Origin of the sequence: Falsiroseomonas sp. E2-1-a20 (assembly GCF_051433195.1) — a bacterium.
In the GTDB taxonomy this organism is placed as follows: Bacteria; Pseudomonadota; Alphaproteobacteria; order Acetobacterales; family Acetobacteraceae; genus Falsiroseomonas.
The window spans coordinates 108,090-150,963 of the sequence record NZ_JBHMFT010000014.1 but is presented as its reverse complement, the minus strand read 5'-3'; the positions used below and the strand labels follow the sequence as shown (position 1 = coordinate 150,963).

The window sequence follows — 42,874 nt, the reverse complement described above, 5'->3', positions numbered from 1 at the left end:
GTAAGGCACCGCTGAGCGGAGCGAACGCGGGATCGATGATCTTCTGGGCGACGGAGCCGAAGGCCCTTCTCGTCCAATGGCTCCTTCGGGACCGCGAGGGCGAAGCAGCGAGGGGCCTCGGCCCCGAGCGCTCGCGCTCGCACCGTGAGGGTGAGGCGAAGCCGAGCCCTCGCGGCTCTTTCTGTCTTCTCTTGGGCGAGTTCTTTCGCCTGACCTTTGGGCGACCGAAGGGAGCCCGGAGGTGCCTCTGTTCTTCTGGGCGACGGGGAGCGCAGCGAGCCGGAGGTCTCTGTATCTGTCGCTTGAGTGGTAGCTCTTTGTATCTGTTGAAGAACGGGAGGTCTCTGCATCTTACGATGCAGCGAAGCGGAATGCAGAGACCTACCGTTCGTGAAAAAGATACAGAGACCTACGGATCAGAGAGATGATACAGAGAACTCCGGCCCGCCCGTCAAGTAATTGCGGAACAGGTGCAAGAAGTATTTGACGAGGATTTGGGCGACGCGTAAGTAATCGCGCCACCACCGTCATGCAAAGCACTACCGAATGTCCCACCAGTCCGACGATCCATTTGCCGATATCGATCTAGACGAAGTTGGAACGGGTTTCGAGGGGCGTTCATCCAAGGAGGAAGCTCCCACTGGTGCGCAGGACACTTGGACTTCGCGCCAGCCGGGCGAGCCATTAACTGACGAACTGCGGGCTCGTGCCATGTTGGGCCTGCCAATGCCCGACCGGATCACCCAGATGACCGTCCAGTTGTTGGATCGGGGGCATCGTCCAACCCGCGGCTGGGTGCGGTACGCCTTGAAGGTGGAGGCGACCGACGCCGCGCCGGAGCACTGCACCCGCCACAAGTTGCGCCAGCTTCGCCGGGAGCGATGGGTCAACCTCTCCTCACCCCGGCAATTCCGCGACAATGCCCGCCGTCGCGTGAATGAGGGTCGGGTCCATGATGAGGGCTGCGCTCCCCTCCTCCGCGACCTGATCGAGATCGCTCAGGAGCACAACGCCCAGAAGGGCGTCCACGGGAGCCCTGAGGCGCTTCTCGGGTTCGTCAGCAACCGTGTGCCCGGGTTGGGGACCATCACCTACAGGGGTCAGTACGGGCTTCTCCTGTGGCGTCAGGACGAGGCCGGTTTGTGGTTGCCCCTTGTCACTCTCACGGGCCTCTCGGCCGAGAACCAATCCAGCCACCTTGCCCTTGATCTCCGCCACCCCTCGCCCACGAACCGGGATGGGACGCCCCGCCAGCCGTCGGGATTCAAGTTCGTCCGGGCCTACTTCTCCCCGGCCTTGCAGGAGCGGATCACCCGCGGACGGGAAATCAGGGAGGAGCGGGAAAAGTCGAAAGAGAAACGAAAGGGGGGCCGGTGGTGACCGGTTCCTCATCGCGACCAATCCATAGGAGCAACATCGTGCCTGACGGGAATTACGCCCACTACCTCGGGAACTACGGTCACGAGACCGAACTGCTGCTCTCCGACTACTATGCGGGGATGCTCCGGGTGGCGAACCCCAGTGTGGAGATCATCCACCAAATGCTGGCCTCGGCGGTCGCCCATGCGCGTGTCGGGGATTGGACCTTCTATCCTCCGCCGGAGAATGCCTCGCAGCAGGGCACCCTCCCTCTCACGCCGGAGATCATCGCGGAGATCGATGCGGTCCGCGGACGGTTTGACCGCGAGCACTGGATCGCCAGCACCTTCGTGGACTGGCTGGATGATACCAACGCGGAATGGGGGAGGGAGTACCCCGACCACCACACGGACCGCGGGGAGGCGGTGTCGCGGATCGGCCTGCATCTGCCGCGCTACTACGAGCGCCGGTTCCGCGAGCTTGAACTCGATCTCGCGGAGGTCTGGGGTCTGATCTTGGACGAAACGAGGAGGGCGGAGAGGCGCGGCGGCTCGCTCTGGACGAAGCCTCCGCCGGACTGCACCCGCGTGGGGTACGTGGATATGGGCACGCCCGATGCGGACAGGATTGCTGCCATCCGCCCGCCGGGGATGACCATCAGTCAGTGGGTCTCTGTGGTGATCATCCGGCGCATCGATAAGGTGGATCGTGATGAGCGCATCCGCTGGGGCGTCCCCAACAATGCTCCTGAGGGCGGGGGAGCATGACCGCCTCGCCCGCCAGGGACGGCGCGGGACCTCGCCCTCTCCCGCGGAACGTCCGGCGGCTCGTGTTCCCATGGTGGCGCGAGTACGCGGGCATCCTCAGGACGCTCTTGGAGCAGGCCATCGCCGCCAACGAGGACATCATCATCCTGCCGCCCCGCGGCCAGCGGAAGACCGTGGAGGAGGTGGTGGCGCTGGCGGAAGCCGCGGATCGGATGATCCACCGGCTTGAACAGGAGGAGGAGGAGGATCAGGGCTGATGCTCTCTCGTTCGTGATGTAATCATCATGTGTTAAAGGGGGTCTACCGGTAACCCACGAAGAACTCACGATCCAGTACAGATTCGAAACTCCATTGTTACTTTACTGGTTGCTGTACTTGTTGCGCGAAACAGCCAAATCCGGAAAAAAAGTACTTCCGTTTCAGCCGCGGTCGCGCCATTCCTTTCGTCACGGCACCGACGCCGATAGAAAGAAAGGAAAAACACCGATGTCCGCCACCCGCGACGAACTCTTTTCGTCCACCGCCATTGCCACCACCCAGACCCCCGAGGAGCGGGCGAAGGCTATCGCAAAGATCGTGCTGGAAAAGATGGATGTGAATGCCAAGAAGGGCGTCAATAGCCGCCTGTTGGCGACCATTTTCGAGGTGGATACGAATTTCCTTCTCCTGCCGAAGGTATTCGCGATCCTCAAGGAGGCTTTGCAGGCGGAGGTGGAGGTGGACGGCAAGAAGACGGGGAAGAATGGGAGCCATTCCCATCTGACCTTGGAGAAGAAGTGGGTCGCCGATTGCCCCGAGGCCGGATGGGCGGTGAAGGAACATAAGATCGAAAAGGTGGATGCAGTCGATCGCTCGCAGGTGGCGCCCGTCATCGATGAAATCGAGGAAGCCCGGCAGAAGGTCCGGAAGCTGCTGCATCTCTCGCAGGAGGATCGGGATCGCCACGAGCGCTATCTCGCCGACAGCGCCCGGCTCTCCACCGTGGCCAAGGGCAAGCCCAACGATATGCGAATCATGATCGACAAGATCGTCGGCGCCGCGACCGCAGCCAACGCCGCAGCCCAGAAGGCCGAGGATGCGAAGCGCTGGGAGATCGCCGAGATGGAGAAGAACATCCGGGATCGGGAGATCGCCTTTGAGCGCGATGCCCGGATCAAGGCTGAGGCGGACAAGGAGCGGATGCTCAAGCTCATGGAGCGGTGGAGCATCCGCGGCGGGATGCCGGGTGACGCCGAGGTCGATCAGCCTCACGACAATGCCTGAAAGCAGCGAGGGGGCAGTGCCCCCTCTCCTTAGGGGTGATGATCGTGAACAACGAAATATTAGAATTCGTCCAGAAGGTCCTCCGATCTTCGCTGGATAATCCCGAGACGGCGGAGGTCGCCTTTCGCAGGGCACGGGCAAAAATGATTTCGGCCGGGAAGTCGTCCGCGGATTTCTCCGTTGCCGCCCTAGAGGGAGATAGCATGGCCCTTCTGGATAGCATCACCCAGACCTATCAGGCATTCGGTGTGCTGGCCCGAAATAAGGGTCTGACGACCGAAAGGGAGATAGCCAATGCTCTGGGGGAGGATGCCAGAACCGTCCGGGATATGAAGCGGTCGGGCTACGTGCCGCTCGTGGTGTTCGAAAGGCTCTCTCGGCTGCCGGATCGTGCTCCCGAGAAGATAAGGCGCGGGATTGACTACCACCTCCGTGCGCACCGCCGACACCCGGACCGCTATAGGATTTTTGTTGACTACTTCCTTCGGCAGTTGGAGGTCACCCGCGAGCCCATCAGCTACCTGACGGTGGCCTACGAGATGCGTCGGGCAGGTCATGGCATCGATGAGAAGGTTTGTTTCCTCTACGCAAAGACGCTTCTGCATGAACGGCCCGACCTTCTGCCGCGGTTCAAGCAGAGGACCGGCGGGCAGGGGCGGGAGTGGGAGGAGGAGTTCACTCCGGAGAAGGCTGCGGAGGTGCTGTCTGCGGTCCGGCAGTGGCAGGAGGAGCAGACGACGCGGGAGCCACAGAGGCCAGCCAGCGCGGGCATGGCAGTCTGATGGAGGAGGATGACGAGGATCGACTGCCCTGCCCGCGGTGCCGGGATGATTCGATCCACAAGCGAGCGAGGAGGATGTCAATGACCGTTTGAGAATTGCTTGGCCCGACGCGGCCGAGGGTGCCTTTTGAACATCAGTTCGACCTGTACAAGGAGCGGCATCAGGAAGCCCTCGCCGCGGATGCGGAGGCCATCGCCTGCATCCCAGAACTGGACGCGGCACTGAGACGGGCGGACGTGGAGCGGCTGCGTCGTTTGGCTGACATCGGCGGCAACCTGAGGCAGCTCGCATTGGCAACGGACATCAACCGCGCCTGCCGCAAGTTGGGGATCAAGCTCCGGGAGGGCTGGAATCCTCATCCACCTGTATAGTCAGTGGGACCAGTTCGAAGCCGCCACCCGTAGGGAATGTGGCTTGGGGTCCCGGTTGCCATGAACGCGGAAGAAGCGTTGAACGTGATTGCGAGGAACAGGCCGGTGGACAAGATGGGCAAGACCCTGAACCCGCTCGACCCCTCCTCGCTCACCGCCGCCCTCAGGGCGAAGGCGGAGCGCTGGGACCCTGATCACGGGTATCAGGTCTAAGGTTGAAGGGAGGCTCCGGCCTCCCTTTTTTGTGACGATTGGAGGATGACCTATGGGCTCACGAGAAGGCGCTATCGCCCGCGCGATTAGTTTCTTTGATGGCGGAGGATTTGAGCGTCGGCTGGCTGAACTGGTCGCGATCCCCTCCACCTCACAAGACCCTGAGGGTGAGCCACATCTGCGGCGCTACCTTGAGGAGGGGATGCTCCCCTGGCTGAACCGGTTGGGGTTCAAGGTCGCCATCCACGAGAACCCTCAGCCCGGCTTCGGCCCGATCCTAATGGCCACCCGGGTTGAGAATTTGTCATCCCAAACGACACTGTTGTACGGGCATGGCGACACGGTCCGCGGGCTTGAGGATCAATGGCGCACGGGCCTCGCCCCTTGGCGCGTGACCACCGAGGATGGCCGCTGGTACGGCCGCGGCACCGCCGACAACAAGGGACAGCACGCCCTCAACCTGTCGGCGCTGGAAGCGGTGCTGGAGGAGCGTGGCGGCCGGCTGGGCGCGAACGTGAAGCTGGTGATCGAGATGGCGGAGGAACGCGGCTCCCGCGGTCTGCGCGAGTTCATCGCGGCACATGCCAGGGAGCTTGCAGCGGATGCGCTGATCGCCTCCGACGGTCCGCGCGTCGAGCCCGACGTGCCGACCATCGCGACCGGCACCCGCGGCACCTTTCATTTCGACCTTGTGGTGCGGCTGCGCGAGGGCGGCGTGCATTCCGGACACTGGGGTGGCCTGACGACAGACCCCGCCATCATCCTGGCGCATGCGCTGTCCTCGATCGTGGACCGGGACGGCCGCATCCTGGTGCGGGAGTGGCTGCCGGCCGATGGCGTGCCCGCCGGCGTCAAGGCGGTGCTGGAAGGCTGTCCCGTCGGTGGTGGCGACGGCGCCGCGACGATCGACGCCGGCTGGGGGGAGCCCGAGCTGACCTCGGCCGAGAAGATCTATGGCTGGAACAGCTTCATCGTCCTCGCCATGGTTTCAGGCCGGCCCGAGAACCCGGTGAACGCGGTCGCACCCGATGCCAGGGCGCATTGCCAGATCCGCTACACGGTCGATGCCACGCCGGAGACGTTCGAGTCGGCGCTGCGGACCCATCTGGATGCGCATCGCCTTGAGATCGTGGCCATCGAGAATGCGGGCCTTCGCATGCCGGCCAGTCGGACGGCGCCGGACCATCCCTGGGTGCTCTGGGCGCAGGACTCCATGGCGCGGACGCTTGGCAAGCGGGTGCAGATCATTCCCAGCAGTTCGGGCGGCCTGCCGGGCGATGTCTTCGTCGATCATCTCGGCGTGCCGCTGGTCTGGATTCCGCACAGCTACAATGGCTGCAAGCAGCACGGCCCCGACGAACACCTGCTGATTTCCGCGGCGCGCGAGGGTATCGCGGGTTTCGCGGGGCTCTGGTGGGACCTGGGAGAGGCGGGCACGCCGGCACGCGGCTGATTCGGTGCCGCTACGACGCGTTACGCTTCCTCACCCTGGGCGGGTGCGTCTGACACGCGCCCGTTGCAGACGGTCCCCATTCTCTCCGCTGTAGCCGGCGTCCCGCTGGCCCAACGGAGAATACGACAATGTCAAAGAGGATCGCCCTTTTTGCCGGTGCCGCCCTGGTTCTGGCGGCAGGCGCCTTGCCGGTCATGGCGCAGCCAGGCCCGGGCGAGCGCGGACCGGCCCCTGGCGGACGCGGGTTCGCCATGGGCGAGGCCTTCGCCCGCGCCGATGCGAACAATGACGGCCAGGTGAGCCGGGACGAAGGCTGGACCTGGTTGCAGGCGCGCTTCCAGGAGGTTGATGCGGACCGGGATGGCGGCGTGACCATCGAGGAGATGCGCAGCTACGCCCAGGCCCGCATGGGCAACCGCGGGCCGCAGCAGCGCGCCGAGCGCCATGGCCAGGGCATGTTCCGTGCATTGGACGCGAATGCCGATGGCAAGGTTACGCTCGAGGAAGTCCGGCCCTTCGCGGAAGCGATGTTCCGGGCGCGCGATGCCAATGGCGACAATGCTTTGACGCGGGAGGAGATCCGGCCCGCGCGTGGCATGCGGGGCGGCCATCACCAGCATGGCGATCGCCGCGGGCCGCCCGCTGCGCCGCAGTCCAACTGAACCACACGACGCCTGGGGCCGAGGGGCGCGTTGCCCCTCCGGCCGGTGTGCCTGCCAATGTGACGACTGGAGAGCCTGGGATGGTGGGCGCGGTAGGGATTGAACCTACGACCCCCGCCGTGTGAAGGCGATGCTCTCCCGCTGAGCTACGCGCCCATCCCGGGGTGCGGGGAGTAATGCGGGTGGGGCTTCGGTGTCAAGCAGGCCCGGGCGGTCCTTGTGGCGGCGGCGTGGCAGACGATATGGAAGTGATGCGCAGCACTGCGATCAGCACTGGACTCCTGGCCTCCATCCTGATGTCCGGCCTGTCGCCGTCAGCGGCTTCCGCTCAGCCTGTGCGCGCGGTCTACGAGGTCTACGCCGCCGGCATGACGATCCTGCAGGTGGAGGCCGTCTTCGACATCTCGGCCACGGGGTACCGAATCGAGACGCGTCTGCGGACCCAGGGCATCGCGGCCAGTTTCGTGTCCGGCGAGCAGGTGTCCCGGGTCTCGGGCGCCTGGGCCGGTGCCGTGGCACGCCCCGAGGCCTTCCACTCGCAGGGCACCTGGCGCGGCCAGGCCCGCCTCATCTCGCTGGGCTGGGAGGGCGGGGATCCCGTGGTCCGCAGGCTGGAGCCGGCGGATGAGGAAAATCGCGAGCCGGTGCCGCAGGAGGCGCGGCGGGGCACCATCGATGCCCTTTCGGCCATGGCGCTGCTGTCACGGACGGTGGCCGGGAGTGGCCACTGCGAGGGACAGGCCCCGGTCTTCGACGGGCGGCGGCGCAGCATCTTTCTCAGCAGCACGGTCCAGCAGGATCTCATCCGACCCTGGCGCGCCGCCTGGCATGGCCAGGCCCTGCGCTGCCATTTCGAGTCGCGACTGCTCGCCGGTTTCCTGCGCGACCAGCCCAGGGACCGCGCCGCGGCCCCGCAGCGCGGCACGGCCTGGATCGCGGCGCCCTATCCGGGCGCGCCGCCCATTCCGGTGCGGATCGAAATGGCCAGCCGCTGGTTCGGCACCGCGACCGCGGTGTTGTTACGGGCCGAGGCCTCAACCCTCGCCGAATGGCGCCAGTAGCGCCGGCAGGTCGGATGGCCGCGTCGAAACCGGCGCGGTGCCAGCCATGGCAAGCGGTCCATAGCCCCAGCCGGCGAAGATGGCCTGGACACCGGCGCCGCGCGCCGCGGCCATGTCGTTGTGGTGATCGCCGATCATCACCGCTCGCGACACGTCGCCACCGGCGTCACGCAGGGTCGCCAGCAGGTGTGCCGGGTCCGGCTTCCGGGTCGGATAGGAATCACCCCCTCCGATGGCGGCGAAGTGGTCGGCCAAACCCAGTGCGCGCAACAAGGTCAGGGCCGGCTCGACCGGCTTGTTGGTGCAGACGGCGAGCCGCCAGCCGGCCGAGCGCAGGGCGTCCAGGACCTGCACGATACCCTCGAAGGGCGCCGTCTCGACCGCCGCGTTGGCGCCATAGTCCAGCAGGAAGGCATCGAGCGCCTCCTCCTCGAACGTGGTGCCCCGCGCCGCCAGGGCGCGTTCGACCAGGACCTTCGCCCCATCCCCGATCATGGCGACGACGTCCGCACGGCGAAAGCCAGGCAGGCCGCGAGCCGCCATCAGGCGGTCGAGCGCCGCGTGCAGGTCTGGCGCGCTGTCGACCAGCGTGCCGTCGAGGTCGAAGATGGCCGTGCTTTGCATGGTTCCCGATAGGATGCCGCGGCGGGTCGGGCAAGGCGCCCTCGTTACGCCACGCAACGGGACGTGACCCGCCACCGGCTTGCGGCGCATGCGGGGGAGGGACTACCGGGGGGCATGAGTCATGCTGCCATCATACTTGCCGCCGGCCTCGGGACGCGCATGCGGTCGAGCCTACCCAAGGCCCTGCATCCCATCGCAGGCCGACCGATGCTCCAGCACCTGCTGGCGGCCGCCCGGGAGGTGTTCGATCACCTGGTGATCGTGATCGGGCCGGATATGCCGGCCCTGGAGAAGGCCGCCCTTCCGCATCCTGTCGTGGTACAGACCGAACGGCTGGGTACCGGCCATGCGGCCCTGCAGGCGGCCGAACGGCTGCAGGACTTTCCGGGCGACGTTGCGGTTCTCTACGCGGACAACCCTTTGATCACCGTCGATACCCTGCGCCGGCTCGTCGCGGCGCGGCGGGAGGCGGGGCTGGCGCTGGTCGCCATGCGGCCGGCCGACCCTGGGCATTACGGGCGGGTGCTGACGGATGGTGACGGCAATGTCGAACGGGTGGTGGAATGGGCGGATGCAGATGCCGCGGAACGCCAGGCCGGCCTCTGCAATGCCGGCGTTCTCTGCGCCCCCGCATCGCATTTGTTCACCTGGCTGCGGGCCATCGGCAACGACAATTCGAAGGGCGAATACTATCTGACCGATGTTGTCGCTCTCGCGCGTGCAGCCGGGTTGCAGGTGCGCGCGGTGGAGGCGCCGGAGGCCGAACTCCGCGGCATCAACAGCCGCGTCGAGTTGGCGGTGGCGGAGGCGACGGTGCAGGACGGGCTGCGGCGGCAGGCCATGATGGCGGGTGCAACGCTGATCCAGCCCGACAGCGTCGTCTTCTGCCATGACACGCGGCTGGGCCGGGATGTCACCATCGGCCCCCAGGTGGTCTTCGGCCCTGGCGTCGTGGTCGAGGACGGTGTCGAGATCCGGGCATTCAGCCACCTGGAAGGCTGCGTGGTGCGTGAAGGTGCGGTCATCGGCCCCTTCGCCCGGCTGCGCACGGGTACCATCATCGAACGACGGGCCCATGTCGGCAATTTCGTGGAACTGAAGGCGGCCGTGCTGGGGGAAGGCGCGAAGGCGAACCACCTCAGCTACCTCGGCGATGCCGTCATTGGCGCGGGGGCGAATATCGGCGCCGGAACCATCACCTGCAACTACGACGGCGTGAACAAGCATCGGACCGAAATCGGCCCTGGCGCCTTCATCGGTTCGGACACGGCGCTGGTGGCACCGGTGCGGGTCGGTGCCCGGGCTCTGGTGGCGGCGGGCAGCGTGGTCACCGAGGACGTGCCGGATGACGCGATGGGCATCGCGCGCGGCCGTCAGGTCAACAAGCCTGGTCGTGGCTTTCGCGGGAAGGGAGTGAAGGCCTGATGTGCGGCATTGTCGGGGTCGTTGGACGTGAAGCGGCGGCGCCGCGGTTGCTGGAGGCGCTGCGCCGCCTCGAGTATCGGGGCTATGACAGCGCCGGTGTGGCGACGCTGGTGAATGGCCACATCGAGCGGCGACGCGCCGAGGGCAAGCTGTTCAACCTGGCCAACGTGCTGGACCGCACGCCGCTGGAAGGCACGACCGGCATCGGCCACACGCGCTGGGCCACCCATGGCGCGCCGGTCGAACGCAATGCCCATCCGCACGGAACCTCCCGCGTCAGCGTCGTCCACAACGGCATCATCGAGAACCATGCCGAGCTGCGGGCGGAGCTGGAGGCCAAGGGCCAGACCTTCGAGACGGAGACGGACACCGAGACCTTCGCCCGGCTGGTCGACTGGCACCTGCAGCAGGGCGCCTCCCCGAAGGAGGCGGCCTCGGCGGCCCTGCGGCGTGTGCACGGCGCCTTCGCCCTGGCCATGATGTTCGCGGGGCACCCCCGCATGCTGATCGCAGCCCGGCAGGGCGCACCGCTGGCCATCGGGTTTGGCGACGGCGAGATGTTCGTCGGCTCCGACGCGCTGGCCCTGGCGCCGCTGACCCGGCGCATCGCCTATCTTGAAGAAGGCGACTGGGCGGTTGTGTCGGAAACCGACGCCGCGTTTTTCGATGCGGCGGACCAGCCGGTGCAGCGCCAGGTGCGGCTGACCTCCATCTCCGGCGCCGCCGTCGGCAAGGGCAATTTCCGGCACTTCATGGAGAAGGAACTGCACGAGCATCCGGCGGTGCTCGGCGACACGCTGCAGCAGTACCTGGATCCAGGCACGCGCGCCGTCGCCCTGCCGCCGCTGCCCTTCGACCCGGCCGTTGTGCCGCGCCTGACGATGTCCGCCTGCGGCAGTGCCTTCCTCGCAGCCCAGGTCGGGCGGTACTGGATCGAGCAGCTGGCGCGCATTCCGGTCGATGCCGACGTGGCGAGTGAGCTGCGCTACCGAGAGCCGCCCTGGGTCGAGGGCGGAGGCGCCATCCTGGTCTCGCAGTCGGGCGAGACGGCGGACACCATGGCCGCCCTTCGTCTGCTGCGCGCCGGTGGGCAGAAGGTGCTGTCGCTGGTCAACGTGCCGGAAAGCAGCATGGCGCGGGAAAGCGACGGCGCACTTCTGACCGTTGCGGGGCCGGAGATCGGCGTCGCCTCCACCAAGGCGTTCACGGCCCAGTTGGCGCTTCTGGCCTGCCTCGCCATCGGCTTCGGCCGCGCCCGCGGAACGCTGGACGAAGCAACGGCCAGGCTGCTTGCGACGACGCTGACCGAAGTACCGGGCCATGCTGCGCAGATCCTGGAGAAGGACGAGGAGATCCGCGCCATGGCGGCGGAAGTCGCCAAGGCCCGGGACGTACTGTTCCTCGGGCGTGGGGCGCTGATGCCGATTGCCATGGAGGGCGCGCTGAAGTTGAAGGAGCTGTCCTACATCCACGCCGAAGGCTATGCGGCGGGCGAGATGAAGCATGGCCCGATCGCCCTGATCGACAACGCCGTGCCGGTGATCGCGCTGTGCCCGAGCGGCCCGTTGTTCGAAAAGACGGCGTCGAACCTGCAGGAGGCCGCGGCCCGCGGCGGGCGCATCATGGCCTTCACGGATGCCGTGGGGGCAAAGGCCTTGCGCGGCTTCTCCGAACGGGTGATCGAACTGCCGACGGTACACCCCTTCGCCGCGCCGATCCTGCACGCCATCCCGGTGCAGGTCCTGGCCTATCATGTGGCGGTGCTGAAGGGCACCGACGTGGACCAGCCCCGCAACCTGGCCAAGAGCGTGACCGTGGAGTGACTCACCGGCAGGCCTGACATCGGCAGTGCGGCACTCTATCTTCCCCGGACCCGAGGGAAGGAAAGCCGACATGCTGGATGCCATGACCAAGCTGCCGCTGAAGGACCCCGACCTGTTCCGCCAGGCGAATTGCGTCGGTGGGAAGTGGGTCCAGGCGGATGGCGGCAAGACCATTTCCGTCCGCAATCCGTCCACCGGCGAAGTGATAGGTGAAGTCCCCGCCATGGGCGCCGCCGAGACGCGGCGCGCCATCGAGGCGGCGCAGGCGGCCTTCGCAGGTTGGCGGGCGATGCTGGCGAAGGATCGGGCCGCGATCCTGCGCCGGCTGAACGACCTGATGCTGGCCAATACGGACGACCTAGCCGCGATCATGACGGCCGAGCAGGGCAAGCCCCTGGCGGAGTCCAAGGGCGAAATCGCCTATGCCGCGTCCTTCATCGAATGGTTCGCCGAGGAAGCCAAGCGCATCTATGGCGATACGATCCCGCAGAACGCCAAGGGCCGCCGGATCCTGGTGATGAAGGAGCCGATCGGCGTCTTCGCCGCCATCACGCCCTGGAACTTCCCGGCGGCCATGATCACCCGGAAGGCGGGGCCAGGCTGGGCCGCGGGCTGCACGGGCGTCATCCGTCCGGCGTCGCAGACCCCCTTCTCGGCCCTGGCGCTGGCGGTGCTGGCGGAACGCGCCGGCATGCCGCCCGGCGTCTGCAACGTCATCACCGGGCCGTCGCGGGAGACGGGCGGCGAGCTGACCTCGAACCCGCTGGTCCGCAAGCTGACCTTCACCGGGTCGACGGAAGTGGGCCGGACCCTGCTGGCGCAATGCGCGCCGACCATCAAGAAGACCTCGATGGAACTGGGCGGCAACGCGCCCTTCATCGTGTTCGACGACGCGGATCTGGATGCGGCGGTGCAGGGGGCCATGGCCTCGAAGTACCGCAACACCGGCCAGACCTGCGTCTGCGCCAACCGCATCCTGGTCCAGGATGGGGTCTTCGAGGCCTTCGCGCAGAAGCTGAAGATGGCCGTGGAGGCGCTGAAGGTGGGCGACGGGATGGAACCCGGCGTCACGCAGGGGCCGCTCATCAACGCCGATGCCGTGAAGAAGGTGGAGGAACACATCGCCGACGCCACGGCCAAGGGTGCCAGTATCCTGACGGGTGGCAAGCGCCATGCCCGCGGCGGCAACTTCTTCGAGCCGACCATCCTGACCGACGTGCCGCATGGCGCCCAGGTGTTCCGCGAGGAGACCTTCGGCCCCGTCGCGCCGCTGTTCCGGTTCCGGACGGAGGAGGAGGCGATCGGGCTCGCCAACGACAGCGAATTCGGCCTCGCCGCCTATTTCTACGCCCGCGACATCGGTCGCATCTTCCGCGTGGCGGAGGCGATCGAGGCCGGCATCATCGGGATCAACGAGGGCATCATCTCGACCGAGGTCGCACCCTTCGGTGGCGTCAAGCAGAGCGGGCTTGGCCGGGAAGGTTCCAAATACGGGATCGAGGACTACCTCGAGATCAAGTACCTCGCCCTCGGCGGCATCGGAACCTGATACCCATGGCCTACGACTTCGACCTTTTCGTCATCGGCGGCGGCTCCGCCGGCGTTCGCTGCGCGCGCATCTCGGCCGGCCACGGCGCGCGCGTCGCGGTGGCGGAGGAACGGTTCTGGGGCGGCACCTGCGTCAATGTCGGCTGCGTGCCGAAGAAGATCATGGTGAACGCCACGGAATACGGGCAGTGGGCGGAAGACGCCGCCGCCTTCGGCTGGGACATCGAGGTCAAGGGCCACGACTGGGCACGCCTGGCACAACGCCGCAACGCCGAGATCGAGCGGCTTTCCGGCATCTATGGCCGGCTGCTGAAGGGCAACGGCGTCACCACCTTCGACGCCCGCGCCACCTTCCTGGATGACCACACGCTTCAGGTGGGCGACCAGCGCGTCACTGCCGAGCGGATCCTGATCGCCACGGGCGGCACGGCGCAGAGGCTGGATATTCCGGGCGCGGAGCTCGGCCTGATCTCGGACGACCTGTTCACGCTGCCCGCCCTGCCGAAGCGGGTCATCATTATTGGCGGTGGCTACATCGCGCTTGAATTCGCCTGCATCCTGCATGGCCTGGGCGCGGAGGTGGATGTGATGTACCGGGCGGCCCTGCCGCTGCGGGGCTTCGACGCCGATGTGCGGGCCGAGGTTGTCGAGGCGCTGACCACCCAGGGCATCAACCTGAACCCGGATGTCTCCCCGACGCGGATCGCCCGGGTGGATGGTCATCTGATGGTCAACATGTCCAACAACTTCATGCGCGAAGCCGATGCGGTGTTTTTCTGCACCGGCCGCCTGCCGAACACCCGCGGGCTCGGGCTGGACAAGGTGGATGTCACAGCCACGGCCGAAGGGGCCATCGTGGTGGATGAGGAACATCGCAGCAGCCAGCCGCATATCTACGCCTTGGGTGACGTAATCGACCGCGTGAACCTGACGCCGATGGCGACCGCCACGGGTCATGCGCTCGCCGATACGCTGTTCGGCAACAAGCCGCGCCGTGCCTCCTACGACAACGTCGCAACCGCCGTGTTCACCAACCCGCCGATCGGGACGGTGGGGCTTTCGGAGGAGGAGGCGGCCGCACGTGGTCCGGTGGATGTCTACGTCACCCGCTTCACCCCGATGCGCCATAGCATCAGTGGCCGGAAGGGCCGGCGGACGCTGATGAAGCTCATCGTCTGCCAGAGGACGGACAGGGTGCTCGGCGCCCACATGCTGGGCGAGGATGCGGCGGAGATCATGCAGGGCATTGGCATTGCGGTGGGCATGGGCGCGACCAAGGCCGATTTCGACCGCACCATCGGCATCCACCCGACGGCGGCGGAGGAGTTCGTAACGTTGCGGACCCGGGCGCGCGAGGCCGGCGTGCTGCCACCGGCCCAGGCGGCCGCGGAGTAGCGCAAATCGGCATGGAGTTTCCCTGAGCCGCCGCCGGCGCTAAGCTTGGCGCCAGGAGTGGAGCAGGAACCAAGATGATTGCGCGCGCGTGGACCCCGGATAGCTGGCGGGCGATGCCCATCCGGCAGGTGCCGGACTATCCCGACCAGGCCCGGCTTCGGGCCACCGAGGATAAGGTCCGGCGATTTCCGCCCCTGGTTTTTGCAGGTGAGGCTGATCGGCTGAAGGCCCAGCTGGCGCGTGCAGGTGATGGCGACGCCTTCGTCCTCCAGGGGGGCGACTGCGCGGAAAGCTTCGCCGATTTCCACGCCAACACCATCCGCGACACCTTCCGCGTGCTTCTGCAGATGGCGGTCGTGCTGACTTTCGGGGCGGCGCTGCCGGTGGTGAAGCTCGGGCGCATGGCTGGCCAGTTCGCCAAGCCGCGCAGCAGCGACAGCGAGACGATCGGGGGCGTGACGCTGCCATCCTACCGCGGCGACATCGTCAATGGCCCTGATTTCACGGCGGAGGCCCGGGTCCCGGACCCGGCGCGCATGGAGTTCGCCTATCTTCAGGCGGCCTCGACCCTGAACCTGCTGCGCGCCTTCGCCACCGGTGGCTACGCCGACCTGCGGGAGGTGCACCGCTGGAACCTGGACTTCGCGGCGCGGAGCCCGCTTGCCGATCGCTATGAGGGGCTGGCGCACCGGATCGACGAGACGCTGCGCTTCATGGGCGCCTGCGGCATGTCCGACCTGCCGCAGGTGCGGGAGACGGAGTTCTACACCTCACACGAATCGCTGCTGCTGCCGTTCGAGGAAGCGCTGACCCGCCAGCCCTCCACCCATCCCGGCCGGCACTTCGCCTGCTCGGCCCACTTCCTGTGGATCGGGGACCGCACGCGCCAGCCGGACGGCGCGCATGTCGAATTCCTGCGCGGGGTGGCCAATCCGATCGGCATGAAGGTCGGACCCTCGATGGAGGCGGACGAACTCGTTCGCCTGACCGAGATCCTGAACCCGGCGAATGAGAAGGGCCGCCTGACCCTGATCGCCCGCATGGGGGCGGACAAGGTCGAGGCCAAGCTGCCGGGCCTGCTGTCCGCCGTGAAGCGGGCCGGCCGCAACGTGGTCTGGCTGTGCGACCCGATGCACGGCAACACCGTGAAGGCTGGGGACTACAAGACCAGGACCTTCGACTCGATCCTGTCCGAGATCCGTCGCTTCTTCGACTGCCACGCCGCCGCCGGGACCATTCCGGGCGGCGTGCATGTGGAGATGACGGGGCAGAACGTGACGGAATGCATCGGTGGCGCGCATCGGATGACGGAGGCCGATCTTGCCGGCAACTACGCGACCTTCTGCGACCCGCGCCTGAACGCGGAACAGTCGCTGGAACTCGCCTTCCTGATCTCGGAGGAGTTGAAGGCGCGCCGTCCTGGCGCCGCGGTGCTGCCGGCGAGAGCGGCGCAGTGACAGCCATGCCCACCCCGGGTCGCGCCTTGCCGCCGGAGGTGGATGGCATCGCCGCCTGGACTGACAGCTACTTCAACCGCACCCGGGCGGTCGTCGAGCAGTTCGGCGACTGCCGCGTCACCTATGCGGTGTTCCTCCGGCGCCCGGTCATCTCCGCGCCCGGCCTGGCAACCACCTGGCTCGATGCCGTGGCGGCACGCCGCGGCACCAGCTTTGACGTCGAGCTGATGCACCGGGAGGGTGATTGGGTCGGCGCCGGAGATCCGATCTTCTACTTGTCCGGTTCGTTCGCGCAATTGGCCGACCTTGAGACCATCCTGCTCCAGAAGCTCGGCCCGGCCTGCGTTGCCGCGCACAATGCCTACCAGATGTGCCTGGAACTACCGACGGTGCCCTTCCTGGCGATGGAGGCCCGGCACTGCGCCGGGGCCGAGATGCAGGAGATGATGGCCTATGCCGCCGCCATCGGCAGCGCAGCCGCCCAGCGCGAAGGCGCCAAGGGCTTCATCGGCAACGCCAACGACGCCACCGCGCACTGGTTCGGCGCGACCCGCGGACGCGGCACCATGCCGCACGCCCTGATCGGCTATGCCGGTTCCACGGTTCGCGCGGCGGAAATGTTCCACGAGACGTTCCCGGCGGAAGACCTGACGGTGCTGGTCGACTATTTCGGGCGCGAGGTCACGGACAGCCTGGCGGTCTGCCAGCGTTTCCCGGAACTGGCCGCGGCCGGACGGATGGCGGTCCGGCTCGACACCCATGGCGGCCGCTTCCTGGAAGGGCTCGACCCCGGCGAATCCTACGCCGTCCTTGAACGCCATGCCCCGCAGGCCGTCCGGCGCTACCGCAGCGAGACTGAACTTCGGCACCTGGTCGGCACCGGCGTCTCGGCGGCCTCGATCTGGCGGATCCGGGAGGCGCTGGACGAGGCCGGCTTCCCGAAGGTCCGCATCGTCGTCTCCTCCGGCTTCGGTGTCGGCAAGTGCCGGGTGGTGGCGGAGGCCAAGGCGCCCATCGATGTCGTGGGCACCGGCTCCTTCATCCCGGAGGCCTGGAGCGAAACCTATGCGACGGCCGACATCGTCGCCTATGACGGCGTGCCCCGCGTGAAGGTCGGGCGCGAATTCCTGCTGCGCAACGGGTCCAGGCGGCGCGGCCAGGGATAGGGCTCAGCGCATCGCCACCCCGGCCTGTCCGCGCGCCGCGGCTTCGGCCATGAGCTTCCGTTCCTGCTGGGCGCCTTCCGCATCGGTGAAGAAGGTGAAGATGGCGAAGCGCTGGCCTTCGACGACCGGCAGCGCCTCATGCAGCAGATCGCAGCAGAACACGGCGCACCCGCCGGTGCCGGGTTCATACTCATCCAGCCCGAACTCGGGAAAGCGCAGGGTGCCGCCGCGATAGTCGCCGGTGTTCAGGTTCAGGCTCATCGCGAAGCGCCGGTGCGCCGTGAAGGGCGTGCGGTTGTCGCGGTGGGCACCGAAGGCGCCGGCGACGTCGGCGGCGTAGCAGCCGATGCGCGGTGCCTCGAAGCTGGCGGCACGGAAGCGGAAGGCGCGCCACATCTCCGGCAGGACGCGGCGCTCCAGCCGGCGTTGGAACTCGGCGTACAGGTTGCGGTCGTCCAGGAACACATCGGTGCGTCGCTTGATGCTCGGGCCGACGCCGGCACCCGCGCCTGCCGCGGCGGAGGCCACTCGGTCCTGCGACTTTTCCCCGGCCTGCCAATGCGCCAGAAGCGCCGCGACGAGCGGTGGCTCCAGGACGTTGGGAACCAGGAGCACCGGCGCGAGCGCACGATGGACGGCAGCCCTGGAGGCGGGCGGCGGCAGGGTATCGAGAGCCGCTTCGAGGGCCGATGATCCGGTCTGCGAGAAATGCAACTGACCACGCGGGGAGATGACGGCGGCGCCGCCCTCGGGGAGCCCGAGGCCCACGAACAGCTTGCCGCTGGGGTCGAACAAACGAACCGCGCCCCCCACCCGCTCACCCCCATCCGGTGAACCCTGCGACACGATGAAGACTCGCGCATCCCGCGCCTTGGCGCGTGTCTCCGCGGCCTGCAGCCGCCGGATGTCCGGCGATGGGCCGAGAAGGATCAGGCGAAACCGGCCAGCGAGGCTCTGCTGATGCAGATCGAAGGCTTGGCCCGCCGCATCGAGCAGCTGTGTCGCGGGCAACAGGTCACCGGTCCGGAACGGGGCGGGCACTGTCATGGCATTTCCCCAGGCGTCGGGTGGGCAGGTCAGGTGGTGAGGTCTAGACTGGAACGCATGGCCGGCGAAGCGCCTTCCCCAGATACGGCGCCGGCACGCGGCCTGGCTTGGTCGCGAGAGCGGCGGATCGGCTATGCCTGTGCCATCGCCGTCCTGTTTGCCTGGTCCGGCTTCCTGCTGTCTTCGCGCCTGTCGACCGGACAGGCCATGACGGCGTGGGATGTGGCGGCACTGCGCTACGCCGGCGCCTTCCTGGTCGCGCTTCCGCTGGTCGCCGTCTTCGGCCTGCCCCGGCTGCCGCCGCTGCGTCTTCTGGCGGTGCTGGCGACCGCGGCGTTCGGCTTTCCGCTATTCGCCTATCACGGCTTCGGCTTCGCGCCGGCCTCCCATGGTGGCGTGATGCTGCCAGGAACGCTGCCCTTCCTGACCGCGGCACTCGGCGTGGCGTTCCTCGGCGAAAGCTGGACCCGCGCACGGATCCTGTCCCTCGCCGTGGTGGCGGCCGGGATGGTGCTGCTGGCGAGCGATACCTTCGGGGCCTATCCCGGCGCCTGGCGGGGCGACCTGCTGTTCCTGGCCGGGTCCTGTTCCTGGGCGATCTACACCCTGCTCATCCGGCTCTGGGGCATCAGCGCGGTGGAGGCCACCCTGTCCGTCGCCCTGTGGTCGGCGCCCATCTACCTGCCGGTCTGGTGGTTCCTGCTTCCTTCGAGCATCGCTGAGGTGGCGCCCGGGGCCCTTCTGTACCAGCTGATCTACCAGGGGGTCGTCGCGACGATCCTGGCGGGCTTCCTGTTCACCCGTGCCGTCACCGCCATTGGCGCGCCGGCGACGACCACCGTCACGGCACTGGTTCCCGGCATGGCGGCCCTGGCCGCCTGGCCGCTGCTCGGCGAACCGCTCGGGCTGGCCGGGCTCGCCGGCGTGGCGCTGGTTTCGGCGGGGATGATGCTGTCCGTGTTCCGCTTCGGTGCGCGGGCGCGTTGACCCTGCCAGGGGTGGTCCCTAGGTTCCGCGCATCATGACAGACCGTCTCCGTATTGCGCTCGCCCAGATCAACCCGCATGAGGGCGCGCTCGACGCGAATGCGGACCGCATCCGCCGCGCCCGTGCCGATGCCGCGGCGGCCGGGGCGGACCTGCTGGTGACACCGGAATTCTCCATCGCCGGGTATCCGCCGGAGGATCTGGTCCTCAAGCCCGCCTTCATCGCCGCCTGCATGCAGCGGATCGAGGCATTGGCGGCGGAAACCGCGGATGGCGGGCCGGGCCTGGTGGTGGGCGGCCCCTGGCTGGATGGCGACCGGCTGCACAATGCGCTGTACGTGCTGGAGGGTGGCCGCATCCTCGCCCGGCGCGCCAAGCACGAACTGCCGAACTACGGCGTGTTCGACGACAAGCGCGTCTTCATCGCCGGCCCCGCACCCGGCCCCGTCGCCTTCCGCGGCGTGCGCCTTGGCCTGATGATCTGCGAGGATTGGTGGTTTCCCTCGGTCAGCGAGACGCTGCTGGAAAGCGGCGCCGAGATGCTGATCAGCATCAACGGATCGCCCTTCGAGGCCGCGAAGCAGGACACGCGGGTGCAGTTGGCGGTGGCGCGGGTGGTGGAGACGGGGCTGCCCTTCGTGTTCCTGAACCAGATCTGCGGCCAGGACGAGTTGGTGTTCGACGGCGCCTCCTTCGTCCTGAACGCCGACCGCAGCCTGGCGCTGCAGATGCCGATGTTCGAGGAGCAGGTGGCGATTACCGACTGGTCGCGTGGCCCCGCCGGTTGGGCCTGCGCACCCAGCCCGGTACCGCCGGAGCCGCCGGCGCTGGAGCAGATCTACCGCGCCATGATGCTCGGCCTGCGCGACTACGTGGACAAGAACCGCTTCCCCGGCGTGGTGCTGGGCCTGTCGGGCGGCATCGACAGCGCCTTGTCGGCGGCGGTGGCGGCGGATGCCTTGGGGCCGGACCGGGTGCGGGCGGTAATGATGCCCTCGCCCTATACCTCCCGCGACAGCCTGGACGATGCCGAATCCTGCGCGCGCCTGCTGGGCATCCGGTACGAGACCATCGCCATCGGCCCGGCCATGGACGCCATGGCCGGGATGCTCGCACCGGCCTTCGGCAACCGCCCGCCCGACACGACCGAGGAGAACCTGCAATCCCGCCTGCGCGGCGTGACGCTGATGGCGCTGTCCAACAAGTTCGGCGACATGCTGCTGACCACCGGCAACAAGAGCGAAATGAGCACCGGCTACGCCACGCTGTATGGCGACATGTGTGGCGGCTATTCGGTGCTGAAGGACGTCTGGAAGATGACGGTCTTCGCCCTGTCCCGCTGGCGCAACGAGAACCTGCCGAAGGGCGCGCTGGGGCCGGCCGGCCTGGTGATGCCGGACCGTGTCATCACCAAGCCGCCCTCCGCGGAACTCAAGCCGGACCAGACCGATCAGGACACGCTGCCTCCGTACGAGGTGCTGGACGCGATCCTGGAGGGGCTGGTGGAGCGGGAGCTGGATGTGGATACGCTGGTGGCGGCAGGCCACGACCGCGCCACGGTGCTGCGCATCTGGCGCATGCTGGACCGCGCCGAATACAAGCGCCGCCAGGCTCCGCCGGGCGTGAAGATCACGCCGCGCGCCTTCGGCCGCGACCGCCGCTATCCCTTGACCAACGGCTTTTCCGGGCTGGTCACATGAGCGACGAGAACGAGCAGGACGAGGACCCGATCTTCGCGAAGCAGGTCCTGGGCCAGGTGGCGGGCCTCGAGGTCCGGATCATGGACATGTCCGGCGCCAACGGGTCCGAGCCTGTCGAGGTCGTGCGCGGCTTCGGCACCATTGCCCATGCCAATGCCTTCGCCCGCCGCTACGTGCGGGATTCCGTCGATATCTGCCGGGCTTCCGGCATGGACGCCAAGGCGGTGATGGAAGCCTGGGGCATGTTCGGCGAGGATGCCGAGGTGGTGGGCGCGGGCGACGAGGCCTGGCGCAGCGCCACGGAGCTCGCTGATTTCGCCGCCCGGCGCGCCACGGACCGGGAGGAGCGCAACTGGCGCATCATCGACCCACGCCGGGATGCCGATGACGAGGAGGCGGAGGAGGAAGAGTAGCCCCGGAAGGCGCCTTCATCGCCCGCCGGTCGCCTAATCGTCCGCGACGCCTTGCCTTGTGCCGCCATTTGCCGTTCCTGTGCCCGCCTGATGAAACTCCGCTTCGCCCCATCCCCCACGGGTCTGCTGCATGTCGGCAATGCCCGTATCGCCATCGCCAACTGGTGCCTCGCGCGGCACCGGGGCGGCCGCTTCCTGCTGCGCCTGGATGACACCGACACCGCACGCTCCCGCGCCGAATTTGCCCAGGCGATCGAGGAAGATTTGCGCTGGCTCGGCCTCGATTGGGACGAGCTCATCCGGCAGTCGGACCGGCTGGAGCTGTACGCCGCTGCCGCTGCAAGGCTGAAGGCCTCCGGCCACCTGTACCCCTGCCTGGAGACGGAGGAGGAACTCGCCTTCAAGCGCGAACAGCGCATCCGCCAGGGCAAGCCGCCGCTGTATGACCGCGCGGCCCTGCGGATGACGGCGGACCAGCTTTCCCGTGCGGAGGCCAACGGCAAGTCGCCGCATTGGCGGTTCAAGCTCTCCGCCGGCCATGTCGAATGGCAGGATGGCGTGCTCGGGCGGCGCAGCGTGAAGCTGCCCAGCCTGTCGGACCCGGTGCTGATCCGGGCCGATGGCAGCTTTCTCTATACCTTTACCTCCGTCGTGGACGACCTGGAGACCGGCATCACCGACGTGGTGCGGGGCGAGGATCATGTAACCAACACCGGCATCCAGGTCGACATCTTCAAGGCGCTCGGCGGCAACCCGGACCGGCTGCGTTTCGCCCACCTGCCGCTGCTGACCGATGCCGATGGCGGGCCGCTGTCCAAGCGAACCGGCAGCGTCGGGCTTCGCCAGTTGCGGCGTGATGGCGTGGAGCCGGCGGCGCTGGTGGGGTACTTGGCCGCGCTCGGCACCTCGGCCGATCCGGTCCCGGCAATGCCGGCGGATCTGGTCGCCGGGTTCGACCTGGGGCGCGTTTCCAAATCCTCGGCGCGGTTCGACACCAAGCAATTGCTCGGCCTGAACCGGCGCTGGCTGCACGCGCTGCCCTTTGAGGCGGTCCGCGACCGCCTGCCGGATGCGGCCGATGAGACGTTCTGGCTGACGGTGCGCGGCAATCTCGACCTGCTCCGCGAGGCACGCGACTGGTGGGAGGTGGTGTCGGGCGACATCCTGCCGCAGGCCGACGCCGCCGATGCCGAATTGCTGCGCCAGGCCGCGGACACGCTGCCGCCGGAGCCGTGGGACGAGGCGACCTGGCCGGCCTGGACCGCGACGCTGGCCGCTGCCAGCGGCCGCAAGGGCCGTGCGCTGTTCCTGCCGCTCCGCCTCGCCCTGACCGGCGAGGGTCATGGCCCGGACCTGAAGACTTTTCTTCCCTTGATCGGCCGGGACCGGGCGCTGCGTCGCCTGCGCCAGGCCGCGGCAGGCTGACCACGATGGACCTCCATTTCCACAACAGCGCGACCCGCCGCAAGGAACGGTTCGTGCCGATCGATGACCAGCATGTCCGCATCTATGTCTGCGGCCCGACGGTCTACGACCTGGCGCATCTCGGCAATGCGCGCCCCAACGTGGTCTTCGACGTGCTGGTGCGCCTGCTGCGGAAGGTGTTTCCGCAGGTGACCTATGCGCGGAACATCACGGATATCGAGGACAAGATCATCGACCGCGCGCGCGAAAGCGGCGAAGGCATCGAGGCGCTGACCTCGCGGACAACGGCCGATTTCCATCGGGACATGGCGGCGCTCGGCGTGCTGCCGCCGGATGTGGAGCCGACGGCGACCGGCACGATCCCGGAGATGATCGCGATGATCGGCCGGCTGATCGAGAACGGTCACGCCTATGCGGCCGAGGGGCATGTGCTGTTTGCGGTGGACAGCTTCCCCGGCTATGGCGCGCTGTCCGGCCGCTCGCCGGACGAGCTGCTCGCCGGGGCACGGGTCGAGGTGGCGCCCTACAAGCGCGGGGCGGGCGACTTCGTGCTGTGGAAGCCCTCGACGCCGGACCAGCCTGGCTGGGACAGCCCCTGGGGCCGGGGGCGGCCGGGCTGGCACATCGAATGCTCCGCCATGTCCGCGAAGCACCTCGGGCCGGATTTCGACATCCACGGCGGCGGCGCCGACCTGATGTTCCCGCACCACGAGAATGAGGTGGCGCAATCGCTGTGCGCGCACCCGGGCAGCCACTTCGCGCGGGTCTGGCTGCACAACGGGATGCTGCTGGTCGGCGGCGAGAAGATGTCGAAATCCGCGGGGAATTTCCTGACGGTGCAGGACATCCTGGCGCACGGCCCCTGGGCCGGGGAGGCCTTCCGCCTGTTGCTGCTGCGCACGCATTACCGGGGCGAATTGGACTATGGCCAGCCAGGGCTGGAGGAGGCGCGACGTGAACTCGACCGGTTCTACCGCGCGCTGTCGAAGCTGGAGGAGGTAGAGGCCGAGGGAGGCGACACGCCGCATCCCGTCGAATCGCCGCCCTTCGAGCAGGCGCTGGCGGATGACCTGAACACGCCGTTGGCGCTCGCGACGCTGCATCACCTGGTCTCCGCCGTGAACGATGCGCTGGCGCGGGGCGAGACCACGGGTCTGCCGCACCTCAAGGGGCGCATCCTGGCCTGCGCGTCCCTGCTGGGCCTACTGGGCCAGGCACCTGAGGCCTGGTTCCGGGGCGAGTCCGGAGACGCTGCGGCGATCGAGGCCGCGATCGCAGCCCGGCTTGCCGCACGGAAGGCGAAGGACTGGGCGGAGGCCGACCGCATCCGCCAGGACCTCGCGGCGCAGGGCATCCTGCTGGAGGATGGGCCGCAGGGCACCACCTGGCGTCGTGCCTGAGCCACTTGCCTTGCCCCCGGGTGAAGGTTCCATGGTCCTGCCCGGACCAACTTCCGGAGGAACCGACATGTCCCGCCTGAGCCTCGTGACCGCGCTGTCCCTGGCGCTTGCCGCGCCCGCCTTGGCACAGCAGGGGCATCACCAGCACCACGCGGCGCCGACCCCACAACGCGCCGCAGCCGAACCCCCCAGCACGCGGGAGTTCCGGGTGGCGAACGAACGCATGCACCGCGACATGGGCATCGCCTTCTCCGGCAATGCCGACCGTGACTTCGCCGCCGGGATGATCCCGCACCACCAGGGCGCCATCGAGATGGCGCGCATCCAGCTGCGCCACGGCACCGACCCGGAGATGCGGAAGCTGGCGGAGGACATCATCCAGGCGCAGGAGACCGAGATCGCCCGCCTGCGCGCCTTCCTCGCCCGCAGCGTCCCCACCCGACCATGACAGGTGGGCGCGGGGAAGGCGGCGCGGTGCTGACCCCGGCGCCGGGCGAAAGCCCGATCGTGGTGCTGGTCCGGCCGCAGATGGCCATGAACATCGGCACCACGGCACGCGCCATGGCGAATGGCGGGCTGTTCCACCTGCGGGTGGTGGCGCCGCGCGATGGCTGGCCGCAGCCGCACGCCTATCCCGCCGCCTCGGGGGCCGACGCCATCCTGGATGCGGCGCAGGTCTTCCCGGATGTGCCCACCGCCGTCGCAGACTGCCACCGGGTCTTCGGAACCTGCCCGCGGCCGCGCCATGCCATCGTGCGGCTGCGCGATGCACGGGCCGCCGCGATGGACCTGCGGGAGATCAATGGCCGCGGAATGCGCGCCGCGGTGCTGTTCGGGCCGGAACGTGCGGGGCTGGAAGCGGAGGATCTCTCATACTGCGACACCCTGGTCCGCTACCCGCTGAACCCGCAGCATGCGTCGCTGAACCTGGCGCAGGCCGTGATGATCCTGGCCTATGAGTGGTGGATGGCCGCGGAAGCCACGCCGCCGCGGCAATTCCTGACCAACGGCACGCCGGTCGCCACGAAGGGCGACCTGGAGCGTTTCCTCGGGCGGCTGGTGGACGAACTCGATGCCGCCGGCTTTCTGCACAACCCGCCGAAGCGCCCGGGCATGGTGCGCAACCTGCGCCACTGGTTCGAGCGCGGCGAGGTCACGGAGCAGGAATTGCGGACGCTGCATGGCGTGGTGACGGAGTTGTCCCGCGGCCGCATGCAACGCGGCCGCTTCCCGGCGGAGGACCCGCCGCCGCCCTGGCATGAGGAGGATGGCGCATGATGCACCCCGACGGCACGCCGATCCCACCTCTGCCGGACCTGCGGTTCTGCGAGGTCGATGCCGATGTCCTCGGCCTGGAGGGGGCGCGGCTGACCTACATGGAGGCGGGCGAGGGACCGACCACCATTCTCTGCCTGCATGGCATTGGCGCGAACAGCATGGGCTGGCGCTTCACCCTGGCGGGCCTGGCGTCCCAGGCACGCGTGATCGCCTGGAACGCCCCGGGCTACCTGATGTCCGACTATTTTGCGGCCGAGGCGCCCGGCGCCGAAGCCTATGCCGATGCGGCGGTGGCGCTGCTGGATGCGCTGGGCATCGAAGGGCCGGTCTGCGTGGCGGGATCTTCCTTCGGCTCCATGATCGGGGCCTGCCTGGCGGCACGCCACCCCGGCCGCGTTGCGCGCCTGGCGCTGATCGGCACCTCCCGCGGCCAGCGCTGGAAGGGCCCGGAGGGGCGGGCTGCAATGCTGGCCATGCGGCAGGACAGCGTCGCGCAGGGCGGCGTGGCACTGGCGCGCACCCGATCCGCCAGGCTGGTCTCTCCGATGGCGGGCGCCGTGGTCCGGGCGCTGGTCCAGGGCGTCGTCGCCGCCACCAACCCGCGGGGGCTGATGCAGGCGGCGCGCTGCACCGACCGGGTCGACGTGATCGAGGATTTCGCGCCGCAGATCCAGGCGCCGACCCTGGCCATCACGGGCCTCGATGACGCGGTCAACCCGCCGGAGGTCGGCAGGCCGATCGCCGCGGCGATCCGTGACGCGGTGTTCCTGACGCCCGCGGAGGTCGGCCATCTGCCCGAGCTTGAAGCACCCGCCTGGACGCAGGATCATCTTCGCAAGCATTTCCTGGGAGCCTGAGCATGCGCCTGCTACGCCGGACCGTCCTCGCATCCCTGGCACTGCCCGCGCTTGCTCGTGCGCAGCCCGCGGAGTTTCCGAGCCGCCAGGTCCGCATCGTCGTGCCCTTCCCGCCGGGCGGCGGGCTGGATGCGCTGGCGCGGGCGCTGGCGGACCGGCTGCAGGTGGTATGGCGCCAGCCCGTGGTGGTGGACAACCGGCCCGGTGGATCGACCGTGCCGGGCACGGACATCGTGTGCAAGGCACCGCCCGATGGCCACACGCTGCTGATCACGGCGGATAACTCCATCACCTCGAACCCGCATCTGATCCGCAACCTGCCGCATGATCCGATGAAGGACCTCGCACCGGTCAGCCTGCTGGTCGATGTGCACCAGATGGTCCTGGTGCATCCCTCCGTCGGGGCCCGGACCATGGCGGAACTGGTGGAGGCGGCGCGGGCCGCGCCGGGGCGGTTCAACTTCGGCTCCTACGGCAATGCCAGCCAGCCGCATCTCTGCTTCGCCGCGTTGATGGCGCGGGAGCGGATCGAGATGGTGCATGTGCCCTATCGCGGCCTCACCCCGGCCGTGCTGGCGGCCCTGGCCGGGGAGGTCCAGATGACGCTGGCGGGCATTGCCTCCGGCGCCACGCATATCCGGGCCGGAACCCTGCGCGCCCTCGCGGTCGGCAGGCCCGCGCGGTTCGAGGCGCTGCCGGAAGTGCCGACGCTTGAGGAGGCCGGCTTCGGATACATCGACCCGCGCACCTGGTTCGGCGCCTTCGCGCCGGCCGGGACGCCGCCAGCGCTGCTCGGCCGCATCCAGCGGGACATCGCGGTCGCGATGGCGGAGCCGGTGGTGCGGGACCGGCATCTCGCGCCCTCCGGCTACACCGTCCATGCGGCGACGCCCGAGGCGACCGCCGCCTTCCTGCGGCAGGATCTCGCCTACAAGGCCGGGCTGATCGCCTCGGCGGGGATCAGCGCGGAGTAAGCTTCCGGGCCAGCCGGCGCGCCAGCACATAGCCGAGCATGCCGGCCACCGGCGCTGCCGGCAGCACCAGCAACCAGCCAAGATGCTGGCCGCCGATGGCGAGGCCCAGGCCCACGCCCAGCATCAGGCCGCCAACGAGGCTGCCGACGACGCCGGCCGTCAGCCCCAGGATCAGGATCTCTTCGCGTGTCACCATGCCGGCGGAGTAGGGGAGGGTCGGGTGGTTTGACAAGGCGGCTTGGCCAGCCCTATAGGCGCCGCACTTCCGGGAACGCGGACAGGCCTTCGGGGCCTGCGCCCGCCCTTGGCCATGCTGGCCTCGGGCCTACCGGGACAACCCGTCGCGATGCCCATAAGGGTGCCGGCACAAGCAAGAACCGGCGCCCCTTGCGGGTGCCGGGCAGGAGAAGCGCATGACCAAGCGCGCAGAAAGCAAGTACAAGATCAACCGCCGCCTCGGCGTCAACCTCTGGGGCCGCGCCAAGTCGCCGATCGCGAAGCGCGAATACGGCCCGGGCCAGCATGGCCAGCGCCGCAAGCAGAAGCCGACCGACTTCGGCGTGCAGCTGATGGCGAAGCAGAAGCTGAAGGGCTACTACGGCAACATCGGCGAGAAGCAGTTCCGGAAGTACTACGAGGAAGCCGTGCGCCGGAAGGGCGACACCTCGGAGAACCTGATCGAGATTCTGGAGCGGCGCCTCGACACCATCATCTACCGCATGAAGCTGGCCGTGACGCCCTTCGCCGCGCGCCAGTTCGTCAACCACGGCCACGTGCTGATCAACGGCCGCCGCCTCAACATCCCGTCCTACCTGGTGAAGGACACGGATGTGATCGAGGTGAAGGACAAGTCGAAGCAGCTGACCTGCGTGCTCGATGCCGCGCAGTCCGGCGAGCGGGACATCCCGGAATACATCGAGATCGACCACCGCGCGATGCGTGGCCGCATCCTGCGCGCGCCGAAGCTGAGCGACGTGCCGTACCCGGTCCAGATGGAACCGAACCTGGTCGTCGAGTTCTACTCGCGCTGATCCGGCCAGGCCGGACAGCAGAAAGCGCCGGTCCCGCGAGGGGCCGGCGCTTTGCGTTTCAGGCCAAAACGGCCGGAGGCGTCAGGCGGTTGCCTTCGGCATCACGCCATTCTCCTCAAGCAGCGTCTGCAATTCGCCGGACTGGAACATCTCGGTGATGATGTCGCAGCCGCCGACGAACTCGCCCTTCACATACAGCTGCGGGATGGTCGGCCAGTTGGCATAGGCCTTGATCCCTTCGCGAAGCTCCTGGTCCTCCAGGATGTTCACGCCCTTGAAGGGCACGCCGACGTGCGAAAGGATCTGCACGACGCGGGCCGAGAAGCCGCATTGCGGGAAGACCGGGGTGCCCTTCATGTACAGCACCACCGGGTTGGCGCCGATGTCGGACTGAATGCGGTCGAAGACGGGGTTGCTCATGGCGGTGGATCCCTGGTCGGTTGGGTTCATCAATCGGGGGCGGAGGTCTGCAGCGCCAGGGCGTGCAACGCACCACCCATTCGGCCCTGCAGGGCGGCATAGACGATCTGGTGCTGCTTCACGCGGCTGATGCCCTTGAACGCCGAGGACACGACCGTTGCGGCGTAATGGTCGCCATCGCCCGCCAGATCCTCGATCGTCACCTGGGCATCTGGCAGTGCGGCCTTGATCAGGGCCGTGATTTCCGCCGCATCCATCGCCATCAGGCAGCTTCCCCCTGCATCAGCGCTGGCAGCGTCGCCTCATGGGCGGCGACCAGCCTCGCCACCGATATGGAGGAACCATCGGCCAGAACCAAGTCCCCGCCACCGCTGCGACCGACCAGCCTGGCCGGGACATGGGCGTCGGCAGCCGCGTGCAGCAGCGCCGCGCCGTCCGTGACAGCCAGCAGGTATCGAGCCTGGTCCTCGCCGAACCACCAGGCGTGCGCGAACACGCCCTCCGGCGGAGAACTCAACCGGACCCCGGTGGCGCCGCCCATGGCCATTTCGGCCACGGCGACCAGAAGGCCTCCGTCCGAGAGATCGTGGCATGCCGCCACCTGGCCGGCCAGGATCTGCGCCCGGACGAAGTCGCCGTTGCGACGCTCCGCGGGCAGATCGACCGGCGGCGGTGCGCCGTCCTCCCGGCCCAGGATTTCGCGCAGCCACAGGGATTGCCCAAGCCAGCCCCGGGTCTCGCCGACCAGCACCAGGTGGAGACCAGGCGCCAGCGCCAGCCCGATGGCCTGCGCCGCATCCTCCAGAACGCCGACGCCGCCGATGGCGGGGGTCGGCAGGATGCCGCGGCCCTGGGTCTCGTTGTAGAGCGAGACATTGCCGCTCACGACCGGGAAGTCCAGCGCCAGGCAGGCCGCGCCCATGCCGCGCACGGCGGCCGCGAACTGGCCCATGATCTCCGGCTTTTCCGGGTTTCCGAAGTTCATGTTGTCCGTAATGGCGAGCGGGCGGGCGCCCAGCGCGGTCAGGTTGCGCCACGCTTCGGCCACGGCCTGAGCGCCGCCGGCCTCCGGGTCCGCCTGGCAGTAGCGCGGCGTGCAGTCGGTGGTCATCGCCAGCGCCCGCCGCAGCCCCTCCAGCTTCACCACGGCCGCGTCGGCGCCGCCGGGGCGCTGGACGGTCTGCCCGCCGACGGTGCTGTCATACTGGTCCCAGATCCAGCGGCGGGAGCAGAGGTCGAGGCTGCCGACCAGTTTTTCCAGGGCCGGGAGCGGGCCCAGCGGATCGTCGATCGCGCCCGCATCCAGCACGGGCTGCTTCGGCGTCTCGACGGTCGGCCTGCGGTAGAGCGGCGCTTCCGATTCCAGGGGGGCCAGCAGGATGTCGGCCTCGATGACGCCGTGGTGGCGGATGACGATGCGGCCGGTGTCGGTCAGGTTGCCGATCACGGCGAAATCCAGTTCCCATTTGCGGAAGATGGCTTCTGCCGCGGCTTCGGCGCCGGGCTTCAGGATCATCAGCATGCGTTCCTGGGATTCCGACAGCATCATCTCATACGCCGTCATGCCCTCCTCGCGCTGCGGGACGCGGTCCATCTCCAGCTCGATGCCGATGCCACCCTTGCTGGCCATCTCGACGCTGCTGCTGGTCAGGCCGGCCGCGCCCATGTCCTGGATGGCGACGATGGCATCGGTCGCCATCAGCTCGAGGCACGCCTCGATCAGCAGCTTCTCGGTGAAGGGATCGCCAATCTGCACGGTGGGCCGCTTCTCCTCCGAGTCGGCGGAAAACTCGGCCGAGGCCATGGTGGCACCGTGGATGCCGTCGCGCCCGGTCTTGCTGCCGACATAGACCACCGGATTGCCGATGCCCGCCGCGGCGGACAGGAAGATACGGTCAACCGGCGCGATGCCGACGGTCATCGCATTGACCAGGGGATTGCCGTTGTAGGCCGGGTGGAAGTTCACCTCCCCACCCACGGTCGGGACGCCGACGCAGTTGCCGTAGCCGCCGATGCCGCGCACCACGCCATCGATCACCCGCTTCATCCGCGGCGCCGAGGGATCGCCGAAGCGCAGCGCGTTGAGGTTCGCGATCGGCCGCGCCCCCATGGTGAAGACATCCCGCAGGATGCCGCCGACGCCGGTGGCGGCGCCCTGGTAGGGCTCGATGAAGCTCGGGTGGTTATGACTCTCCATCTTGAAGATGGCGGCCAGCCCGTCGCCGATGGCGATCACCCCGGCATTCTCGCCGGGCCCGTGGATGACCCAGGGTGCCTTGGTCGGCAGAGTCTTCAGCCAGATGCGGGACGATTTATAGGAACAGTGCTCGCTCCACATGACGGAGAAGATGCCAAGCTCGGTCAAGGACGGCGACCGCCCGAGAATGGACAGCATGCGGGCATGCTCATCCGGTTTCAGGCCGAACTCGGCGGCAAGTTGGGCGGCGCGGTCGGCGGGCAAAAGCTGCATTGCGTCGGGGGCTCCGGGGGCCTGTCGCGGCGATGGGTAGCATTTTTTCGCGGCTCGCAAGAGCCACCAGGCTGGAGAGACATGCGGATGGGGACTGCGGAACGCACGGGGGCCCCGAAGGCGGACGTGCTGGCAGAGCTCGAAGCCGGGACGCGCGAGAGCCGCACGTTGGCGGAGGCGCTGAGCGTGGACTTCGCGCGACTGCTGTCAGCCGCCGTGCCGCAGGCGGGCGTGGACGCCGCGCAAACGCTGCAGGTCGCGGCCCGCGAAGGCGTGGTGCGACGCATGGTGCTGGCCGGTGCGGTCCTGCTCGACCGGCTCGGCCCCGAGGCGGTGCCGCAGCTTACGTGCCATGGCTCGGACACCGTACGCGGCTGGGCCTGCTACATGATCGGCGCGCTGCCTGACCTGGAATTCGGGGCGCGGCTGGAGGCGATGCGGCCATTGGCTGCCGACGCGCATTTCGGCGTGCGCGAATGGGCCTGGATGGCGCTGCGTGGGCACATCGGCGCGGCGCCCGACGCGGCTATTGCCGAGTTGCTGCCATGGTGCAGCGAGTCGGATGAGCGGCTGCGACGCTTCGCGAGCGAGGCGACGCGGCCGCGCGGCGTCTGGTGCGCCCACATCGGCATCCTCCGGGCCGAGCCCTGGCGGGCGGCGGCGCTGCTGGAGGCGCTGCGGGAGGATTCCGCCGTTTATGTGCAACTGTCGGTCGGCAACTGGCTGAACGACGCCGCCAAGGACCAGCCGGATTGGGTGCGTGCGCTGGCGGCGAGGTGGCGTGCCGAAACCGCCTCTCCGCACACGGCGCATATCCTGCGGCGTGCTGTCCGCTCGCTGCCGGAAGTCCGGGCGCTCAGGCCGCGACGAGCGACGCGACCAGGCTCGTGAACAGCGGCAGCCCGTCCTCGCCGCCCATCAGCGGATCGACCAGATCCTCGGGGTGCGGCATCAGCCCGCAGATGCGCAGGTTGGGCGAGAGGATGCCCGCGATGTTGTCGCGCGCCCCGTTGCGGTTCGCCTCGGCCGTGACGGCGCCTTCGGCGGTGGCGTAGCGGAAGGCGACCAGGCCTTCGCCCTTCAGCCGCGCCAGCGTCTCGTCATCGCAGAAGTAGTTGCCGTCGCCATGCGCCATCGGCGCGCGGAACACGGCGCCGCGCTGCCAATGCGCAGTGAAAGGGGTGTCGGCGCGTTCCACGCGCATGTGGCAGTCCATCGACAGGAACCGCAGCGTCGCATTGCGCAGCAGGGCGCCGGGCAGCAGGCCGGCCTCCGTCAGGATCTGGAAACCGTTGCAGACGCCCAGCACATGCCCGCCGGAGGCCGCGAAGCTGCGGACCGCGCGCATGATGGGCGATTGCGCCGCCATCGCGCCGCAGCGCAGGTAGTCGCCATGGCTGAAGCCACCAGGCAGCACCACGAGATCGGTCCCGGGCGGCAAGCCATCGGCCAGGTGGAACACCATGGTGGGCTTGCGGCCTGTCGCACGTTCCAGCGCGATCGCCATGTCGCGCTCGCGGTTTGTGCCGGGGAAGACGATGATGACGGCGTTCATGAAGCCAGCTTCACCTCTGCCAGACGTTCAACCAGTGCAGCCCGCCCATCAGCAGCAGGGTCACCAGGGCGGCGATGGCCGCGGCATTGACCCAGCGGTCCAGGCCCTTCTTGCCACGCGCGACCAGCCCGAGCCGGCTGCGCTTGGCCGCGGCCACCTGCGGCATCCGCTGGTCGCGCCAGCGCAGGCCGAAGGCGATCAGCACTGTCAGCGCCAGCATCAGCAGCAGGGATGCCTTGACCATCGCGTTTCAGGCGATCTCGACGCGGAAGGATTCGATCACGGTGTTGGCCAGCAGGCGCCGGGCCATCTCCTCGGCCGCCGCCTGCGCCTTGGCCGGGTCGGCTTCGGCCAGTTCAAACTCGATCACCTTGCCGGCCCGGACCTCGCCCACGCCGCCGAAGCCGAGGGAGGCCAGGGCATGGCCGATCGCCTTGCCCTGCGGGTCCAGCACGCCAGTCTTCGGCATGATGGTGACGCGCGCCTTCATTGTACGGTCTCCGGGCCCTTCATGTCGCGCACGCCGGCTTCCGGCAGGATGCCAAGGCGCTTGGCGACTTCCTGGTAGCCTTCCTCGACCTTGCCGAGGTCGCGCCGGAAGCGGTCCTTGTCCATCTTCTCGCCGGTCTTCACATCCCAGAGCCGGCAATTATCCGGGCTGATCTCATCGGCCAGGACGATGCGCATCTCGTCGTTCTCGTACAGCCGGCCGAATTCCAGCTTGAAGTCGACCAGGGTGATGCCGACGCCAAGGAACAGGCCGGTCAGGAAGTCGTTCACCCGCAGCGCCAGGGCGACCATGTCGTCCAGGTCCTGGGTCGCGGCCCAGCCGAAGCAGGTGATGTGCTCCTCGGAGACCATCGGGTCACCGAGTGCGTCGTTCTTGTAGTAGTACTCCAGGATCGACCGCGGCAGCCGTGTGCCTTCCTGGATGCCAAGGCGCGTGGCCAGGCTGCCGGCGGCGACGTTGCGGATGACGATTTCCAGCGGAATGATCTCGACTTCGCGGATCAGCTGTTCCCGCATGTTCAGGCGCCGGATGAAGTGGGTCGGGATGCCAATCTCGGCCAGCTTCATCATCAGGTATTCGCTGATGCGGTTGTTGAGCACGCCCTTGCCGGTGATGGTGCCCTTCTTGGAGCCGTTGCCGGCGGTGGCGTCGTCCTTGAAATACTGGACGAGCGTGCCCGGCTCGGGCCCCTCGAACAGAATCTTGGCCTTGCCCTCGTAGAGCTGACGGCGGCGCGCCATGGTACAAAGACTCCTCGACAGCCGCGGTCCCCGAAAGTGGGCGCGCGGGACGACAGGCCGCGGCGGCCCGGTATCTGACGATGCTATAGCAGGGCGCAGCCGGCACCGCCACGCCACGGCAACAGGTCCGGGTTGCGTCATGGCGGCTTCAGCCGCCCGGCAGGGGGATGTCCCTGAAGGCGGCCATCCCCGCCGGCGCCGGGCAGAAGCGCCAGCGCACCGCACCACTCGCCCCGAGCGCGAAGAGGCTGGCGCAGATCGTGCCGAAGCCCTTCACCGCCGGGACGCGCAGGGCGTCAGCAAGGCCGGCGGGGCCCAGGCTGTCATCGGCCAGCAGCGCCTCCCAGGCGGCCCAGTCCTCGAGCGACGGGTCGGGTGGCGCGGCGACCTCGAAGCGGGGCAGGTGGCGTCGGATGCGGGGGCTGCTGACGTCGTTGGCGTCGTGGGCCGTCACCATGCTGACGCCTTCCGGCAGCGCCTGGACCTCGGGCCGCCCTTCGCCGAATGCCCGGAGGAAGAAGGCCTCGTCGCGGTCGGCGACGATCAGATTGAAGGGCCGAAAGCTCCCGGCATCAAGGCCAGACAGCCGATCCGCCGCCTCATGCGCCGACCGCTGGCTGGCAGCCATCAGCGGCAGGGCGCCGCGCGAAGCCTTCCCTGCTGCGGGCCCGAGGCTGCCGGGTCGGTTCAGGATCGCCGAGACGAGACCGCCGCGGCCCGCCGCCATCCAGGTTCCCCCCGCCATCCGGTCTCGGCCACCGGCCACCTCGGGTCGGTCAGGCCAGTGTGCGGCCGGAGCGTCCCAGGCGCGGTCAAGCCGTTCGTCCCGATTGGCCGCGAGGAGCAGAGGCCAGGAATGACCCGGCCGGCGCAGCAGAATGACGGTACACACGCGCCAGCTGCGCTAGAACCGAAAGTACAGTCCAACACCGGGCGGCGGCGCCGGGCGATAGTAGCGCGGCGGCGGCGGCGGCGCGAAGTAGACCGGCGGCGGCGGGTAGTAGGCACGCGGCGGTGGGCCGCGGTAGTAGCGCGCCGGCGGGCCACGATAGTAGCGGGGCGGCGGCGGCCCACGATAGCGCGGCGGCGGGCCGTAGTAATGGCCGCCCCGCGGCTTCCAATCGACCAGCATCGCCGTATCCTGCGCCGCGGCCGGTGCCACCCCCCCGACGCTGGCCAACAGCAACCCGCCGGCCAAAGCCGGAAGAACCTTCGCCAGGATATTCATCATAGCGGATCTCCTGTTCACCCGGATCATCTAGGCACGCGCTGTGGCAAGAGCTTGGCAAATGCCTGGCCCAGGCCATGACGGATGCGCGAGCCCCGGTCAGGCCTCCCCGAGCACCCGGCGGAAGGTGGCATCGACATGCACGAAGTCGCGCGCCGGATCCATCGCGGCGTCGAGCGTCTCGGCGGTCATGCAGCCGGCAACATCCGGGTCCGCCAGCAGGTTGGTCCGGAAATCCTGGGCGCCTGGTTGGCCGAGCGCCTGCCAGGTCGCCATCGCCGCACGCTGCACGGCGGAATAGGCGCCCTCCCGGCTCAGCCCGGCCTGGGTCAGGGCCAGGAGCACCTTCTGGGAATGCACCACGCCGCCCAGGCTCGCCAGGTTTTCCGCCATGCGGACCGGGTAGATGGTCAGCTTCGCCATCATGCCCGTCAGGCGCATCAGGGCGAAATCGAGCGTGATGGTCGCATCCGGGCCGATCACCCGTTCGACGCTGGAATGGCTGATATCCCGTTCATGCCAAAGGGCGACATTCTCCAGCGCCGGCATGGCATAGCCGCGCACCAGGCGCGCCAGGCCCGTCAGGTTTTCGGACAGCACCGGGTTCCGCTTGTGCGGCATGGCGCTGCTGCCCTTCTGGCCGGCATGGAAGAATTCTTCCGCCTCGCGCACCTCGCTGCGCTGCAGGTGGCGGACCTCGGTCGCCAGGCGCTCGACGCCGCTCGCCACCACGGCCAGGGCGCAGAAGAAGGCGGCGTGGCGGTCGCGCGGGATCACCTGGGTGGAGACCGGCTCGATGATCAGGCCTAGCTTCGCCGCGACATGCGCCTCGACCCGCGGATCCACACTGGCGAATGTGCCGACGGGGCCGCTGATGGCGCAGGTTGCCACCTCGGCGCGTGCCGCCACCAGACGCGCCCGGTGGCGCTGGAACTCCGCGTGGTGCCCGAGCAGCTTCAGTCCGAAGGTCGTGGGCTCGGCATGGATGCCGTGCGAACGGCCGATGGTGGGCGTATGCCGGTGCTCCTCCGCCCGCGCGCGCAGCGCATCCAGAAGGGCATCGACATCGGCGATGAGAAGGTCCGCGGCGCGGGTCAGCTGCACGGACAGGCAGGTGTCCAGCACGTCGCTGCTGGTCATGCCCTGGTGCAGGAACCGCGCCTCCGGCCCGATGCCCTCGCCAAGCCAGGTCAGGAAGGCGATGACGTCGTGCCGCGTCTCGCGCTCGATCGCATCGATCCGCTCCAGATCCGCCGCGCTGATCGCGGCGACCTTGGCGGCGCCGCCCTTCCGGATGGCCGCGGCGGCCTCGGCCGGGATGCTGCCAAGACTGGCCATGGCTTCCGCGGCAAGTGCCTCAATCTCGAACCAGATGCGGAAGCGTGATTCAGATGACCAAATGGTAACCATTTCCGGGCGGCTGTAGCGGGGGACCATCTGGGCAAATTCCGTGCGCGATTATGCGAGCATTTCATCGCGCGCCGGGCTGGCGGTTGACAAGTCTCCCGCTGCGCATGGCATTAGCGCCGGCGAACTTCTGGATGGATCGAGGCGGACATGGATTTCTTCACGCAGTGGGGGCCGGAACTGACCGCCCTGGGCCAGGTGCTCCTCATCGATATCGTGCTGGCCGGCGACAACGCCATCGTCGTCGGCATGGCGGCGGCGGGCCTGCCGGCCGACCAGCGGAAGAAGGCGATCTTCTGGGGCATCGTCGCCGCCACCGTCATGCGCATCGCATTCGCCTCGATCACCGTCCAATTGCTCTCCATCGTCGGCATCGTGCTGGCCGGCGGCATCCTGCTGCTGTGGGTCTGCTGGAAGATGTACCGCGAGCTGCGCAGCCCGCATGTGGAGCATGTGGAAGGCCCCGCCGCCGGCGAGGAAGGCGGTCCGCCGCGCAAGACGCTCAAGCAGGCGATCATCCAGATCCTGGTGGCCGACGTTTCGATGAGCCTCGACAACGTGCTGGCGGTGGCCGGCGCGGCGAAGGACCATCCCTACATCCTGATCATCGGCCTCGCCTTCTCCGTCGTGCTCATGGGCGTCGCCGCGACGCTGATCGCCCGGCTGCTCGACAAGCATCGTTGGATCGCCTGGGTGGGCCTGCTGGTCATTCTCTACGTCTCCTTCCAGATGATCTACGAGGGAACCAACCAGGTCGCCGAGAACGTGCCGCAGGCCTATGCCTACCTGTTCCTGCCGCTCGGCTGGATGGCACTGCCCGACGTGTTCCCGATCGGCTTGTGGGTCCTCGCGACGGTCATCCAGGTCGCGGTCCTGACCGTGGTGGCGACGCTCATGGTGGACGTGACCAGGCAGGTCATGCGGCGTAACCAGGAATGACCTGGCCGATGCGCCCGGCGATGGGCCTGCTGGCGGCAGGCCTCCTTGCGGCCTGTGCCATCCAGCAGGGCCCGGGAACTGCCGGGCGCGACGCGCGCGCCTCGCTCGAGGCGGTGGCAGGCCGGCTGCCGGTCCAGGTGGCCGACTTCGAGCGCGGGGAGACGGTGTGGCACGAACAGGCTCGCCCGGGCCTGGGTGTCACCGTCGACTATGCCGGGCCGGCGCGCAGCGCCGTCGCCACGGTCAGTGTCTACGACCGCGGCCAGGCAGCCATCCCCGCGGATATCGCCGCCGCCGCCGTCCAGCAGGAATTCGCCCTTGCCGTGCGGGAAGTGCTGGACCTGGCCGAGGATCGGACCAGCCAGAACCTGGCGGAGCGGGATCGGACCCGCCTCGACATCCCGGGCCAGGCACCACTGCAATGCGCGACGCTCCAGGGCACCTATGGGCGCCAGCCGGTGCAGACCCTGCTGTGCCTTGGAACCGCCTCCGGCCGCTACCTCAAAGTGCAGGTGACGGCGCCGACGCGGCAGGTGCGGCCCGTGGATCCGCTGCCCTTCGTCGTCGGGATCGCGCGCGCGGCGCGCGGCTGAGCTTTCGCGCGGCGCGGCTGGGTTTTCGCGCGGCGCGCGGCTGGGTTTTCGCGCGGCGCGCGGCTGGGTTTTCGCCGCGTCAGGCATCCACGGCTTCCTCGTCCAGCCTTGCGGCATTGTCCTGGATGAAGCGGAAGCGGAGTTCCGGCCGGCGGCCCATCAGTGCCTCGATCAACTCCGAGGTCCGCGCCCGGTCTTCCGGCGGCAGCACCACCCGCAGCAGGCTGCGGCGCTTGGGGTCCATGGTGGTCTCCTTCAGCGAGGCCGGCGGCATCTCGCCAAGGCCCTTGAACCGGCTGACATCGACCTTCTGATTGGGCTTGAATTCCTTCTTCAGCAGCCGCTCCCGGTCCGCATCGTCGCGCGCATAGACCGTCTTGCCGGAGGCCTGCAGCCGGAACAGCGGCGGCTGGGCCAGGAACAGCCGGCCCTGGCGTACCAGTTCCGGCAGTTCCTTGTAGAAGAAGGTCATCAGCAGCGCGGCGATATGCGCGCCGTCCACATCGGCGTCCGTCATGATGACGATGCGGCCGTAGCGCAGCCGTCCGAGGTCGAACTTGTCGCCGGCGCCACAGCCCAGCGCCTCGATCAGGTCGCGCAGTTCCTGGTTCTGGCGCAGCTTGTCGGCGCTGGCGCTGGCAACGTTCAGGATCTTGCCCTTCAGCGGCAGGACCGCCTGGGTTTCCCGATCCCGCGCCTGCTTTGCGCTGCCACCGGCCGAGTCGCCCTCGACGAGGAACAACTCGGTCCCGTCGACGCCTTCCCGCGAACAATCCGCCAGCTTGCCCGGCAGCCGCAGCTTCCGGGTGGCGGATTTGCGCGGCGTCTCCTTCTGCTCGCGCCGGCGGATGCGGTCCTCGGCCCGCTCGATGCACCAGGCCAGCAGGTTGTCCGCCCGATTCGGATCACCAGCCAGCCAATGGTCGAAATTGTCGCGCAGCGCCGCCTCGACCAGCCGTGCCGCTTCCGGACTCGTCAGGCGGTCCTTGGTCTGGCCCTGGAACTGCGGGTCCCGCACGAAGACCGACAGCATGCCGGCGAGGCCGCCCAGCAGATCCTCCGCCGTCACATTCGCCGCCCGGCGTTCCTTCTTGAGCTCGCCATAGGCGCGGAGCCCCTTGACCAGGGCGGCGCGCAGCCCCGCCTCATGCGTACCGCCCTGCGGCGTCGGGATGGTGTTGGCGTAGGTGGACAGGAATCCGTCGCCCTGTTCCAGCCAGGTCACCGCCCATTCGGCCCGGCCGGCGCCATCGGGGAAGGTCGCGTCTCCGGCCCAGGGTGCGGCCACGACGGGCGTGCGGCCCTCGATCGAGGCGGCCAGGAAATCCGAAAGGCCGCCGGGAAAGTGCAGCACGGCCTGGGCCGGGGTGTCCGTGCCCTCGACCAGCTTCGGGTCGCAGGACCAGCGGATTTCCACGCCACGGAAAAGATACGCCTTGGAGCGGCAGAGCCGGTGCAGCCGCGCGGCGCTGAACATCTGCTTGCCGAATATCTCTGGATCCGGCCGAAACCGGACCTGTGTGCCGCGGCGGTTGTGCACGGGGCCGACCGTCTTCAGCTTCTGCACCGGCTTCCCACGCTCGAAGGCGTGCGCGTACAGCGTGCGGTCGCGTGCGACCTCCACCTCCAGTCGCTCCGCCAGTGCATTGACGACGGAGGAGCCGACGCCGTGCAGGCCGCCGGAGGTCTCGTAGGACTTGCCGGAGAACTTGCCGCCCGAATGCAGCGTGGTGAGGATGACCTCCAGCGCCGACAGCTTCGGGAAACGAGGATGCGGGTCGACCGGAATGCCGCGGCCGTTGTCGCGCACGGTCAGCCAATTCTCGGCCTCCAGCGTAACGTCGATCCGGTCGGCGTGTCCGGCGACCGCTTCGTCCATCGAATTGTCCAGGACCTCGGCCGCCAGGTGGTGCAGCGCGTTGTCGTCGGTGCCGCCGACATACATGCCCGGCCGCCGGCGCACCGGCTCCAGCCCCTCCAGGACCTCGATGTCCTTGGCGGAATAGTCCGAGGTGACGGGGGTGACCGCGCTGGGCGGCTTGGCGGGAAGCTTCGAGGCGCGGCCGGCCTTGAACAAGTCGTTCATGCTGTGTTCTCAGGTTCCGGCCCAAGATAGCGGCGGGTCACGTCCTGCACAACCGAAGCAATGAGGAGGCCGGAGCAGGGCAGTTCGGCCCCGCTCCGGCCAAGGGCGGCTCAGCTGCCTGTCGTCGCCGTGGCTTCCAGCATCCACAGGGCCTTGTCGAGGTTCTTGGACACGCCGGTGAGGATATCGGCGGTGTCCGCGTCGCCGGCCTCGTCCGTCTGGTCGATGCCCTCCCGCATGCTCTTGGCCAGCGCGGCGTAGCGGTCGGTCAGGGCGGCCACATGGTCGAGCCCGGCCTTCAGCTCCGCCGGGTAGGCGGGCAGGCGGGTCTGGCCGGCGACGGCCTGGCTGCCGCCGATGGCGGTGCCGCCGAGCTGCACCAGGCGCTCCGCCAATTCGTCGATATCCGTGGCAAGCTGGTCGTAGAAGGTCTCGAACATCGTGTGCAGGCCGATGAAGTTCGGGCCCTTCACGTTCCAATGCGCCTGGCGGGTGCTGTTGTAGAGATCGATGCTGTCCGTCAGGCAGGCCTGCAGTACCTGGATGGAGGTCGCCTTCGCATTGTCCTGGAGGTCGATGCGGCTTTTCGAGGCGGGCTTGGCCATGGGTGTCTCCGTCGCTGTTGCGTCGCGGCTTAACGTGGCGATGGGCGGTCTCGTTGCATCCCCTCAGGACGGCAACCCTGGCATGACATTCAGGTAGCGAGCGGCTTCGGGTGGCGTCTCTCCGCGATGCAGGCGGGCGGCACGGGACAGGATCGTCAGATCCCAGTCGGTCATTCTTCCCTCCTCCCGCAGGTGCTCGGTCCAACTCTGCATGACCCAGAACTCGACCCATCGCTCGGGGTGCGCGACATCCTCGAACAGACGCCAGCCGAGTGCCCCGTTGCGCAGGCGGACCTGCCGGCACTCCGCCATGGCGGCCAGGAAGGCCCGGCGGTCCGCGGGGTGGATATGGTAGCGGACCACTTCCAGCACCTGGCCGCTTTCGTCGTGCAGCAGGCCGGTGAGTGCCTGTGCGGCGGGCTCCGGGCGCGGCACGCTCGGCGCTGGCGCATCAGGTGCGGGAGCGGCGGATTCCGCGGCGGGCGGTTCGATGATGAAGCGCCGGACCAGCACGCCGCCAACGGCGCAGAGGAGCCCGGACAGGCCGAGGGCGTAGCCGATGCCGAAGCTCTCCCCGCCCCATCCGCCGAAGCCGGCGCCCAGGGTCAACCCGCCGAAGGTCACCAACTGGTAGATGCCGATGGCGCGGGCGCGGACCCAGGACGGGACCGAAAGCTGCGCCGCCGCCTGCAGGGTCGAGGCGCCGGCCAGCCAGGCGACGCCGTAGAGCACCATGGCCAGCATCGCGACCGCCCAGTGATGCGCCTGTCCCAGCAGGATGAGGGCCGCGCCGGCGATCAGGGAGGCGGCGGTCACGGTGCCGCCGCGATCCAGCCGCCCGCGCAGCGAGGGCAGCAGCAGCCCGGCAGCGACGGCACCGATGCCCATCGCCGCCAGCATGATCCCGAACCACTCCGGCCCCAGGCCGAGTTGCTGGCGCACCAGCAGCGGTAGCAGGCCCCAGAGCGCAGCGGCGAACAGGAAGAAGACGAAGCCGCGCAGCATCACCCCGCGAAGCACGGGACTGGCGCGCGTGTAGCCGATGCCGGCGCGGATGGCCGACAGAAAATGCTCCTTGGGCAGCGTGGCGCGCGGCGCCTCGCGCTTCCAGACCAGCAGCGCGACGATGACGGCCAGGAAGGACAGGGCGTTGAGCGCGAAGGTGGCCTCCGCGCCCGCGGCCGCCACGGTGAAGCCGCCGATCGCCGGCCCCACCGTGCGGGACAGGTTGAAGCCGATGCCGTTCAGCACGATGGCGCCCGTCAGGTCCTGGCGTGGCACCGTCTCCGGCGTCGTCGCCGCCCAGGCCGGGGAATTCATGGCGGTGCCGACGCCGATGGCGAAGGTCAGCGCCACCAGGCCCCAGGGGCCGAGGTTGCCGGTCCAGGCGAGGATCGCCAGCGTGGCGCCGGCGCAGGCGATCCAGGCCTGCGCGAAGATCAGGTAGCGCCGGCGGTCGACGATATCCGCGAGGGCCCCTGCCGGCAGGGCCAGCAGGAACACCGGCAGCAGGCTCGCCACCTGCACCATGCTGACCATGAGCGGGGAGGGGGCGAGCGAGGTCATCAGCCACCCGGCGCCGGTGTTCTGCATCCACATGCCGGTGTTGCTGCAGAGGTTGGCCAGCCACAGCAGCCGGAAGGCCGGGTGGCGGAGGGGCGTCAGAGCGGAGGGGAGCTGCATCGGACGCAGCGTGGCCGGACTGCGCCCCGGGCGGAAGCGGCAAAGCAATGAAGCCTTGCGGATCGGCGGCAGAGGCAGGCTATGCTCTCCCCGCCATGTCAGGACCCAGCTTCACGCGCTACGCCGATTTCTGGCCGCACTACCTGCGCCAGCATGC

Annotated in this window: 45 protein-coding genes, 1 tRNA gene and 1 pseudogene (1 of these 47 running past the window's edge); 30 read left to right on the top strand and 17 right to left on the bottom strand. The window is 68.5% G+C overall.

From position 1 onward, the window contains the following. Positions 1-546 precede the first annotated feature (546 nt). The 9 genes from ACFHPP_RS18105 (at position 547) to ACFHPP_RS18065 (ending at position 6,870) form a co-directional block, all read left to right on the top strand. Positions 547-1,380 carry a hypothetical protein gene (locus ACFHPP_RS18105; RefSeq protein WP_437164637.1) on the top strand — a complete coding sequence of 278 codons (834 nt, stop codon included), beginning with the start codon at positions 547-549 and terminating at the stop codon, positions 1,378-1,380. 38 nt (positions 1,381-1,418) lie between these two features. Beyond that, positions 1,419-2,126 carry a hypothetical protein gene (locus tag ACFHPP_RS18100; protein WP_437164636.1) on the top strand — a complete coding sequence of 236 codons (708 nt, stop codon included), beginning with the start codon at positions 1,419-1,421 and terminating at the stop codon, positions 2,124-2,126. A gap of 107 nt (positions 2,127-2,233) precedes the next feature. Beyond that, the gene (locus ACFHPP_RS18095) at positions 2,234-2,383 is read left to right on the top strand and encodes a hypothetical protein (RefSeq protein WP_437164635.1); all 150 of its coding nucleotides are present in this window, start codon (positions 2,234-2,236) and stop codon (positions 2,381-2,383) included. Positions 2,384-2,612: 229 nt separating this feature from the next. After that, complete coding sequence (locus ACFHPP_RS18090; RefSeq protein WP_437164634.1) at positions 2,613-3,389, top strand: hypothetical protein; 777 nt, start codon at positions 2,613-2,615, stop codon at positions 3,387-3,389. Between the two features lie 38 nt (positions 3,390-3,427). Next, the gene (locus tag ACFHPP_RS18085; RefSeq protein WP_437164633.1) at positions 3,428-4,171 is read left to right on the top strand and encodes a hypothetical protein; all 744 of its coding nucleotides are present in this window, start codon (positions 3,428-3,430) and stop codon (positions 4,169-4,171) included. A 95-nt stretch (positions 4,172-4,266) separates the two neighbouring features. Continuing rightward, positions 4,267-4,542, top strand: coding sequence for a hypothetical protein (locus tag ACFHPP_RS18080; protein WP_437164632.1), 276 nt, complete (start codon positions 4,267-4,269; stop codon positions 4,540-4,542). 60 nt (positions 4,543-4,602) lie between these two features. After that, positions 4,603-4,755: a hypothetical protein gene (locus tag ACFHPP_RS18075; protein ID WP_437164631.1), complete on the top strand. Its 153-nt coding sequence runs from the start codon at positions 4,603-4,605 to the stop codon at positions 4,753-4,755. 52 nt (positions 4,756-4,807) lie between these two features. Next, positions 4,808-6,208, top strand: coding sequence for a M20/M25/M40 family metallo-hydrolase (locus ACFHPP_RS18070; protein ID WP_437164630.1), 1,401 nt, complete (start codon positions 4,808-4,810; stop codon positions 6,206-6,208). A gap of 128 nt (positions 6,209-6,336) precedes the next feature. Further along, complete coding sequence (locus tag ACFHPP_RS18065; RefSeq protein WP_437164629.1) at positions 6,337-6,870, top strand: EF-hand domain-containing protein; 534 nt, start codon at positions 6,337-6,339, stop codon at positions 6,868-6,870. 81 nt (positions 6,871-6,951) lie between these two features. On the opposite strand, the gene ACFHPP_RS18060 is transcribed toward ACFHPP_RS18065, so the two are convergent. Further along, a tRNA-Val gene (locus tag ACFHPP_RS18060) sits at positions 6,952-7,026 on the bottom strand. Between the two features lie 95 nt (positions 7,027-7,121). Between ACFHPP_RS18060 and ACFHPP_RS18055 the strand changes: the two genes are divergently transcribed. Further along, positions 7,122-7,931, top strand: a complete 810-nt coding sequence (locus tag ACFHPP_RS18055) for a DUF3108 domain-containing protein (RefSeq protein WP_437164628.1) — start codon at positions 7,122-7,124, stop codon at positions 7,929-7,931. On the opposite strand, the gene gph is transcribed toward ACFHPP_RS18055, so the two are convergent. Beyond that, positions 7,905-8,555, bottom strand: a complete 651-nt coding sequence (gph, locus tag ACFHPP_RS18050; RefSeq protein WP_437164627.1) for a phosphoglycolate phosphatase — start codon at positions 8,553-8,555, stop codon at positions 7,905-7,907. The two genes, ACFHPP_RS18055 and gph, sit on opposite strands and share 27 nt — an antisense overlap. A gap of 114 nt (positions 8,556-8,669) precedes the next feature. Here gph and glmU point away from each other — a divergent pair, with 114 nt between their 5' ends. The 6 genes from glmU (at position 8,670) to ACFHPP_RS18020 (ending at position 17,369) form a co-directional block, all read left to right on the top strand. After that, a complete protein-coding gene (gene glmU / locus ACFHPP_RS18045) occupies positions 8,670-9,980 on the top strand; it encodes a bifunctional UDP-N-acetylglucosamine diphosphorylase/glucosamine-1-phosphate N-acetyltransferase GlmU (protein ID WP_437164626.1) in 1,311 nt (436 codons plus the stop codon). Beyond that, positions 9,980-11,803, top strand: a complete 1,824-nt coding sequence (gene glmS, locus ACFHPP_RS18040) for a glutamine--fructose-6-phosphate transaminase (isomerizing) (protein ID WP_437164625.1) — start codon at positions 9,980-9,982, stop codon at positions 11,801-11,803. Before glmU ends, glmS begins: the two co-directional genes overlap by 1 nt. Positions 11,804-11,873: 70 nt before the next feature. After that, positions 11,874-13,352 carry an NAD-dependent succinate-semialdehyde dehydrogenase gene (locus tag ACFHPP_RS18035; protein ID WP_437164624.1) on the top strand — a complete coding sequence of 493 codons (1,479 nt, stop codon included), beginning with the start codon at positions 11,874-11,876 and terminating at the stop codon, positions 13,350-13,352. 5 nt (positions 13,353-13,357) lie between these two features. Beyond that, positions 13,358-14,746, top strand: coding sequence for a glutathione-disulfide reductase (gorA, locus tag ACFHPP_RS18030; protein ID WP_437164623.1), 1,389 nt, complete (start codon positions 13,358-13,360; stop codon positions 14,744-14,746). 74 nt (positions 14,747-14,820) lie between these two features. Beyond that, positions 14,821-16,203 (top strand): class II 3-deoxy-7-phosphoheptulonate synthase, encoded by a 1,383-nt coding sequence (locus ACFHPP_RS18025; protein WP_437164622.1) that lies wholly within the window; start codon positions 14,821-14,823, stop codon positions 16,201-16,203. 5 nt (positions 16,204-16,208) lie between these two features. Further along, positions 16,209-17,369 (top strand): nicotinate phosphoribosyltransferase, encoded by a 1,161-nt coding sequence (locus ACFHPP_RS18020; protein ID WP_437164621.1) that lies wholly within the window; start codon positions 16,209-16,211, stop codon positions 17,367-17,369. 3 nt (positions 17,370-17,372) lie between these two features. On the opposite strand, the gene ACFHPP_RS18015 is transcribed toward ACFHPP_RS18020, so the two are convergent. Further along, positions 17,373-18,416 carry a 2OG-Fe(II) oxygenase gene (locus tag ACFHPP_RS18015; protein ID WP_437164620.1) on the bottom strand — a complete coding sequence of 348 codons (1,044 nt, stop codon included), beginning with the start codon at positions 18,414-18,416 and terminating at the stop codon, positions 17,373-17,375. A gap of 57 nt (positions 18,417-18,473) precedes the next feature. On the opposite strand from ACFHPP_RS18015, the gene ACFHPP_RS18010 reads away from it, so the two are divergent. The 9 genes from ACFHPP_RS18010 (at position 18,474) to ACFHPP_RS17970 (ending at position 27,449) form a co-directional block, all read left to right on the top strand. Then, entirely contained in the window at positions 18,474-19,403 is a 930-nt protein-coding gene (locus ACFHPP_RS18010; protein ID WP_437164619.1) for a DMT family transporter, read from the top strand. Between the two features lie 34 nt (positions 19,404-19,437). Continuing rightward, positions 19,438-21,102 carry an NAD+ synthase gene (locus ACFHPP_RS18005; RefSeq protein WP_437164618.1) on the top strand — a complete coding sequence of 555 codons (1,665 nt, stop codon included), beginning with the start codon at positions 19,438-19,440 and terminating at the stop codon, positions 21,100-21,102. Beyond that, a complete protein-coding gene (locus ACFHPP_RS18000; RefSeq protein WP_437164617.1) occupies positions 21,099-21,515 on the top strand; it encodes a hypothetical protein in 417 nt (138 codons plus the stop codon). Before ACFHPP_RS18005 ends, ACFHPP_RS18000 begins: the two co-directional genes overlap by 4 nt. 90 nt (positions 21,516-21,605) lie before the next feature. Next, entirely contained in the window at positions 21,606-22,940 is a 1,335-nt protein-coding gene (gltX, locus tag ACFHPP_RS17995; RefSeq protein ID WP_437164616.1) for a glutamate--tRNA ligase, read from the top strand. A 5-nt stretch (positions 22,941-22,945) separates the two neighbouring features. Beyond that, entirely contained in the window at positions 22,946-24,340 is a 1,395-nt protein-coding gene (gene cysS, locus ACFHPP_RS17990) for a cysteine--tRNA ligase (RefSeq protein ID WP_437164615.1), read from the top strand. Positions 24,341-24,407: 67 nt separating this feature from the next. Then, complete coding sequence (gene copM / locus ACFHPP_RS17985; protein WP_437164614.1) at positions 24,408-24,788, top strand: CopM family metallochaperone; 381 nt, start codon at positions 24,408-24,410, stop codon at positions 24,786-24,788. Further along, positions 24,785-25,618 (top strand): RNA methyltransferase, encoded by an 834-nt coding sequence (locus tag ACFHPP_RS17980; protein ID WP_437164613.1) that lies wholly within the window; start codon positions 24,785-24,787, stop codon positions 25,616-25,618. Before copM ends, ACFHPP_RS17980 begins: the two co-directional genes overlap by 4 nt. Then, complete coding sequence (locus ACFHPP_RS17975) at positions 25,615-26,475, top strand: alpha/beta fold hydrolase (RefSeq protein ID WP_437164612.1); 861 nt, start codon at positions 25,615-25,617, stop codon at positions 26,473-26,475. Before ACFHPP_RS17980 ends, ACFHPP_RS17975 begins: the two co-directional genes overlap by 4 nt. Before the next feature lie 2 nt (positions 26,476-26,477). Beyond that, positions 26,478-27,449: a Bug family tripartite tricarboxylate transporter substrate binding protein gene (locus ACFHPP_RS17970; protein WP_437164611.1), complete on the top strand. Its 972-nt coding sequence runs from the start codon at positions 26,478-26,480 to the stop codon at positions 27,447-27,449. On the opposite strand, the gene ACFHPP_RS17965 is transcribed toward ACFHPP_RS17970, so the two are convergent. Further along, positions 27,436-27,681, bottom strand: coding sequence for a hypothetical protein (locus tag ACFHPP_RS17965; protein ID WP_437164610.1), 246 nt, complete (start codon positions 27,679-27,681; stop codon positions 27,436-27,438). The genes ACFHPP_RS17970 and ACFHPP_RS17965 overlap by 14 nt on opposite strands. A 181-nt stretch (positions 27,682-27,862) precedes the next feature. Here ACFHPP_RS17965 and rpsD point away from each other — a divergent pair, with 181 nt between their 5' ends. Beyond that, positions 27,863-28,480 carry a 30S ribosomal protein S4 gene (gene rpsD / locus ACFHPP_RS17960; RefSeq protein ID WP_430669237.1) on the top strand — a complete coding sequence of 206 codons (618 nt, stop codon included), beginning with the start codon at positions 27,863-27,865 and terminating at the stop codon, positions 28,478-28,480. 81 nt (positions 28,481-28,561) lie between these two features. On the opposite strand, the gene grxD is transcribed toward rpsD, so the two are convergent. The 3 genes from grxD to purL are packed head-to-tail and all read right to left on the bottom strand — an operon-like array spanning position 28,562 to position 31,370. Then, positions 28,562-28,900, bottom strand: a complete 339-nt coding sequence (gene grxD / locus ACFHPP_RS17955; protein ID WP_437164609.1) for a Grx4 family monothiol glutaredoxin — start codon at positions 28,898-28,900, stop codon at positions 28,562-28,564. A gap of 29 nt (positions 28,901-28,929) precedes the next feature. Continuing rightward, entirely contained in the window at positions 28,930-29,163 is a 234-nt protein-coding gene (locus tag ACFHPP_RS17950) for a BolA family protein (protein ID WP_430669235.1), read from the bottom strand. Beyond that, positions 29,163-31,370 (bottom strand): phosphoribosylformylglycinamidine synthase subunit PurL, encoded by a 2,208-nt coding sequence (gene purL / locus ACFHPP_RS17945; protein WP_437164608.1) that lies wholly within the window; start codon positions 31,368-31,370, stop codon positions 29,163-29,165. Before purL ends, ACFHPP_RS17950 begins: the two co-directional genes overlap by 1 nt. A gap of 81 nt (positions 31,371-31,451) precedes the next feature. On the opposite strand from purL, the gene ACFHPP_RS17940 reads away from it, so the two are divergent. Continuing rightward, the gene (locus ACFHPP_RS17940; protein WP_437164607.1) at positions 31,452-32,261 is read left to right on the top strand and encodes a DNA alkylation repair protein; all 810 of its coding nucleotides are present in this window, start codon (positions 31,452-31,454) and stop codon (positions 32,259-32,261) included. Here the strand turns inward: ACFHPP_RS17940 and purQ are convergent. The 7 genes from purQ to purB form a co-directional block, all read right to left on the bottom strand. Then, positions 32,227-32,925, bottom strand: a complete 699-nt coding sequence (gene purQ, locus ACFHPP_RS17935) for a phosphoribosylformylglycinamidine synthase subunit PurQ (protein ID WP_437164606.1) — start codon at positions 32,923-32,925, stop codon at positions 32,227-32,229. The two genes, ACFHPP_RS17940 and purQ, sit on opposite strands and share 35 nt — an antisense overlap. Positions 32,926-32,935: 10 nt before the next feature. After that, positions 32,936-33,169, bottom strand: coding sequence for a hypothetical protein (locus ACFHPP_RS17930; protein ID WP_430669232.1), 234 nt, complete (start codon positions 33,167-33,169; stop codon positions 32,936-32,938). A gap of 6 nt (positions 33,170-33,175) precedes the next feature. Further along, a complete protein-coding gene (gene purS, locus ACFHPP_RS17925) occupies positions 33,176-33,415 on the bottom strand; it encodes a phosphoribosylformylglycinamidine synthase subunit PurS (RefSeq protein ID WP_437164605.1) in 240 nt (79 codons plus the stop codon). Next, positions 33,412-34,176: a phosphoribosylaminoimidazolesuccinocarboxamide synthase gene (purC, locus tag ACFHPP_RS17920; RefSeq protein WP_430669230.1), complete on the bottom strand. Its 765-nt coding sequence runs from the start codon at positions 34,174-34,176 to the stop codon at positions 33,412-33,414. The genes purS and purC overlap by 4 nt, the downstream gene beginning before the upstream one ends. Positions 34,177-34,324: 148 nt before the next feature. Next, positions 34,325-35,068, bottom strand: coding sequence for an NRDE family protein (locus ACFHPP_RS17915; RefSeq protein ID WP_437164604.1), 744 nt, complete (start codon positions 35,066-35,068; stop codon positions 34,325-34,327). A gap of 12 nt (positions 35,069-35,080) precedes the next feature. Next, entirely contained in the window at positions 35,081-35,407 is a 327-nt protein-coding gene (locus ACFHPP_RS17910; RefSeq protein ID WP_437164603.1) for a hypothetical protein, read from the bottom strand. Positions 35,408-35,503: 96 nt separating this feature from the next. Next, entirely contained in the window at positions 35,504-36,841 is a 1,338-nt protein-coding gene (purB, locus tag ACFHPP_RS17905) for an adenylosuccinate lyase (RefSeq protein WP_437164602.1), read from the bottom strand. A 120-nt stretch (positions 36,842-36,961) separates the two neighbouring features. On the opposite strand from purB, the pseudogene ACFHPP_RS17900 reads away from it, so the two are divergent. Both ACFHPP_RS17900 and ACFHPP_RS17895 read left to right on the top strand, forming a co-directional pair. Further along, positions 36,962-37,579, top strand: a pseudogene (locus tag ACFHPP_RS17900) (TerC family protein); the annotation flags it as partial. 167 nt (positions 37,580-37,746) lie between these two features. Continuing rightward, entirely contained in the window at positions 37,747-38,343 is a 597-nt protein-coding gene (locus tag ACFHPP_RS17895) for a hypothetical protein (RefSeq protein WP_437164601.1), read from the top strand. A gap of 79 nt (positions 38,344-38,422) precedes the next feature. On the opposite strand, the gene parE is transcribed toward ACFHPP_RS17895, so the two are convergent. The 3 genes from parE to ACFHPP_RS17880 form a co-directional block, all read right to left on the bottom strand. Further along, the gene (parE, locus tag ACFHPP_RS17890) at positions 38,423-40,429 is read right to left on the bottom strand and encodes a DNA topoisomerase IV subunit B (RefSeq protein WP_437164600.1); all 2,007 of its coding nucleotides are present in this window, start codon (positions 40,427-40,429) and stop codon (positions 38,423-38,425) included. Between the two features lie 110 nt (positions 40,430-40,539). Continuing rightward, positions 40,540-41,034, bottom strand: a complete 495-nt coding sequence (gene dps / locus ACFHPP_RS17885; protein ID WP_437164599.1) for a DNA starvation/stationary phase protection protein Dps — start codon at positions 41,032-41,034, stop codon at positions 40,540-40,542. 63 nt (positions 41,035-41,097) lie between these two features. Next, on the bottom strand, positions 41,098-42,717 hold the full coding sequence (locus tag ACFHPP_RS17880) for an MFS transporter (protein WP_437164598.1): 1,620 nt from the start codon (positions 42,715-42,717) through the stop codon (positions 41,098-41,100). Between the two features lie 95 nt (positions 42,718-42,812). On the opposite strand from ACFHPP_RS17880, the gene ACFHPP_RS17875 reads away from it, so the two are divergent. Continuing rightward, positions 42,813-42,874, top strand: partial view of an Mpo1-like protein gene (locus tag ACFHPP_RS17875; RefSeq protein WP_437164597.1) — the beginning only. The gene runs 271 nt beyond the window's last position; the window shows 62 of its 333 coding nt (coding positions 1-62); its start codon is at positions 42,813-42,815; the stop codon falls past the right edge of the window.

Bases quoted from the DNA above. Each gene is read 5' to 3' on its own strand.
- cysS (WP_437164615.1), top strand. From the start codon at position 22,946: ATGGACCTCCATTTCCACAACAGCGCGACCCGCCGCAAGGAACGGTTC.
- ACFHPP_RS18000 (WP_437164617.1), top strand. From the start codon at position 21,099: ATGAGCGACGAGAACGAGCAGGACGAGGACCCGATCTTCGCGAAGCAG.
- ACFHPP_RS18015 (WP_437164620.1), bottom strand. From the start codon at position 18,416: ATGACAGTGCCCGCCCCGTTCCGGACCGGTGACCTGTTGCCCGCGACA.
- ACFHPP_RS17895 (WP_437164601.1), top strand. From the start codon at position 37,747: ATGACCTGGCCGATGCGCCCGGCGATGGGCCTGCTGGCGGCAGGCCTC.
- grxD (WP_437164609.1), bottom strand. From the start codon at position 28,900: ATGAGCAACCCCGTCTTCGACCGCATTCAGTCCGACATCGGCGCCAAC.
- ACFHPP_RS18020 (WP_437164621.1), top strand. From the start codon at position 16,209: ATGCCCACCCCGGGTCGCGCCTTGCCGCCGGAGGTGGATGGCATCGCC.
- ACFHPP_RS18075 (WP_437164631.1), top strand. From the start codon at position 4,603: ATGAACGCGGAAGAAGCGTTGAACGTGATTGCGAGGAACAGGCCGGTG.
- ACFHPP_RS18025 (WP_437164622.1), top strand. From the start codon at position 14,821: ATGATTGCGCGCGCGTGGACCCCGGATAGCTGGCGGGCGATGCCCATC.
- gorA (WP_437164623.1), top strand. From the start codon at position 13,358: ATGGCCTACGACTTCGACCTTTTCGTCATCGGCGGCGGCTCCGCCGGC.
- glmS (WP_437164625.1), top strand. From the start codon at position 9,980: ATGTGCGGCATTGTCGGGGTCGTTGGACGTGAAGCGGCGGCGCCGCGG.
- ACFHPP_RS17970 (WP_437164611.1), top strand. From the start codon at position 26,478: ATGCGCCTGCTACGCCGGACCGTCCTCGCATCCCTGGCACTGCCCGCG.
- purL (WP_437164608.1), bottom strand. From the start codon at position 31,370: ATGCAGCTTTTGCCCGCCGACCGCGCCGCCCAACTTGCCGCCGAGTTC.
- purQ (WP_437164606.1), bottom strand. From the start codon at position 32,925: ATGAACGCCGTCATCATCGTCTTCCCCGGCACAAACCGCGAGCGCGAC.
- purS (WP_437164605.1), bottom strand. From the start codon at position 33,415: ATGAAGGCGCGCGTCACCATCATGCCGAAGACTGGCGTGCTGGACCCG.
- ACFHPP_RS18085 (WP_437164633.1), top strand. From the start codon at position 3,428: ATGATCGTGAACAACGAAATATTAGAATTCGTCCAGAAGGTCCTCCGA.
- ACFHPP_RS18035 (WP_437164624.1), top strand. From the start codon at position 11,874: ATGCTGGATGCCATGACCAAGCTGCCGCTGAAGGACCCCGACCTGTTC.
- ACFHPP_RS18055 (WP_437164628.1), top strand. From the start codon at position 7,122: ATGCGCAGCACTGCGATCAGCACTGGACTCCTGGCCTCCATCCTGATG.
- ACFHPP_RS17980 (WP_437164613.1), top strand. From the start codon at position 24,785: ATGACAGGTGGGCGCGGGGAAGGCGGCGCGGTGCTGACCCCGGCGCCG.
- ACFHPP_RS18005 (WP_437164618.1), top strand. From the start codon at position 19,438: ATGACAGACCGTCTCCGTATTGCGCTCGCCCAGATCAACCCGCATGAG.
- ACFHPP_RS17880 (WP_437164598.1), bottom strand. From the start codon at position 42,717: ATGCAGCTCCCCTCCGCTCTGACGCCCCTCCGCCACCCGGCCTTCCGG.
- purC (WP_430669230.1), bottom strand. From the start codon at position 34,176: ATGGCGCGCCGCCGTCAGCTCTACGAGGGCAAGGCCAAGATTCTGTTC.
- ACFHPP_RS17950 (WP_430669235.1), bottom strand. From the start codon at position 29,163: ATGGCGATGGATGCGGCGGAAATCACGGCCCTGATCAAGGCCGCACTG.
- ACFHPP_RS18070 (WP_437164630.1), top strand. From the start codon at position 4,808: ATGGGCTCACGAGAAGGCGCTATCGCCCGCGCGATTAGTTTCTTTGAT.
- purB (WP_437164602.1), bottom strand. From the start codon at position 36,841: ATGGTCCCCCGCTACAGCCGCCCGGAAATGGTTACCATTTGGTCATCT.
- ACFHPP_RS17910 (WP_437164603.1), bottom strand. From the start codon at position 35,407: ATGATGAATATCCTGGCGAAGGTTCTTCCGGCTTTGGCCGGCGGGTTG.
- dps (WP_437164599.1), bottom strand. From the start codon at position 41,034: ATGGCCAAGCCCGCCTCGAAAAGCCGCATCGACCTCCAGGACAATGCG.
- rpsD (WP_430669237.1), top strand. From the start codon at position 27,863: ATGACCAAGCGCGCAGAAAGCAAGTACAAGATCAACCGCCGCCTCGGC.
- ACFHPP_RS18105 (WP_437164637.1), top strand. From the start codon at position 547: ATGTCCCACCAGTCCGACGATCCATTTGCCGATATCGATCTAGACGAA.
- ACFHPP_RS18065 (WP_437164629.1), top strand. From the start codon at position 6,337: ATGTCAAAGAGGATCGCCCTTTTTGCCGGTGCCGCCCTGGTTCTGGCG.
- parE (WP_437164600.1), bottom strand. From the start codon at position 40,429: ATGAACGACTTGTTCAAGGCCGGCCGCGCCTCGAAGCTTCCCGCCAAG.
- ACFHPP_RS17975 (WP_437164612.1), top strand. From the start codon at position 25,615: ATGATGCACCCCGACGGCACGCCGATCCCACCTCTGCCGGACCTGCGG.
- ACFHPP_RS17940 (WP_437164607.1), top strand. From the start codon at position 31,452: ATGCGGATGGGGACTGCGGAACGCACGGGGGCCCCGAAGGCGGACGTG.
- gltX (WP_437164616.1), top strand. From the start codon at position 21,606: ATGAAACTCCGCTTCGCCCCATCCCCCACGGGTCTGCTGCATGTCGGC.
- gph (WP_437164627.1), bottom strand. From the start codon at position 8,555: ATGCAAAGCACGGCCATCTTCGACCTCGACGGCACGCTGGTCGACAGC.
- glmU (WP_437164626.1), top strand. From the start codon at position 8,670: ATGAGTCATGCTGCCATCATACTTGCCGCCGGCCTCGGGACGCGCATG.
- ACFHPP_RS18010 (WP_437164619.1), top strand. From the start codon at position 18,474: ATGGCCGGCGAAGCGCCTTCCCCAGATACGGCGCCGGCACGCGGCCTG.
- ACFHPP_RS18090 (WP_437164634.1), top strand. From the start codon at position 2,613: ATGTCCGCCACCCGCGACGAACTCTTTTCGTCCACCGCCATTGCCACC.
- ACFHPP_RS17930 (WP_430669232.1), bottom strand. From the start codon at position 33,169: ATGGTCAAGGCATCCCTGCTGCTGATGCTGGCGCTGACAGTGCTGATC.
- copM (WP_437164614.1), top strand. From the start codon at position 24,408: ATGTCCCGCCTGAGCCTCGTGACCGCGCTGTCCCTGGCGCTTGCCGCG.